The 57182-nt window shown below is 73.3% G+C and carries 50 protein-coding genes and 1 pseudogene (1 of these 51 running past the window's edge); 17 read left to right on the forward strand and 34 right to left on the reverse strand.

Going from position 1 to position 57182, the window contains the following annotated elements:
* The 6 genes and pseudogenes from VE546_RS06540 to VE546_RS06565 form a co-directional block, all read left to right on the forward strand.
* Positions 1-1084 (forward strand): annotated as a pseudogene (locus VE546_RS06540) (hypothetical protein); the annotation flags it as partial.
* The gene (locus VE546_RS06545) at positions 1084-1998 is read left to right on the forward strand and encodes a hypothetical protein (RefSeq protein ID WP_324919502.1); all 915 of its coding nucleotides are present in this window, start codon (positions 1084-1086) and stop codon (positions 1996-1998) included. The pseudogene VE546_RS06540 and the gene VE546_RS06545, both read left to right, overlap by 1 nt.
* Before the next feature lie 364 nt (positions 1999-2362).
* Positions 2363-2707 (forward strand): hypothetical protein, encoded by a 345-nt coding sequence (locus VE546_RS06550; protein ID WP_324919504.1) that lies wholly within the window; start codon positions 2363-2365, stop codon positions 2705-2707.
* Positions 2704-3552 (forward strand): TIGR02452 family protein, encoded by an 849-nt coding sequence (locus VE546_RS06555; protein ID WP_324919506.1) that lies wholly within the window; start codon positions 2704-2706, stop codon positions 3550-3552. Before VE546_RS06550 ends, VE546_RS06555 begins: the two co-directional genes overlap by 4 nt.
* Positions 3553-3791: 239 nt before the next feature.
* Positions 3792-5048 (forward strand): threonine--tRNA ligase, encoded by a 1257-nt coding sequence (gene thrS / locus VE546_RS06560; protein WP_324919609.1) that lies wholly within the window; start codon positions 3792-3794, stop codon positions 5046-5048.
* Between the two features lie 134 nt (positions 5049-5182).
* Positions 5183-5410, forward strand: coding sequence for a hypothetical protein (locus VE546_RS06565; RefSeq protein ID WP_324919508.1), 228 nt, complete (start codon positions 5183-5185; stop codon positions 5408-5410).
* A 49-nt stretch (positions 5411-5459) separates the two neighbouring features.
* Here the strand turns inward: VE546_RS06565 and VE546_RS06570 are convergent, their stop codons facing one another.
* The 8 genes from VE546_RS06570 to VE546_RS06605 form a co-directional block, all read right to left on the reverse strand.
* Positions 5460-6533, reverse strand: a complete 1074-nt coding sequence (locus tag VE546_RS06570; RefSeq protein ID WP_324919510.1) for a hypothetical protein — start codon at positions 6531-6533, stop codon at positions 5460-5462.
* A gap of 18 nt (positions 6534-6551) precedes the next feature.
* Positions 6552-9029 carry an Hsp70 family protein gene (locus tag VE546_RS06575; RefSeq protein WP_324919512.1) on the reverse strand — a complete coding sequence of 826 codons (2478 nt, stop codon included), beginning with the start codon at positions 9027-9029 and terminating at the stop codon, positions 6552-6554.
* Positions 9022-9588, reverse strand: coding sequence for a hypothetical protein (locus VE546_RS06580; protein WP_324919514.1), 567 nt, complete (start codon positions 9586-9588; stop codon positions 9022-9024). The genes VE546_RS06575 and VE546_RS06580 overlap by 8 nt, the downstream gene beginning before the upstream one ends.
* Positions 9585-10904 carry a hypothetical protein gene (locus tag VE546_RS06585; protein WP_324919516.1) on the reverse strand — a complete coding sequence of 440 codons (1320 nt, stop codon included), beginning with the start codon at positions 10902-10904 and terminating at the stop codon, positions 9585-9587. The genes VE546_RS06580 and VE546_RS06585 overlap by 4 nt, the downstream gene beginning before the upstream one ends.
* Positions 10901-12046 carry a serine/threonine-protein kinase gene (locus tag VE546_RS06590; protein ID WP_324919518.1) on the reverse strand — a complete coding sequence of 382 codons (1146 nt, stop codon included), beginning with the start codon at positions 12044-12046 and terminating at the stop codon, positions 10901-10903. Before VE546_RS06590 ends, VE546_RS06585 begins: the two co-directional genes overlap by 4 nt.
* A 3-nt stretch (positions 12047-12049) precedes the next feature.
* Positions 12050-12862: an FHA domain-containing protein gene (locus VE546_RS06595; protein WP_324919520.1), complete on the reverse strand. Its 813-nt coding sequence runs from the start codon at positions 12860-12862 to the stop codon at positions 12050-12052.
* A gap of 274 nt (positions 12863-13136) precedes the next feature.
* Positions 13137-13694, reverse strand: coding sequence for an AAA family ATPase (locus VE546_RS06600; RefSeq protein WP_324919522.1), 558 nt, complete (start codon positions 13692-13694; stop codon positions 13137-13139).
* 150 nt (positions 13695-13844) lie between these two features.
* Positions 13845-14087 carry a DUF6411 family protein gene (locus VE546_RS06605; protein WP_324919524.1) on the reverse strand — a complete coding sequence of 81 codons (243 nt, stop codon included), beginning with the start codon at positions 14085-14087 and terminating at the stop codon, positions 13845-13847.
* A 185-nt stretch (positions 14088-14272) separates the two neighbouring features.
* Between VE546_RS06605 and VE546_RS06610 the strand changes: the two genes are divergently transcribed.
* On the forward strand, positions 14273-15451 hold the full coding sequence (locus tag VE546_RS06610; RefSeq protein WP_324919526.1) for a phospholipase D-like domain-containing protein: 1179 nt from the start codon (positions 14273-14275) through the stop codon (positions 15449-15451).
* Between the two features lie 84 nt (positions 15452-15535).
* On the opposite strand, the gene aspS is transcribed toward VE546_RS06610, so the two are convergent.
* Entirely contained in the window at positions 15536-17302 is a 1767-nt protein-coding gene (aspS, locus tag VE546_RS06615; protein WP_324919611.1) for an aspartate--tRNA ligase, read from the reverse strand.
* A gap of 197 nt (positions 17303-17499) precedes the next feature.
* On the opposite strand from aspS, the gene VE546_RS06620 reads away from it, so the two are divergent.
* On the forward strand, positions 17500-19710 hold the full coding sequence (locus VE546_RS06620; RefSeq protein WP_324919528.1) for a SpoIIE family protein phosphatase: 2211 nt from the start codon (positions 17500-17502) through the stop codon (positions 19708-19710).
* 52 nt (positions 19711-19762) lie between these two features.
* Here VE546_RS06620 and VE546_RS06625 read toward each other — a convergent pair whose 3' ends face one another.
* Positions 19763-20737, reverse strand: coding sequence for a pirin family protein (locus VE546_RS06625; protein ID WP_324919529.1), 975 nt, complete (start codon positions 20735-20737; stop codon positions 19763-19765).
* A 110-nt stretch (positions 20738-20847) separates the two neighbouring features.
* Positions 20848-21384, reverse strand: a complete 537-nt coding sequence (locus VE546_RS06630) for an SseB family protein (RefSeq protein ID WP_324919531.1) — start codon at positions 21382-21384, stop codon at positions 20848-20850.
* A 228-nt stretch (positions 21385-21612) separates the two neighbouring features.
* On the opposite strand from VE546_RS06630, the gene VE546_RS06635 reads away from it, so the two are divergent.
* The 3 genes from VE546_RS06635 (at position 21613) to VE546_RS06645 (ending at position 25325) form a co-directional block, all read left to right on the forward strand.
* Complete coding sequence (locus VE546_RS06635) at positions 21613-23439, forward strand: acyl-CoA dehydrogenase (RefSeq protein WP_324919533.1); 1827 nt, start codon at positions 21613-21615, stop codon at positions 23437-23439.
* A gap of 148 nt (positions 23440-23587) precedes the next feature.
* On the forward strand, positions 23588-24895 hold the full coding sequence (locus VE546_RS06640) for a M18 family aminopeptidase (protein WP_324919535.1): 1308 nt from the start codon (positions 23588-23590) through the stop codon (positions 24893-24895).
* A 199-nt stretch (positions 24896-25094) separates the two neighbouring features.
* Positions 25095-25325: a DUF6458 family protein gene (locus tag VE546_RS06645; RefSeq protein ID WP_324919537.1), complete on the forward strand. Its 231-nt coding sequence runs from the start codon at positions 25095-25097 to the stop codon at positions 25323-25325.
* 48 nt (positions 25326-25373) lie between these two features.
* Here the strand turns inward: VE546_RS06645 and VE546_RS06650 are convergent, their stop codons facing one another.
* From VE546_RS06650 to VE546_RS06660, 3 genes are all read right to left on the reverse strand, one after another.
* A complete protein-coding gene (locus tag VE546_RS06650) occupies positions 25374-27275 on the reverse strand; it encodes an NHL domain-containing thioredoxin family protein (RefSeq protein WP_324919539.1) in 1902 nt (633 codons plus the stop codon).
* A gap of 134 nt (positions 27276-27409) precedes the next feature.
* A complete protein-coding gene (locus VE546_RS06655) occupies positions 27410-27703 on the reverse strand; it encodes a YiaA/YiaB family inner membrane protein (RefSeq protein ID WP_324919541.1) in 294 nt (97 codons plus the stop codon).
* 92 nt (positions 27704-27795) lie between these two features.
* Complete coding sequence (locus tag VE546_RS06660) at positions 27796-28590, reverse strand: carbon-nitrogen family hydrolase (RefSeq protein ID WP_324919543.1); 795 nt, start codon at positions 28588-28590, stop codon at positions 27796-27798.
* 154 nt (positions 28591-28744) lie between these two features.
* Between VE546_RS06660 and VE546_RS06665 the strand changes: the two genes are divergently transcribed.
* Positions 28745-29569, forward strand: a complete 825-nt coding sequence (locus VE546_RS06665; RefSeq protein ID WP_324919544.1) for a maleylpyruvate isomerase family mycothiol-dependent enzyme — start codon at positions 28745-28747, stop codon at positions 29567-29569.
* Between the two features lie 30 nt (positions 29570-29599).
* Here VE546_RS06665 and VE546_RS06670 read toward each other — a convergent pair whose 3' ends face one another.
* The 7 genes from VE546_RS06670 to VE546_RS06700 all read right to left on the reverse strand — a co-directional run bounded on the left by VE546_RS06670 (position 29600) and on the right by VE546_RS06700 (position 38690).
* Entirely contained in the window at positions 29600-30922 is a 1323-nt protein-coding gene (locus VE546_RS06670) for an MFS transporter (RefSeq protein WP_324919546.1), read from the reverse strand.
* The gene (locus VE546_RS06675) at positions 30919-31602 is read right to left on the reverse strand and encodes a GntR family transcriptional regulator (protein ID WP_324919548.1); all 684 of its coding nucleotides are present in this window, start codon (positions 31600-31602) and stop codon (positions 30919-30921) included. Before VE546_RS06675 ends, VE546_RS06670 begins: the two co-directional genes overlap by 4 nt.
* A gap of 157 nt (positions 31603-31759) precedes the next feature.
* Entirely contained in the window at positions 31760-33241 is a 1482-nt protein-coding gene (locus VE546_RS06680; RefSeq protein ID WP_324919550.1) for a dihydrolipoamide acetyltransferase family protein, read from the reverse strand.
* Between the two features lie 26 nt (positions 33242-33267).
* Positions 33268-34263: an alpha-ketoacid dehydrogenase subunit beta gene (locus tag VE546_RS06685; protein WP_324919552.1), complete on the reverse strand. Its 996-nt coding sequence runs from the start codon at positions 34261-34263 to the stop codon at positions 33268-33270.
* A gap of 1 nt (position 34264) precedes the next feature.
* Entirely contained in the window at positions 34265-35431 is a 1167-nt protein-coding gene (gene pdhA / locus VE546_RS06690; protein WP_324919554.1) for a pyruvate dehydrogenase (acetyl-transferring) E1 component subunit alpha, read from the reverse strand.
* Positions 35432-35843: 412 nt separating this feature from the next.
* Positions 35844-36872: a phosphotransferase gene (locus VE546_RS06695; protein ID WP_324919556.1), complete on the reverse strand. Its 1029-nt coding sequence runs from the start codon at positions 36870-36872 to the stop codon at positions 35844-35846.
* Between the two features lie 84 nt (positions 36873-36956).
* Positions 36957-38690, reverse strand: a complete 1734-nt coding sequence (locus tag VE546_RS06700; protein WP_324919558.1) for a protein kinase domain-containing protein — start codon at positions 38688-38690, stop codon at positions 36957-36959.
* 407 nt (positions 38691-39097) lie between these two features.
* Here VE546_RS06700 and VE546_RS06705 point away from each other — a divergent pair, with 407 nt between their 5' ends.
* Positions 39098-40852 (forward strand): Stk1 family PASTA domain-containing Ser/Thr kinase, encoded by a 1755-nt coding sequence (locus VE546_RS06705; RefSeq protein ID WP_324919560.1) that lies wholly within the window; start codon positions 39098-39100, stop codon positions 40850-40852.
* A gap of 136 nt (positions 40853-40988) precedes the next feature.
* On the opposite strand, the gene VE546_RS06710 is transcribed toward VE546_RS06705, so the two are convergent.
* The 9 genes from VE546_RS06710 to pdhA (VE546_RS06750) all read right to left on the reverse strand — a co-directional run bounded on the left by VE546_RS06710 (position 40989) and on the right by pdhA (VE546_RS06750) (position 50578).
* Positions 40989-41555: a bacterial proteasome activator family protein gene (locus VE546_RS06710; RefSeq protein ID WP_324919562.1), complete on the reverse strand. Its 567-nt coding sequence runs from the start codon at positions 41553-41555 to the stop codon at positions 40989-40991.
* A gap of 96 nt (positions 41556-41651) precedes the next feature.
* The gene (locus tag VE546_RS06715) at positions 41652-42290 is read right to left on the reverse strand and encodes a hypothetical protein (RefSeq protein WP_324919564.1); all 639 of its coding nucleotides are present in this window, start codon (positions 42288-42290) and stop codon (positions 41652-41654) included.
* A 159-nt stretch (positions 42291-42449) separates the two neighbouring features.
* Positions 42450-43439, reverse strand: a complete 990-nt coding sequence (locus VE546_RS06720) for an NAD(P)H-quinone oxidoreductase (protein ID WP_324919566.1) — start codon at positions 43437-43439, stop codon at positions 42450-42452.
* A 9-nt stretch (positions 43440-43448) separates the two neighbouring features.
* Entirely contained in the window at positions 43449-44510 is a 1062-nt protein-coding gene (locus VE546_RS06725) for a potassium channel family protein (RefSeq protein ID WP_324919568.1), read from the reverse strand.
* 4 nt (positions 44511-44514) lie between these two features.
* Positions 44515-45963 carry a molybdopterin molybdotransferase MoeA gene (locus VE546_RS06730; RefSeq protein WP_324919570.1) on the reverse strand — a complete coding sequence of 483 codons (1449 nt, stop codon included), beginning with the start codon at positions 45961-45963 and terminating at the stop codon, positions 44515-44517.
* Positions 45960-46934, reverse strand: coding sequence for a DUF6457 domain-containing protein (locus VE546_RS06735; RefSeq protein WP_324919572.1), 975 nt, complete (start codon positions 46932-46934; stop codon positions 45960-45962). The genes VE546_RS06730 and VE546_RS06735 overlap by 4 nt, the downstream gene beginning before the upstream one ends.
* A gap of 16 nt (positions 46935-46950) precedes the next feature.
* Complete coding sequence (locus tag VE546_RS06740; RefSeq protein WP_324919613.1) at positions 46951-48366, reverse strand: dihydrolipoamide acetyltransferase family protein; 1416 nt, start codon at positions 48364-48366, stop codon at positions 46951-46953.
* Entirely contained in the window at positions 48366-49418 is a 1053-nt protein-coding gene (locus tag VE546_RS06745) for an alpha-ketoacid dehydrogenase subunit beta (RefSeq protein WP_324919574.1), read from the reverse strand. The genes VE546_RS06740 and VE546_RS06745 overlap by 1 nt, the downstream gene beginning before the upstream one ends.
* Entirely contained in the window at positions 49415-50578 is a 1164-nt protein-coding gene (gene pdhA, locus VE546_RS06750) for a pyruvate dehydrogenase (acetyl-transferring) E1 component subunit alpha (RefSeq protein ID WP_324919615.1), read from the reverse strand. The genes VE546_RS06745 and pdhA (VE546_RS06750) overlap by 4 nt, the downstream gene beginning before the upstream one ends.
* Positions 50579-50755: 177 nt before the next feature.
* On the opposite strand from pdhA (VE546_RS06750), the gene VE546_RS06755 reads away from it, so the two are divergent.
* The gene (locus VE546_RS06755) at positions 50756-51256 is read left to right on the forward strand and encodes an Lrp/AsnC family transcriptional regulator (protein WP_324919575.1); all 501 of its coding nucleotides are present in this window, start codon (positions 50756-50758) and stop codon (positions 51254-51256) included.
* Positions 51257-51364: 108 nt separating this feature from the next.
* Here the strand turns inward: VE546_RS06755 and VE546_RS06760 are convergent, their stop codons facing one another.
* Complete coding sequence (locus tag VE546_RS06760) at positions 51365-51958, reverse strand: TetR/AcrR family transcriptional regulator (RefSeq protein ID WP_324919577.1); 594 nt, start codon at positions 51956-51958, stop codon at positions 51365-51367.
* A gap of 168 nt (positions 51959-52126) precedes the next feature.
* Between VE546_RS06760 and paaN the strand changes: the two genes are divergently transcribed.
* Positions 52127-53839 carry a phenylacetic acid degradation protein PaaN gene (gene paaN, locus VE546_RS06765; RefSeq protein WP_324919579.1) on the forward strand — a complete coding sequence of 571 codons (1713 nt, stop codon included), beginning with the start codon at positions 52127-52129 and terminating at the stop codon, positions 53837-53839.
* Positions 53840-53971: 132 nt separating this feature from the next.
* On the opposite strand, the gene VE546_RS06770 is transcribed toward paaN, so the two are convergent.
* Entirely contained in the window at positions 53972-54517 is a 546-nt protein-coding gene (locus VE546_RS06770; protein ID WP_324919581.1) for a CGNR zinc finger domain-containing protein, read from the reverse strand.
* A 130-nt stretch (positions 54518-54647) separates the two neighbouring features.
* Between VE546_RS06770 and VE546_RS06775 the strand changes: the two genes are divergently transcribed.
* Together VE546_RS06775 and VE546_RS06780 are read left to right on the forward strand one after the other, a co-directional pair.
* A complete protein-coding gene (locus VE546_RS06775; protein ID WP_324919583.1) occupies positions 54648-55133 on the forward strand; it encodes a VOC family protein in 486 nt (161 codons plus the stop codon).
* A gap of 34 nt (positions 55134-55167) precedes the next feature.
* Positions 55168-56118, forward strand: a complete 951-nt coding sequence (locus VE546_RS06780; protein WP_324919585.1) for a pyridoxamine 5'-phosphate oxidase family protein — start codon at positions 55168-55170, stop codon at positions 56116-56118.
* Between the two features lie 12 nt (positions 56119-56130).
* Here VE546_RS06780 and VE546_RS06785 read toward each other — a convergent pair whose 3' ends face one another.
* Together VE546_RS06785 and VE546_RS06790 are read right to left on the reverse strand one after the other, a co-directional pair.
* A complete protein-coding gene (locus VE546_RS06785) occupies positions 56131-56781 on the reverse strand; it encodes a TrmH family RNA methyltransferase (protein ID WP_324919617.1) in 651 nt (216 codons plus the stop codon).
* 17 nt (positions 56782-56798) lie between these two features.
* Positions 56799-57182, reverse strand: partial view of an HTTM domain-containing protein gene (locus VE546_RS06790; protein ID WP_414720417.1) — the end only. Its footprint extends 1098 nt past the window's final position; 384 of the gene's 1482 nt are visible here — the last part of the coding sequence; the start codon falls outside the window, past its right edge; it ends in the stop codon at positions 56799-56801.

Here is a 57182-nt window from a genome sequence, read left to right on the forward strand (position 1 = left end):
AGGTGAGGCGATCGACGCCTTCGAGATCTTCTGGCACCGCTACTGTCAGGGCGGCGGGGGCTGGCTGAACGACCTGGAACAGGCCGCCCGTGACCTGGCGAAGGCGCTGGACGACTTCGCCGACGAGGTCGAGGACGTCAAGGACAAGATCGACACCCAGATCGCGATCTCCGCCGCGACCATCGCCGCCGGGATCGGGCTGGCCGTCGCCACCGCCGGAGCGGCCTCGGGCGCGGCGGTGGCTGCAGCGGCAACCATCACCGAACTGGCCGCCTCGTTGGGCGTGGCGATATCCACCACGGCCGCTCGGATCGCCGCCACGACCCTGGTCGGCGCGGCCTTCGGCGGCATCGAGTCCGTCGCCGTCGACCTGGCCGTCGCCCAGCCGATGCGCATCCACGCCGGGCTCCAGGACGGTCTGGACCTCGCCCACGCCCAGGAGGCCGGACAGTACGGCACCCTCTTCGGCGGCACCTTTGGTGCGGTGGGAAGCGGCGTCCGGGGCATCCACGACGCGGGCGGCATCCGCAGCGTCATCGACAACTTCACCTTTGCTCCAGGGTTCGGTGGCCTGCGCCCGGCGATGCCCGGCGTCACCGTCCCCATCGGTCCTTCCGGCCAACTGTTGCTCAGGGAGAGCTGGAAGGCCTCGGACAATATACGCGGCCCTGCGGCGGGAAAAGATCTTCGCTCGTACAACCCTCGACATACGATATCTGGAGCAGGCAGGAACAAGAAAAACATCAGGGAAAACAACAGCGTGATCCTGCGAGGAAAGGAAGAAGAGGTCAAGAAAGACATAGAAGAGATAGCCAACGGGAACGCCCGATACGACGAAAGAACCGACAGATACATGATCAATGGGAGGTCCTACGGGGTGGAGCCCAACGGAACCGTGTATCCGGATTCCGGGCCGGGGATCGTTAAATTGGACAGGAACGAGTACGCTGCCTTGTGTCTGATTTCCAGGGCGAAAGGCGACTTGGCATCCATCGAGATGCAGTTGCAGAAAGCCCCCAGGTTCGCGAACAACCCCGAGGCGGTGCAGAAGGCTCTCGCGGTCTACAACGGGACGTATGAGTGATGGGCAACTTCTTCATGACGGGGGAGCTGCACGCCGACCGTCTCGCGGCCGCTCTTGCCGAGATCTTCCGGGTCGCTCCGGGAGACGTCGAGGTAGTCGATGAGGAGGCGGCACCGGAGGGGCGGAACTGGGACGCTCTCGTTTTTTGCGAGTACGCGGCGGTCCGGGGTCAGGTCTCATGGGCCTTGGACGTCTATGCCCGGGACACGATGACCGAACAACCCGATGAGGCGGAGCTGGCACGCCGGTTGGCCGCGAAGTTGCGGTGTGTGGTGCTCTATCCGGCCGCCGAGACGCCTCCCAGCGCCTACTGGCTGGTGACGCCGGACGGGCTCGTCACCCGTGCCAGGCTGTATGAATCGGACAACGAGGAGTCCCTCTACAGTATCGACGCGGTGGAGGACCCTGTGCCTCAACTTCCTGATGTTCGCGTCGAATTGATGCGAGAGGTCATCAGGAAGCAATTCGTCCCGACTCCGGTCTTCGAGGAGTTCTCCAGGGCTGTTGAGGAACAACTGAAGAGCCGGACGGAGAAGATCGGGGAAGCGGCCCCGCTTGATCTGGAGCCCGGCAGTCTCCTCTGGTATGCGGGAAACGCTCTGGGAGCTTGGGAGAAGAGCGTGCACCGTGTCGAGAACGACTGGCGGCCCGGCGGTCGCTACCCGGCGGACATGTACGTCGAGGACCTTCGGACGCGGGATCGGATCGCCGAACTGTCAGACGCACTCCCCCAAGAGTTCCGCGACGTCCTCCGGGATTCGGTAGACGACCTGGACGAATGTTTCAGGAGGGCGACACGGGACGATGGAGGGGCTGCCTTGGGAAAGGTGCTCGGTGTCTCGCGCATCGCCATGATGGATAAAGGATGGTGGTGGCACCGCCGTCCGGTGCGACTCCCCTGGGAAGGGCTTTGATGTTCAAGCAGCCTACCGGGCAGCCTTCGGCATGGCCGCTTGGCATTCGGTTCGTGTTGAGGTGCCGCTGAACAGCCACAGAGGTTCGAAGTCGAGTGGCGACAGTGAGCGAAGACCATGAACTGAGGGTGGCAGGCACTCCGGAGCATCCCCCGCTCCACCTCAAGACCGACCTGGACACCTGTGCCAGCGCGGTGATCCGGTGGAGGGTTCTCGTGCAAGGACCCCCGCGACCGTGTGACCGGTCCAAGGGCATGGTCACCAACCGCGAGATGATCCGATGCCCCGCTCGTGACCTGCTCCCGCGGGACATGGGCGGGGCCGCTTCGCCATCGGGGTGCAGGTGCCCGAGGCGTTCCCGTGGATGGAGTCGTACGAGGACGGCTCGTACACGCTGTGGCTGCGGGACACGGCCGTCACGTCCTGGGCGACCGCAGACTGGGAGGAGGGCCGGACCGAGTGCGAGGTGTACCAGTCCGGACCGCGCAGGCTGTGGGACGAGGTCGAGGCCGCCTACCGCTGGTGGGAGGAGCAGGGCCGCCCCGGCTTCGAGCGGTTCGGGCTGACCGTGGACGGCGACGGCGAGCACGTATGGCTCGACTCGCCGGACAACCCGATACCGGTCCGGTCACCTGCGGAAACCCCGTTGCGCGTGGGACCGCCGGTCGCCGACGCTCTCCCCATGCACCACACGGGGGAGCGGCCATGAGCGCACGGCTGCGCGGTATCGCGAAGCAGACCGAGGAGATCGTCGAGCGGGGCCGGTACACGGCGCCCGGCGGCCGGGAGGTGTCCATCGCGGCGGACGTCGCCGCCGCGATGGACGGGACCAGGATGTCCGGTCCGGAGCCGGTACCCGTACCGGAACCCGCCGGGCGGGATTCCGGTGACTCGCCCACCGTCTTCGAGGTGACCGGGGAGAGCAGTCTCGAAGCCGCCCGCAGGCTCGTCGGCGACGGTCCCGGTCCGGTCGCGGTCCTCAACTTCGCCTCCGCGCGCAACCCGGGCGGCGGCTGGCTCAACGGCGCGCAGGCGCAGGAGGAGGCGTTGTGCCGGGCCTCCGCGCTGTACGCCTGCCTGCTGCGCGCTCCCGAGTACTACGAACACCACCGGGCGGAACGCAGCGCCTTCTACAGCGACCGGGTCATCCACTCGCCCGGTGTGCCGGTGTTCCGCGACGACCGCGGAACGCTGCTCGACGAGCCGTTCCGCGTCGGCTTCCTCACCTCGCCCGCGCCCAACGCCGGCGTCATCGTGCGCCGCACTCCCGAGGAGGCCGACCGCATACCGGGGGCGCTGCTCGCGCGTGCCGAGCGGGTCCTCGAAGTGGCCGCGGCGCACGACTACCGCGCGCTCGTGCTGGGGGCGTGGGGCTGCGGCGTGTTCCGGAACGATCCGGTGGTCGTCGCCGAGGCGTTCCGCACCCACCTGGCGGACGGCGGCCGGTTCGCCGGCCGCTTCGCGCACGTCGTCTTCGCCGTCCTCGACCGGCGCTCCGACTCTCCGACGAGAGCCGCCTTCCGCCGGGTCTTCGCCGCACTCGTCCGGTCCTGACCCGCCCCGGCGGAAAGACGGTGGCGGCCCACCGGGGCGCGCGTTAGCGTGGACGGTATGGAGCGTGCTGGTCTGACGACGACGCCGGAGATAGTCCCGGCGCGCTGACAGATGCCTGATCGACGAAGCCCCGGGGCGAGCGCCCCGGGGCTTCGTCGTGGTTCCGGTCCCTCGTCCCGCCCGTCCGCGAGGAGACCGCGATGACCGCCCCCATGAACCCCGTGAACCCCGTGAACCCCGTGCACGACCACCGCAGGCTCGGCCGCGAGCTGGACCTGTTCGACACCGACCCCCTGATCGGCGCGGGGCTGCCGTACTGGCTGCCCGACGGCGCCCTGCTGCGGCACGCCCTGGAGGAGTACGTCCGCGCCGAGGAGCGCCGGGCGGGCTACCGGCACGTGTACTCGCCCGTGCTGGGCAAACGGGAGCTGTACGAGATCTCCGGGCACTGGTCGCACTACGGCGAGGACATGTTCCCCCCGATGGACGTGGGCGGGGAGCAGGTCGTCCTGCGGCCGAGCCTGTGCCCCCACCACGCGCTGATCTACCGGTCCCGCTCCCACAGCTACCGCGAACTTCCGCTGCGCATGGCCGAGTTGGGCGGCATGTACCGCTCCGAGCTCTCGGGCGTGCTCGGCGGGCTGAACCGCGTACGGGCGATCCACCTCAACGACGCCCACATCTTCTGCGCCCCGGAGCAGGCCGCCGGGGAGGCCGCCGCGGCCCTGGAGATGATCCGCCGGGCACACCGGGCGCTGGGCATCCGCCCCGTCCGCCACCGGCTCTCCCTGCCGGGCCCCGGCGGGAAGTACGTGGCCGCCCCGGAGATGTGGCGGCGGGCCACCGCCCTGCTGACCGACGTCCTCGACCGCTCGGGCCTGGCGTACGAGGCCGCCGAGGGGGAGGCGGCGTTCTACGGTCCCAAGATCGACGTCCAGGTCGCCGACCGTGCCGGGCGGGAGTCCACCCTCTCCACCGTCCAGGTCGACTTCCACCAGCCCGAGCGGTTCGGCCTCCACTACACCGGCCCGGACGGCGCCAGGCACCGGCCGGTCATGGTCCACCGGAGCATCATCGGCAGCGTGGAACGGGCCGTCGCCCACCTGATCGAGCAGCACGGCGGCGCCTTCCCCGCCTGGCTCGCCCCCACCCAGGTGGCGGTCCTCCCCGTCTCCGGCGCCGAACTGCCGCAGGCCGAACGGCTGGTGCGGCGGTGCGCCGACCGGGGGCTGCGCGCGGAGGTCGCGGGGCCGGAGCGGGGCAGCCTGGGCGCGCGGGTCCGGGCCGCGCGGCTCGTGCCCTACCAGGCGGTGATCGGCGCGCGGGAGGCCGCCGGTGACCTGGTCGCCCTGCGACTGCGGGACGGGCGCCGCCTCGGCCCGCGACCCGCCGAGGACGTCCTGGCCCTCATCGGCGCCGTCGTCGCCGCCCGCGGCACCGGCCTGTGGGACGACGCCGCCGACCGCCCGCAGGACCCGCCGTTCACCACCGTTTGAGGGTTGTGAACCGGATTCCACTTCTGAACAGGCGGCTCCCGCCCAAAAGCCTCACCGGGGACTTCAATGAAACAATTGAATCCGCAAGCCGGCGAGCGCACCGACCACGTATGTCTGGGAGCGGAGGCCCTGGAGTGAAGTTCCTTCTGGAAGTCGACATGGACGGCATGACGTCCGACGAGGAGGCCGTCCGCGAGCTGGGCCGGATCCTGCGGTACTGGGGCGGCAACCTCCGCCACTACGAGCTGCGGCCCGGCACCGGCGCGGCGGTCTACGACTCCGGCTACCGCGAGGTCGGCCGGTGGGGCGTCGCCGGGGACGGCCCGCTGCCCGAGCGGGCCGACGGCGGGACCGGCCGGTAGCGGCAGGCCGCCGGCGCCGGGCCGTCGGCGGCGGCCCGGCGGCAGTCCGTCAGCGCTCCCGCGGTGCGTCCCCCTCCGGCCCCGGGTCCGCCGGGGTGACGGTCACGGTCACCGTGCGGTTTCCGGACGGGTCCGGGTGGGGGGCGTCCCGCTGGTCCGCGCTGGAGGTGGTGAAGGCGGTGAGCGGCCTGCCACTGCTGTCGCTCAGTTCCCGCACCGCCACCATCGCGCGCCACAGGGCCAGCGCCGACCCGCCGCTGCGGGGCGCGCCCGGGACCGCGGCGACGTGGCCGGTGACCTCGACGGCCGCCTCCCGGCCGGCCAGCCGCCGGCCGAGGCGGGTGAGGGCCTCCCGGCCCTTTGGGGTCAGTCGGTCGCCCTCGGAGAACAGGCCCTCGTCGAAGACGACCCGGACGAAGTCCCCGCGTCGCTCGGCGTTCGCGCCGGGGAAGGTCAACTCCCGGGCGAGCGCGTCGAGTTCTGCCTTCCTGCGGGCCTCCTCACGGGCCTCCTCGCCGGCCTGGGCCGCCGGTGACCCGGCGCCCCCCTCCCGCTTCCCGGCGTCCCCGTCCCGGCCCGCGTCCCGCTGGGCGACGCCCGGCCGCGGGCCGGGGTCGTCCGTCGTCACCCACAGCGCCGTGCCGGTCAGAACCGCCCACACGGCCACCGCGGCGACGGCGCCGACCCGGGCCGGGCGCAGCACCGGCTGCGGCCGGCGGCGTCCCGCGACCACATCGGCGATCATCGCGCGTCCGGCCGCGGCGTCCGCGTCCCCCGGGGCGTCCTCCTGGACGCGCGCCCAGCACTCGTCCGCATCGGCGAACTCGCCGCGCTGGGCGTGGATCCGGGCCATCAGGTCCAGCACCGTGCGGTCCGGGCGCCCACCGCCGGTCGCCGTGGCGCTCCGCAGCAGGTCCAGGGCCCCGTCGAGGTCCCCGGAGCGGGCCGCGGCGCGGGCCCGGGCGACGAGCAGTTCGGTGCGGAGCGCCGCGCCCGGCGTGCCCGGCCGCCCGCCGGGCGGTGAGTCTTCCTGCGGCGGGTCGTCCTGTGGCGGGTCCTGCGGCAGGTTCCCGGCGGAGTCCCGCGGGGGGCCCTGGAGAAGGCTCTGGTGTGGTTCGGACATCATCCCGTTCCCGTCCGCCTACTGGAGTCCGCCCGGCAGGCTGCTCGCCGCTTCCCGGGGGAGGAGCCTGCGCAGCCGCTCGTTGACCGCCGCGAGGGCCTGCCGGTCCCCCGCGGCCAGGGCCTGCTCGCCCTCCTCGAACAGGGCGTCGGCCCTGCTGAGCGAGGTCATCTCGGACCGTGCGTCGCGCAGGGCGTAGAACATCGTGACCTCCCAGTGGTCGCCGGCGCGCAGCAGGTCGGCCAGGAAGCCCTGGAGGCGGCCCATCAGGGCCTGCGCGGCCGACCGGTCCCTCTCCCGCACCACCCGGTCCAGCCGGTTGCGCAGGGTGGTGAGCTGGCGGCGGTGCTCGGGGTCGCGGGAGCGTTCCACGAGTTCCTCGCACGCGTCGAGCACTCCCCGCAGTTCCGCCGCCAGGCGCGGGAACTCGATGGCCTCCTCGGCCTCGTCGAGTTCGGCCTGGAGGTCGCGCAGGCGGCGGTCGCCCATGGAGGCCGCGCCGACGTCCACCCCGGCCGCGCGGACCTGGCCGCGCACCTCGTCCACCTGACTGTCGTCCATCCGCTCCAACCGGTCGCGCACGTCGTCCAGACCCGCGTCGGCGGCCTCCTCGCGCAGCCGTTCCAGCCGCGCCTCGACCTCACGGAGCTGCTCCTCCAGCACGGGCTGCTCGGGCGGCCGTACCTCCGAGAGGTTGATCTCCACCTCGAACTGCGCGTCCACCAGCGGCACATCGGCGACCGCGGTGAGGATACGCGACTCGTCCACGTGGAGCGTCATCTCGACGTCGCTGTGGGCGGGCAGGTCGAAGCGGACGTCACCGCGCCGGATCTCCAGCATGCCCACCGTGGTGTTGCGCTCGGCGCGCGGCCGTTCGCCCTCCACCAGGGGGATGCGGATGACCGCCTTCGGGTCGGACTGGCGCAGGGCGATGGTGGTCCGGTAGGTGTTCCGGCCCTCGGCGGGCAGTGTGGTGCCCTTGCGCAGCAGCGGCGCGAAGGTGCCGTCCGCCTTGCCGATCCCCAGGGAGTGGGTGAGGACGGTGCCCCCGCTGGTGACGTCCGCGTGCGTCATGGTCAGGGTCTGGGGGGACAGCCGTTGCCGCGCGCCGGTGTCGTCGGTCAGCTCGACGGTGAACCGGGAGGTGGTGTGCGGGTCGAGGGTCACGTCCGTGAAGAAGGTCCCCTCGGGGCTGAGGGCGATGCGCGGGGTGCTGAAGGGCGGGCGCCCGTCCGGGTTGCTCAGCACGACAGAGTACCGCGTCCAGTCGACCTCGGTGGCGCTGCGCACGGTGCCCGACACCGGGGCGATGGTCTCCGTGACCCGCGGGTCGTAGTTCAGCTCGACGGTGAACTCGCCCACCCGGGTGGGCGGCGGGGGCGCCGCCAGCCGGACCGTGCCGGCGAAGATCGCCGCCCCGCGCGCCACGACCGTGGTGGGGTCCTGGCTGTGGTCGATGCGGATGCCCAGGCCGTGCCGGGGGTCGGCCAGCCGCTCGCGCAGGGTCGGGGCGAGGGTGGTTCCCCCGACCAGCAGCAGGCGGTCGATGTCGGCCGGCTGGAGTCCGCCCTCGGCCAGGGCGTCGCGGCAGCACTTGACGGCGCGGTCGTAGTAGGGGGCGGAGAGGTCGTCCAGGGCGCCGCGGGTCAGCTTGTACTCGAACGACTCGGTGCCGCCGTGACCGTCCTGCAGATCGACCATGATGTCGGCGGACTCGTTGCGGGAGAGGAGGATCTTGGCCTCCTCGGCCGCGCCCTTGAGCTTGGCGAAGTTCACGCGCCAGCCGGCCACCTCCCGGCGGAAGTCGGCCAGGCCCAGCTCGCGCACGACGGCGGGCGCCAGCAGCCGTTCGACGATGGCCCAGTCGATCAGCTTCCCGCCCAGGTAGGGGTCGCCGGCGTGGTTGAGCACCAGCAGCTCGCCGTCGCGCTTGCTGACGACGGCCGCGTCGAAGGTGCCGCCGCCGAAGTCGAAGACCATCCAGTAGGCGGAGTCCGCGGCGTCCTGGAAGCCGTAGGCGATGGCCGCCGCGGTCGGCTCCTGCACCAGCGGGCACGAGGCCCCGAGGCCGGCGAGCTCCGCCGCTCTGCCGGTCGCCGCGTTCTGGTTCAGCGCGAAGGCCGCCGGCACGGTGATCACGGCGGCCCCCGGCGGGTCGCCGTCCTCGTGGGCGGCGTCCTGGCGCAGCGACTTGAGCACCTCGGCGGAGAGCATCTCGGGCGTGAGGGAGACCCCCGCCTTCGCGAAGTGCCGCTCGGCGCCGGCGATGCCCATGTCGAGCTTGAACTCCGCGTAGGCGTTGTCCGGGTCGCTCACGGCGCGCTCGCGGGCCCGGCGGCCGACGTGCACCACGCCCGGCTTGGGCATCCACACGGCGGACGGCGTGTAGTCCCAGCCGTCGTTGTTCTTGACCACATGGACCTCGCCGTTGTTGTTCACCGCGATGGCGCTGTTGGTGGTGCCGAGGTCGATGCCGAAGTCGATGGTCTCACGCATGGTCGTCCCCTTCGGGGTGTTCCTGGTCCACGGGACGGCCGACGATCACCTGTCCCATCTGGATGCGGCGGTCACGGAAGTAGATCGAGGGCCGGACGGTCTCCAGGACCGTCTCGGTGCTCAGGGACGGGTCGTCCTGGAACACCAGGGCCTCCAGGGAGAGGCCGGGGTGGAAGACGGTGCCGTCGTGGTCCTGGATGACCAGGCCCGCCTCGTCCAGCGCGGTACGGCTGTTGCGCAGCAGGCGGCCGGCCTGCCGGGCCTCCTTCGACGAGCCCTCGGCACGCTCCAGTTTCTTCTGCGCGCGCCAGAGGTTGTTGGCGGCCTCGGTCAGCCTCCTGGTGTCCAGCTCCTCCCCGCCGGGCGCGTCCGGGCCGGCCTCCTCGTCCCCGTCCCCGGGGTCGGCTCCGTCCCGGGCACGCAGGGCTTCGAGTTCGGCGACCGCCCTTTCCAGCAGGGCGAGTTGGTCCTCGTCCCAGGCCGGCGGGGCGATGCGGAAGGCGCGGTGGTGCCGCTGCTGGCGCAGGTAGGCGCGCAGTCGCGCGACGGACGCGTTCACCGGCGGCCTCCGTACGGGTTCCGACTGCGCCGGCCGCCCAGGGACTCCAGCAGGTCCCCGACGAGGCCGATGACGGCGAGCCCGCCGAAGCCCACTCCCAGGGCGGCGAGGAAGCTGCCGGTCATCACCCCCACGACCACGGCGGCCACCATGAAGACCAGGAAGGTCACGCATCCCACCTTCTCGCCCACGGAGAGCCCGGGTGGTGAGGGCGCGTGGGCTCCCGTCCCGGCGTGGTTCCCGCCGGCCGCGCCGCCCGGCAGGTACGTCTTGTTGGCCGCGATCCGTTCGCGGTTCTCGGCGTCCACGGCAAACCGGAGGGCCAGGTCCAGCAGTCGGCCGACGCGTTCCGGGGGTGCCCAGGCGGACTCGTCCAGCAGGGCGACCGCACAGTTGTTGAGCATGGTGGAGCCCGCCTGGCACAGCTTGCTCGCGTACCGCTGCTCCAGGGCGGTGGCGAAGGGCTGCAACTTCACCAGCACGGGAACCAGTTCCTCCTCCAGGAGGCGGGCCTCGTCGTCGAACCGGCGGGCGTCGTGCAGGTCGGCGATGGCCTCGAACTTCGAGGCGGCGCTCTCGTAGACGGGCTCCAGCACCTCCTCCAGGACCTCGTCCACGGTCTCCCGGCCCAGTCCGGTCCACGGGGCGCACAGCCGGGCCCGGTCCTCCAGGTCCACCACGGTGTCCGGGAGGGCGGCGACCGACATGAGGAGCGTGCGCGGGAGCCGGTCGAGGAGCACGTCCACGACGGACTCGTCCAGCCGCCGGTCGTCCAGGGCGTGCACCCGGTGGCGGAGGTGCTCCCGCACCCGCCCGTCGCCCAGCAGCTCCGTCCACGTCCGGCCGGCGACGGCCCAGAGGGTCTCCGCCCGTTCGACGTCCCGGCCGTCCGGGTCCGTCCACTCCTCGGTGAGTTCCATGTCCAGGGCGCGCGCGTGGGCGCGGACCGCCTCGTCGTGCCGCTGGTGCAGTTCCCGGGGGCACGGGCACGTCGCGTCCGGGGTGTCCCAGAGCCAGAACAGCTCGTCCACGATGCGGCGCTGCGGGTCGCGGAGCTCCTCGAAGGCGGCGCGGAGCCGCTCGGGGGTGGGGGCCTGGGGCAGGGCCGGCCCGCCGCCGGGCCCGCCTCCGGCCCCGCTCACGGCGCCGACGGACCCCGCCACGGCCGCGCGGCGCTGCTGCGCGCGGATCGTGCGGTGGGTGGCGTCGGTCGGCAGAGAGGTGATCCGGAAGGTGTTGCGCCAGTAGAGTTCCGGCCCGGCCAGCTCCTGTAACCGCGCGAGCGCCGTCGCGTTCCGCTCGGTCGCGTACGTCACATCATCACCCCTCTTCTCCAGAGCGTGAGCCTGGGCAGGTACTGCGCCCTCAGTCGCGGCGACAGGTTGACCGCCTCCTCCATCAGATCGGCGGCCTGGTGCAGCGTCGCCGGGTGGCGGGAGAGTTCCAGTGCCTCACCGGCGAGCCGCCGGGCACGCTCGCTCGGCGGTACGGCCGCGGCGCGGTCCGTACCGGTTCCGTGGGGTGCGCCGTTGGCGCCGGACGGCGCTCGGGCGCCCGCGGGCGCGGGGGTACCGGGCCTTCCGTGCTCTCCCCGCTCCTTGTGCTCCCCTCGCCGTAAGCGCCGTTCGCGCAGGGCGTCCGCCAGCGTGCGCGCGGTCTCCGGGCGGTTGCGCGGGTCGAGTTCGAGGGTGGCCATGACGATCCGGTCGAGCTCGGGGTCGACCGCCTCGTTGTACCGGCTCGGCGGCAGCAGGGACTCCCGGAAGCGGGCCAGCGAGTACGACGAGAGCGGCCCTCCGGCGCCGTAGGGGAAGTGGTTGGTCAGCAGGAGGTACGCGACCGTCCCCAGCGCCCACACGTCACCGGCGCGGGAGCAGCCCTCGTCGCGCAGGACCTCCGGGGCCATGAACGCGAACGTGCCCTGGGAGCTGGCGGCGAGCGTGAACGGGTCGGCGCGCTTGGCCAGCCCGAAGTCGCTCACCCGCACCCGCATGCCCGTCCCGTCGTAGCCCACCAGGATGTTGGCGGGCGTCAGGTCCCGGTGGATGATGGGCGGCGACTGCTCGTGGGCGACGGCGAGACCGGCCGCGACCTGCTCCAGGACGTCGACCGCCACCTCCACGGAGACGCCGGGCTGGTGCGACCTGATGAAGCGTTCGAGGCTGCCGCCGGGGACGTACTCCATCGTGAAGTAGCCGCGGAGCCCCCGCGAGGTCTGCACGGTGTTGGCGTCGAAGAGCCGGACGATGTTGGGGTGCCCCAGGGTGGACAGGATCCTGGCCTCGCCCAGCATCTCCCGGGTCTCCTCTATGGAGGCGACGCGCTTGAACAGCTTCATGGCCTGCCAGCCCAGGTACTCGTGCCGGACGCGGTGCACCTCGGCGAACGCCCCCTCGCCGAGGAGCCGGTCCGCCACGAGCGTGTCACTGATGCGGGTTCCGCTGCTGAGGAGGGCCATGGCCTACGTCCCGCGCCCTTCGTGCCCGGCGCCCCCGGAGGTGCCGGAGGGCGCGGCGGCGGACGTGCCGGGGCAGACGTTGAGCCGGTACCCGATCCCGGTGACCGTCTCCAGGATCCGGGGGGCGGACGGGTCGGGCTCGATGCACCGCCGGACGGCCCGGACCACCCCGGCCAGGTCGGCCTTGGTGTACGAGCGGTGCTGCGGCCACTCGTCGCGGCCGCCCCACAGCGCCCTGATCAGCTCGCCGTGGTCGCAGGCGACGGCGGCGCTGCCGCTGCTGCGGCCGGCCATGTACCGCAGGAGCTGGTGCCCCTGGGGCCGAAGGCCCTCGACCGGCTCCTCCGTACCGTCCACGACGCGGTAGGCCCTGGCCGACACCCAGTCGTAGCGCAGGAACGGCCCGCCGGCCGGCACGTCGGCGGGCGGCCCGAACGGGGCGCGCTGGGTGGTGTGGGCGTCCAGGAGGGTCAGCTCCCAGTACAGCGGCTCCCCGTCGGCGGTCATGTCGCCCAGGATCAGGACGGTGTCGGCGTGCTGCAGCCGTTTGCGCCCCACCAGCCGGCTGGTGGAGCCGCCGCGCCGAAGCAGCGTGCCGTTGACGCTGGCGTTGTCCGTCACCGACCACACGCCGTCCGCGAAGTCGAGCGTGCAGTGGAGGCGGCCGACCCACCGCTGCGGGTCCGGCCCCAGCACGATGTCGGGGGTGTGGTCCGGAGCCGAACGCCCCACGCTGAGCTGGGTGCCGTCGAGTTCACGGTGCGTCACCTCGCCCTCGGGCGAGGTGATTCTGAGGCTCGACGTTCCCGTGACCATCCCCCACCCCCCGTACCTGCCCCTGCACGCGCCGTTCACGTGCGATGTGGTCGAGTATTGGAACGGGGCGCGTCCCTGTCCATGGACACCGGATGGAAATCCGATGGACGTGGTGGTGCGCCCCGCCCGGCGCGCCCCGTGCGCCGTGCGCCGCCCGGCCGGTCCCCCGCTCCGCCGGTCGTGCGGACGGGTCGGTTCCGGAGCAATTCCAGCACCCGGGGCCAGGCCCTCTCCTCGATCTCCGCGTTCGCGGCGCGGGTGCCGCCCGGGGAGGTCAGTCGGAGATGCGGGCGGTGGGGAGGTCGGCGAGGATCGCCGCCACCGTCTCCTCGGGGGTCTGGTCGGAGTTGTCCAGCCACAGGCCGATGCGCGGGGTGTCCTCGCGCAGGGAGCGGTCGAGGTCTTCCACGGTCCACAGGCTGTAGCCGATCTTCTCCCGCCGCTCCTCCCGGTCCGCCACCACCTCGGGGCGCGGGGCGAGCACGACGACGTACAGCGGGCGCGTACGGACCGCCGCGACGTACTCGGCCAGGTACTCGCCGAGGATGACGTCCTGGACGACGGCGGTCCAGCCGGCCTGGGCCCACAGGTCGGCCACGGTGGCGGAGAGCCGGTGGCGCAGGCGGAGTTGGGCGACGGCCTCGGGCGTCTCCTCGGGGTGCAGGTCCTCCCGGCCGGAGACGATCATCCGGCGGAACACGTCGCCCCGCACGTGGACCGAGCGCGGCAGGTGCTCGGCCAGTGCCTGGGCGACGGTGGACTTCCCCGACGCCATCACCCCGGTGACGACCACCACGGTGGAGTCCAGGGCGAGATCCAGGGAAGCTCCCATGGGCGCGCGTACCTCCCGGTGTGCGGGCACGGCGCCGGCCGCCGGTGCCCGGGGCCAGGGTGCCACGGGCGGCGGGCGGGAGGCGGCCACCGACTCGCCCCGGCCGGTGCTCCCGGCCGGTCACCGGCGCGGGCCGGTCACCGGCCGCGGTCAGAACGGCAGCCGGCGGCGGGCCCGGCGGCCCGCGGACCCGCTGCGGGAGACCGCGCGGGAGCTGCTGTGGAACGGCTTGCTCAGCCAGCGGCCCAGCGGCCCGGGGGCCTTGTGGCCCGCGCGGGCGCCCAGGCCCAGGGTGCGCTGCGTGCCGCGCTCGGGGTGGCGGGACAGGCGCGGCACCAGGAAGGCCAGTACGGCCAGGACCACGCACACGGCTATCACACCGGCGACCACCACGGTGCCTCCTCGGGTCGGCTGTTGCGGCTCGTGCCTTCTTCGTCCCCGTATCGGGATGTTCACCCGTCTGCCCCCGGTCGCGCCGTCCATCCCCGTTCCCCTCCCGCCGTCCGTCCTGCCGGATGCGGGGCATACGGGGCCCGAGAGGGTTTTCGATTCCGTCGAGACTTCGCTGGGAAGGTGCCATGGACACCGTCCAAGACCGGGCAGAGGAGCGCAGAAGACGGCTGCGGCGGCGGCTGGAGCGGCTGATCGGGATCGCCGCCACCGAAGGCAACGCCCTGGTCCCGCTGCGCAACGGCGACGAGATATTCCCGGCGATGCTGGAGAGCATCCGGTCCGCCGAGCACACCGTCGACATGATGACGTTCGTCTACTGGCGCGGCGCGATCGCCCGCGAGTTCGCCGAGGCCCTGGCGGACCGCGCCCGGGCGGGCGTACGGGTGCGGCTGCTGCTGGACGGCTTCGGCTGCCGGCTGATCGAGAAGCACCTGCTGGAGCTGATGGACCGGGCCGGGGTGCAGGTGGTCTGGTTCCGCAAGCCGCTGTGGGTCTCGCCGCTGAAGCAGAACCACCGCTGCCACCGCAAGGTGCTGGTCGTGGACGAGAAGGTCGCCTACACCGGCGGGGTGGGGATAGCCGAGGAGTGGTGCGGCGACGCCCGCGACGAGAGCGAGTGGCGCGACACCCACGTCCAGGTGCGCGGCCCGGCCGTGGACGGCATCGCCGCCGCGTTCGCGCAGAACTGGGCCGAGTGCGCCCCCGCCCTGTTCGACGAGCGGGACCGCTTCGTCGAGCACGAGCCGCAGGGCGACGCGGTGGTGCAGGTGGTGCGCGGTTCGGCCAGCTTCGGCTGGCAGGACATGCAGACGCTGCTGCGGGTGGTGCTGGAGAGCGCCCAGGAGCGCGTACGGCTGGCCACCGCGTACTTCGCGCCCGACCCGTACTTCGTGAACCTGCTGTGCGCCACCGCGCGGCGCGGGGTGGCGGTGGACATCCTGCTGCCCGGCCGGTACACCGACCAGCGGGTGTGCCAGCTCGCCGGGCAGAACTTCTACGAGGACCTCACCGCGAGCGGGGTGCGGGTCTGGGAGTACCAGCCGACGATGATGCACGCCAAGGTCGTGACGGTCGACCGCGTGGCCGCGCTGGTGGGCTCCACCAACCTCAACCGGCGCTCGATGGACCACGACGAGGAGGTCATGCTCGTCGTGCTGGACGAGGGCTTCACCGCGACGCTCGACGGGCACTTCGAGGAGGACATCGGCAAGAGCGTCCTGATCGAGGGGGACCGCTGGCGCCGGCGTCCGCTGGTGCAGCGGGCGCGGGAGCTGGCCGTCGTGCCGATCCGCCGCTTCCTGTGAGACGCGCCGCGGGACGTGCCGTGAGACGCCCCGGGGTCCGGAACCGCGGACGGTTCCGGACCCCGGGCGGGCGTGCGGCCGCGGCTACTTCGCCTGCGGCGGCTTGCGCAGCGAGATGTGGAGCTCCTTCAGGCGCGCCTCGTCGACCTCCGACGGGGCGCCCATCAGCAGGTCCTGGGCGTTGCCGTTGAGCGGGAAGGCGATGGTCTCGCGGATGTTGGGCTCGTCGGCCAGCAGCATCACGATGCGGTCCACGCCCGGGGCGATGCCGCCGTGCGGCGGGGCGCCGTAGTGGAAGGCGCGGAGCATGCCGCCGAACTCGCGCTCCACCTCCTCGCGGCTGTACCCGGCGATCTCGAACGCCTTGTACATGATCTCCGGTTCGTGGTTCCGGATGGCGCCCGAGGACAGCTCGACACCGTTGCAGACGATGTCGTACTGCCAGGCCAGGACGTCCAGCGGGTCCTTGGTCTCCAGGGCCTCCAGGCCGCCCTGCGGCATGGAGAACGGGTTGTGGGAGAACTCGATCGCGCCGGTGTCCTCGTTCCGCTCGAACATCGGGAAGTCGACGATCCAGCAGAAGCGGAAGACGTTCTCCTCGAAGTGGCCGGTGCGCCGGCCGGCCTCGACGCGGACCGCGCCCATGATCTTGGAGACCTCGTCGAACTCGCCCGCGCCGAAGAAGACCGCCGTGCCCGGCTTGGCGTCCAGCCGCTCCAGCAGCGCGGAGACGTTCTCCTCGGTGAGGAACTTGGCGATCGGGCCGGTCAGCGCGCCCTCGTCGCCGACGCGCACCCAGGCCAGGCCCTTGGCGCCGAGCCCGACGGCGAACTCGCCCATCTGGTCGAAGAACTTGCGCGGCTGGTCGGCGGTGTCCGGGACGGCCAGGGCGCGCACGTGCTTGTCGGCGAACGCCTTGAAGCCCGAGCCCGCGAAGACGTCCGAGACGTCGACCAGTTCCAGCCCGACCCGCAGGTCCGGCTTGTCGGTGCCGTACTTCAGCATCGCCTCGCGGTACGGGATGCGCGGGAAGGGCGAGGTGACGTGGCGGCCGCCGCCGTACTCCTCGAAGAGTTCGGTCATCACCTTCTCGATGACGCCGAAGACGTCCTCCTGCTCGACGAAGCTCATCTCGACGTCGAGCTGGTAGAACTCGCCCGGCGAGCGGTCGGCGCGGGCGTCCTCGTCGCGGAAGCACGGCGCGATCTGGAAGTAGCGGTCGAAGCCCGCGATCATCAGGAGCTGCTTGAACTGCTGCGGCGCCTGCGGCAGCGCGTAGAACTTCCCCGGGTGCAGCCGGGAGGGCACCAGGAAGTCGCGGGCGCCCTCGGGGGAGGTGGCCGACAGGATCGGGGTGGCCAGCTCGTTGAAGCCGAGTTCGGTCATCTTCCGGCGCAGGGTGGCGATGACCGCCGAGCGCAGCATGATGTTGCGGTGCATGCGCTCCCGGCGCAGGTCGAGGAAGCGGTACTCCAGGCGCCGTTCCTCGTTGACGCCGTCCTCGGTGTTGATCGTGAAGGGCAGCGGGTCGGCGGCGCCCAGCACCTCGACCTCGGCGACCTCGACCTCGATCTCGCCGGTGGCCAGCTCGGGGTTGACGTTCTCCTCGCCGCGGGCGACGACCCGGCCGTCGATCCGGACGACGGTCTCCTTGGAGATCGAGCTGAGGGCCTCGTACGGCGCGGTGTCCGGGCGGACGACGAGCTGGACGATGCCGTAGTGGTCCCGCAGGTCGATGAAGAGGATGCCGCCCAGGTTCCGCCGATTGTGCAGCCAGCCGGACAGGCGGACATCCTGGCCGATGTCCGCGGCACGGAGCTCGCCGCAGGTGTGGGACCGGTACCGATGCATCATTCGTCCAAGTCGTCAGGTTGTCGGGTCGTTGTGTCGGGCGGCCGCCGGGCTCCCGGCCGGGTGGTGGGCCGGGCCGCCGGTCACCCCCGGTGACCGCGGTGCACGGGCCGCCGTGCGCGGACACGCACGGCTCAGACTACCGCCCGGGCTCCTTCTGCTGGGTGCCCCCCGCGATATCCACATAAAGTGGAAAAGTGCGCATAGAGGACATTCTGGCGACCACCGGCACCGGCCTGCTGCGCTGGGACAACGTCACGGGCATGAGCACGCTGGACGCCACCGCGGCCCGGCTGTTCGGGCTGCCCCCCGAGGAGGTCACCCTCCCCGAGGAGGTCCTGCGCGCCCGCATCAACACCTTCGACTACGCCGAGCTGAGCAGCGTCGCGGCCCTGGCCGTCACCGAGGGCACCATCGCCGAGGCGACGCTGCGGATCGTGGCGGAGGACGGCACCGTCGTACGGCACGTGCGCCTCCGGCTGGCCCTCGCCGACCAGTCGGTGGGGGCGGAGCCGGAGCTGTCGGACTTCGTGCTCCACGGCCTGATGGTCGAGACCGCCCCGCCCCACACGCCCGCCGGTGCGGAGCCGGGCGGCCCGGAGGACCTGGCGGAGACCCCCGTCGTGCGGTCCCCCGCCACCCAGACGCCGGTCACCGGCGACCTGCGGCGGTCCCGCGAGGCGTTCCTGCTGGAGGCGGGGCAGGCGCTGGCCGCGACGCAGACCACCACGGAGGTGCTGCGCGTCGTGGGGGAGCTGTCGATGCCCGGCTTCTCGCCCTCCGGCCTCGTCGTCTTCGGGGTGAAGGGCGACCGGCTGACGCCGATCGGCGCCTACGGACCGCGCTCCAGCGTCGAACGGCTCTTCGAGGACATACCGCTGGCGAGCGACTACCCGGGCACCGTGGTGGTCCGCACCGGCCGGGCCCTGTACCTGGCCTCCCCCGAGGAGTACCGCCGCCGGTTCCCCGCGGCCTGGTCCCTCGTGGAGCCCTACGGCAACCGCGCCTGGGCGTACCTGCCGCTGCTGGTGGGAGGACGGACGATCGGCTCCTGGCTGGTCGCCTTCCGGGAGCCGGTGCACTTCACCCCGGACGAGCGGTACGTCCTGTCGGCGGTGGCGCGGATGCTCGCCCAGGCGCTGTCCCGGGTGTACGTCCAGGAGTCCATGCGCGAACTGGCCGACAGCCTCCAGCGCACCATGCGGCCCGCCCACCGGCCGGACATCCCGGGGATGGCGGTGGCCAGCCGGTACATGCCGGCCGGCGGCGGCCTCCAGGTGGGCGGCGACTGGTACGACGTGATCCCGCTGCCGTGCGGACGCACGGCGCTGGTCATCGGCGACGTGCAGGGCCACGACGTGCGGGCCGCGGGGGTCATGGCGCAACTGCGGATCGCGCTGCGCGCGTACGCCTCGGAGGGGCACCGGCCCGACGCGGTGCTCTCCCGGGCCAGCCGCTTCCTGGCCGGGGTGGAGGCCGACGAGCCGCAGCGGGCCGAGGACGACGCGAAGACCTCCCTGGACGACCACCGCTTCGCCACCTGCCTGTACGTGGAGGCCGATCCGGCCACGGGCGCGCTCGACATCGCGCGCGCGGGCCACCCCGACCCGGTGGTCCGCATGCCCGACGGCGCGGTGCTGACCCCCACGGTGACGGCCGGACCGCCGCTGGGGGTGGAGCCGGACACGGACTACCCGATCACCCGCCTGGTGCTGGGCCGCGGCGAGACGCTGCTGATGTGCACCGACGGGCTGATCGAGGCGGGCGGCCTGGACTACGAGACCGGGCTGGAGCGGCTGCGGGCGGCGTTGGGCTCCCACCGGGAGGACTCCCTGGAGAAGCTCGCCGACACGCTGATCCGGACGATGCACGGGCCGCCCAGGCGCCACATGACCGGCACCGGGGCCGGGCGCGGGGCGCGGGCGGGCGGGTACGAGGACGACATCGCGCTGCTGCTGCTGAGCCGCGACGGCGGCGCCCCGGTCCGCTGGCGCGCCCCCAGCCGCCGCATCGTCCTGTCCGTCGGCCAGGACGAGCCGGCCCGGGTCGCGGACGCCCGCCACCAGTTGCGCGAGCTGCTGTACGACTGGGCGGTCGAGGACCAGGTGGAGGGCGCCGTCCTGCTGCTGTCGGAGCTGCTGACCAACGCCCTGGTGCACACCGAGGGCGACGCCGTGGTGGTCGCCGAGCTGACCGGCGAGCACGGCTCCCGCCGGCTGCGCCTGGAGGTCGCCGACCGCAGCGACGAGCTGCCCCACCGCCGCCACCCCGGCGAACTGGCCTCCCGCGGCCGCGGCCTGCTGCTGCTGGAGATGGTCGCGCACCGGTGGGGGGTGGACCCCCGGGGCGAGGGCAAGAGCATCTGGTTCGAGCTCCACGAGGACGCGGAGGCGGCCTGGGGCGACTGACGGCCGCCCGGCGGGCGGGGGCCGCGTGCCCCGCCCCACCGGGCGGCGGGTCCTACAGTCCGCCCTCGGTCATCCCGTGCACGGCCGGGACGCGGCCCAGCCGCCCCGCCTTGAAGTCCTCGAAGGCCTGGACCAGCTCGGCGTGGGTGTTCATCACGAACGGCCCGTAGTGCGCCATCGGCTCCCGGATGGGACGGCCGCCCAGCAGGACGACCTCCAGCTCGGGGGTGTGGGAGTCCTGGGACCGGTCGGCGCCCAGGGTCAGCGATCCTCCGTTCCCGAAGACCGCCGTCTGGCCCAGGTGGACCGGGCGGCGCTCGGTGCCGACCGTGCCGCGGCCGGCCAGGACGTAGGCGAGGGCGTTGAAGTCCTCGCGCCAGGGGAGGGTGACCTCGGCGCCCGGGCTGACCGTCGCGTGGATCATGGTGATCGGGGTGTGGGTGACGCCCGGACCGGTGTGGCCCGCCAGGTCGCCGGCGATCAGCCGCAGCAGCGCGCCGCCGTCGGCGGAGCTGAGCAGCTTCACCCGGCTGCCGCCGATGTCCTGGTAGCGCGGGGCGGTCATCTTGTCCCTGGCCGGGAGGTTCACCCAGAGCTGGAGCCCGTGGAAGAGGCCGCCGCTGACGACCAGCTCCTCCGGCGGCGCCTCGATGTGGAGCAGGCCGGAGCCCGCGGTCATCCACTGGGTGTCGCCGTCGTTGATGACCCCGCCGCCGCCCGCGGAGTCCTGGTGGACGAAGGTGCCGTCGATCAGGTACGTGACGGTCTCGAAGCCCCGGTGCGGGTGCCAGGGGGTCCCCTTCGGCTCGCCGGGCGCGTACTCCACCTCGCCCATCTGGTCCATCATGATGAACGGGTCGAGGTACCGGTAGTCGATCCCCGCGAAGGCGCGGCGCACGGGGAAGCCCTCCCCCTCGAAGCCGCTGGGGGCGGTGGTCACCGCGAGCACGGGCCGGGGCACGGCGCCCTCGCCGGGCAGGGGGACGCGCGGCAGCGCGAGCGGGTTCTCGGCGGTGATCGCGGGCATCGTGGACCTCCTCGGCGGACCTGGGAGACCCAGAGTAATTCAACGTTCAACATAAAACCAGGGTGTCCAGACCCCGGTCCCCGTACCGGGCGCGCGTCCCCGGCCGCGCGTCAGCCGTACATCCGGCGCATCGCGAAGTCGACCATCTCCTCCACCGCCTTGGCGTCGAAGACGATCCGGTGGTCGCCCTCCATGTCCAGCACGAAGCCGTAGCCCGACGGCAGCAGGTCGAGCACCTCGGCACCGGTGATCACGAAGTACTTCGAGTCCTTGCCCGCGTACGCGCGCAGCTCCTTGAGCGTGGTGAACATCGGGATCACCGGCTGCTGGGTGTTGTGCAGCGCCAGGAAGCCGGGGGTGTCCCCGCGCGGGCAGTACACCTTCGACGTGGCGAAGATCGCCTGGAAGTCCTCGGCGGACATCGCGCCGGTGGTGAAGGCGCGGACGGCCTCGGCGAGGGACGGCGGCGACGGCTCCGGGTAGAGCGGCTGCTGCTGGCCGTAGGCGGGCGGCGGCTGCTGGGAGGCGTAGTGCTGCTGCCCGGCGTGCGCGCCGTGCCCGGGGTGTCCGGTGTGCCCCGGATGGCCGGTGTGGCCGCCGTGACCGGCGTGCTGGCCCGCGTTTCCGGTCTGGTCGTAGCCGTACATGGACGTAAGCGTACTGACTCGGGGACCGCCCCCGCCCCGGTGCGGAACCGCTCCGTGAACGCACCGCGGCGCTCCGGAACGGGCCGGAACGGACCGTTCCCGAGGAGTTCGGTCACAGTCGGGCGGATCGGGGTTGATTCTTATTACCGACGGGTAGCATGATGGCAGCTACTTACCGGTACGCGTATGGAGGAGTCTCCTCCCCCTACCCACTACGGAGCCGTCGCCATGGGGCACTACAAGTCGAATCTCCGCGACATCGAGTTCAACCTCTTCGAGGTGCTCGGCCGCGACACGGTGTACGGCACCGGCCCGTTCGCGGAGATGGACGTCGAGACCGCCAAGAGCGTGCTGTCGGAGATCGCGCGCCTGGCGGAGAACGAGCTGGCCGCCTCCTTCGAGGAGGCCGACCGCAACCCGCCGGTGTTCGACCCCGAGACCAACACCGCGCCGATCCCGGGGGCCTTCAAGAAGAGCTACCAGGCGTACATGGACGCCGAGTGGTGGCGGCTGGGCATCCCCGAGGCCATCGGCGGCACCAACGCCCCGCGCTCCCTGCTGTGGGCCTTCGCCGAGACCATCCTCGGCTCCAACCCGGCGGTGTGGATGTACGCGTCCGGCCCGGCCTTCGCCGGCGTCCTCCACGAGGAGGGCACCGCGGAGCAGCAGAAGATAGCCCAGCTCATGGTGGACCGGCAGTGGGGCTCCACCATGGTGCTCACCGAGCCCGACGCCGGCTCCGACGTGGGCGCGGGCCGCACCAAGGCGATCCGCCAGGAGGACGGCTCCTGGCACATCGAGGGCGTCAAGCGCTTCATCACCTCGGGCGAGCACGACATGTCCGAGAACATCATCCACTTCGTCCTCGCCCGCCCCGAGGGCCACGGCCCGGGCACCAAGGGCCTGTCCCTGTTCATCGTCCCCAAGTACGACTTCGACTGGGAGACCGGCGAGCTCGGCGAGCGCAACGGCGTCTACGCCACCAACGTCGAGCACAAGATGGGCCTGCGCGTCTCCAACACCTGCGAGATGACCTTCGGCGCCAACCACCCGGCCAAGGGCTGGCTGCTGGGCGAGAAGCACGACGGCATCCGCCAGATGTTCAAGATCATCGAGTTCGCGCGGATGATGGTCGGCACGAAGGCCATCGCCACGCTCTCCACCGGCTACCTCAACGCGCTGGAGTACGCCAAGGAGCGCGTCCAGGGCGCCGACCTGGCCCAGTTCACGGACAAGACCGCGCCGCGCGTCACCATCACCCACCACCCCGACGTGCGCCGCTCGCTGCTGACGCAGAAGGCGTACGCCGAGGGCATGCGCTCCCTGGTGCTCTACACCGCCGCCGTCCAGGACGAGGTCCTGATGAAGGAGGCCGCGGGCGAGGACGCCTCCGACGCCAAGCGCCTGAACGACCTGCTGCTGCCCATCGTCAAGGGCTACGGCTCGGAGAAGTCCTACGAGCTGCTCGCGCAGTCCCTGCAGACCTTCGGCGGCTCCGGCTACCTGCAGGAGTACCCGATCGAGCAGTACATCCGGGACTCCAAGATCGACACCCTCTACGAGGGCACCACGGCGATCCAGGGCCAGGACTTCTTCTTCCGCAAGATCGTCCGCGACCAGGGCCAGGCGCTGACCGCCATGTCCGAGGAGATCAAGAAGTTCCTGGCCGAGGCCGCCGGCGGCGAGGAGCTGGCCGAGGCCCGCGACCAGCTCGCCAAGGCCGCCGGGGACCTGGAGGCGATCGTCGGCACCATGCTGACCGACCTGGCCGCCACCGAGAAGGACGTGAAGTCCATCTACAAGGTGGGCCTGAACACCACCCGCCTGCTGATGGCCGCCGGTGACGTCGTCGTCGGCTACCTGCTGCTCAGGGGCGCGGCCGTGGCCGCCGACAAGCTCTCCGGCGCCTCGGCCAGGGACAAGGCGTTCTACCAGGGCAAGATCGCCGCGGCGAAGTTCTTCGCGGCGAACGTCCTGCCGGGCGTCGCGGTCCAGCGGCAGATCGCCGAGGCCACCGACCTGTCGGTGATGGAGCTGCCCGAAGAGGCGTTCTGACGGCTTCCGGCACGGCTCCTCCGCGGTTCTCCCGCGGCTCCTCGGGGCCCGTCCGCCGTCCGCGGCGGGCGGGCCCTTCGGGGTGGGCCCCCGTTCCCCGGCCCGGGAACGGGGGCCCACGCCGTCCACGCGTTCGTATGCTGGCCCCATGAGCAACCCCAGTCGTTTCGACCGTGGACACACCGACGACCTGGTGTCCTTCCTCACGGCCTCGCCCACCCCGTACCACGCGGTGGCCCGCGCCGCCGAACGGCTGGAGAAGGCCGGCTTCCGGCAGGTGGCCGAGACCGACGCCTGGGACGGCACCAGCGGCGGGAAGTACGTGCTGCGCGGCGGCGCGATCATCGCCTGGTACGTCCCGGAGAACGCCGGCCCCGCCGCCCCCTTCCGGATCGTCGGCGCCCACACCGACTCCCCGAACCTGCGCGTCAAGCCCGTCCCGGACACCGGTGCGGCCGGCTGGCGGCAGGTCGCCGTCGAGATCTACGGCGGCACCCTGCTCAACACCTGGCTCGACCGCGACCTGGGCCTGGCCGGGCGGCTGACGCTGCGCGACGGCTCCACCCGCCTGGTCAACGTCGACCGCCCCCTGCTGCGCGTCCCGCAGCTCGCCATCCACCTCGACCGGCAGGCCAACGACGGGCTGAAGCTGGACCGGCAGCGCCACATGACGCCCGTGTGGGGCCTGGGCGAGCCGAGCGAGGGCGACCTGATGGACTTCCTCGCCGGGGAGGCCGGCCTGCGGGCCGCCGACATCGCCGGTTGGGACCTGATGGTCCACAGCGTCGAGCCCCCCGCGTACCTCGGCCGGGACCGCGAGCTGCTCGCCGGGCCGCGGATGGACAACCTGCTGTCCGTCCACGCCGGTGCGGCGGCGCTGGCGGCCGCCGCGGAACGGAACCGGGACGGGGGCGAGCCCCTGCCGTACGTTCCGGTGCTGGCCGCCTTCGACCACGAGGAGAACGGCAGCCAGTCCGACACCGGCGCCGAGAGCCCGCTGCTGGGCACCGTGCTGGAACGCTCGATCCTCGCCCGCGGCGGCGACCGCGAGGACCGCGCGCGGGCGTACGCCGGCAGCGTCTGCCTGTCCTCGGACACCGGCCACGCCGTGCACCCCAACTACCCCGAGCGCCACGAGCCGGGCCACCACCCGCTGCCCAACGGCGGCCCGATCCTCAAGGTCAACGTCAACCAGCGGTACGCCACCGACGGCTCCGGCCGCGCGATCTTCGCGAGGGTCTGCGAGCGGGCCGGGGTGCCGTGGCAGACGTTCGTCTCCAACAACGCCATCCCCTGCGGCACCACGATCGGCCCGATCACCGCCGCGCGGCACGGCATCACGACCGTGGACATCGGCGTGGCGATCCTGTCGATGCACTCCGCGCGGGAGCTGTGCGGCGCAGACGACCCGTACCTGCTGGCGAACGCCCTGCTGGCCTTCCTCACCACCGCCTGACGCCGGCCGACGGCCGACGGCCGACGGCCGACCGATACCGGCTGACAGCCGATTGACGCAGCCTCACGCCCCCGGCGCGCCCCGGCGCCCGGGGGGCGTCCGGTTCCCCGGACGCCCCGATGCCCCGAATGTCCGGCCCGCCCGGGGGTACCCGGTTGGTTGAACGAGCCCTCAACCAGCCGGACGGAGGCGGTTATTCATGGGCATGGGACTGACCATCGTGCTGATCGCGGTGGGCGCGATCCTCAGCCTGGCGGTGGACTGGGACATCTCCGGGGTCAATCTCGACGTGGTCGGCCTGATCCTGATGGCGGTCGGCTTCATCGGACTGGCGTCGTACGTGAGCATCTTCAGGCGGCGCCGCATGCAGCCGCCGAGCCCGGCGGCCCCGGTCGTCGAGGAGACCCACCGCCACGAATGGCACGCCTGACGCCGGTTGACGCCCCGTCACCGCTCCACCGAGGACGGCGACGGGCCGTCACTCCGGAGCCAGGCCCGCCAGCACCAGGGACAGCCGGGGCGTCCCGGACCGCGTGACGCGGACCGGGACGCCCCAGTCCTGCTGGTGGACGTGACAGGCCGGGTACTCCACGTCCGGGGCGTCGTCGCAGGACGCGGCCATCGCCGAGACGTGCAGCACGCCCTCGGTGACGCCGTCGGCGAGCACCAGGTCCCGGCCCAGCTCGGTGCCCTGCCCCGCGCCGTCCGCCAGCAGCTCCGGCGGCGTGGCACTGACCAGCAGCCGGGTGGCGGGGCCGTACCGCTCGTCGAGCTTCTGGCCGGGCGGCGCCTGGAAGACCACGTCCAGCCGGAGCCGGCCCGGCGCCACCTCGGTCGCCTCGCGGCGGGTTCGGTGGGCGACCGGATCGACCCGTACGGCCTCCTCGGGCAGCCGCAGCCGGGTCAGCCGGTGGCGGGCGGACTCCACCACGAGGATGTCCGCGGCACCCCCCTCGGCGTCCCCCGCGACCAGCACGGCGCCGGACGGCTCGCGCAGGTCCGTGGCGAGCGTGGTGACCTCGCCGGTGGCCGGGTCGTAGCGCCGCAGCGCGTGGTTGTAGGTGTCGCACACCGCCACCGAGCGGTCGGGCAGCACGGTGACGCCCAGCGGGTGCTGGAACAGCGCCTGACCGGCCGCGCCGTCGCGGTGCCCGAAGTCGAACAGCCCGGTGCCGACGGCCGTGCGGACGGTGAAGGAGCCGGCCCCGTCGCCGCCCTCGTCGCCGTCGCCGGCCCCGTCGCCGGCCCGCTCGATCCAGCGCAGGGCGGAGGTCTCGGAGTCGGCCACCCACAGCCGGTCGCCGTCCGCCGCGAGCCCGGACGGCTGCGCGAACCACGCCCGGTCGGCCGGGCCGTCCACCAGGCCCTCGTTGGTGGTGCCCGCCGCGACGGCCACGGTCCCCGTCGCCGGGTCGTACGTCCAGAGCTGGTGGATGCCGGCCATCGCGATCCACAGCCGGTCCGCCCACCAGGCCACGTCCCACGGCGAGGAGAGGTCCACCTCGCGCGCCGGGCCGGAGGCGGGCGAGCCCTGCCACCACTGGCGGCCGGTGCCGGCCAGCGTGGTGACCTCGCCGGTGGCCGGGTCGTAGCGCCGCAGCGCGTGGTTGACGGTGTCGGCGACCGCGACGCCCCCGTCGGGCAGCAGCGCCAGGCCCTGCGGCTCGTTGAAGCGCGCCTTCTCGCCCGGCCCGTCCGCCAGCCCGCGCCCGCCGGTGCCGACGCGCCGCACCACCGTCTCCCCGTCCGGCTCCAGCTCCACGAGCTGGTGCCGGGTGGTGTCGCTGACCAGCAGGTTCCCCGAGGGGAGGACGAGCGCCTTGCCGGGGAAGCGCAGGTCGGTCGGCTCGGGCTCCGGCGGCACGTACGGACCGTCGCCGCGCCGCAGGGTGCCCTTGGCCTCGTGCTCGGCCTCCAGCTCCGCCACCAGCCTGGCGATGGCGTGTACGTGGCCCTCGCCCGCGTGCTGGGCGACGACGTAGCCCTCGGGATCGATGACGACGAGCGTGGGCCAGGCGCGCACCGCGTACTGCTTCCAGGTGACCAGGTCCGGGTCGTCGAGGACGGGGTGGTGCACCCCGTAGCGCTCGACGGCGTCCACGACGGCCTGGTGCTCGGCCTCGTGGACGAACTTCGGCGAGTGGACGCCGACGACCACCACGGTGTCGCGGTGCTCCTCCTCCAGCTCCCGCAGCTCGTCCAGGACGTGCAGGCAGTTGATGCAGCAGAAGGTCCAGAAGTCGAGCACGACGATGCGTCCCCGCAGGTCCGCCAGGGACAGGTGCTTGCCGCCGGTGTTGAGCCAGCCGCCCCTGCCGGCCAGCTCGGGGGCGCGGACACGGGCACGACGGCGATGGGCCGAGGGGGAGGGCGCGTTCATGCCCTCCAGTGTGACAAGACCCGCCGCGGAGGCCGCCGCGGCATCCTCCACCGCCCCTCCGCCCGCCGCGGCTCAGACCTTGATGACGGTGACCCGTCCGCCGCACGGGGCGTTCAGGTCGCCGGGCGCGGGGCTCAGACGTTCCGGGGGTCGAACGGGTCGTGCTCGGTGATCAGCTTGTCCAGCCGGGCCTTGTCCACCCGGCTGGTGACCTCCTGCATCTCCTGCCGGTCCCGGACGCACTTGGCCAGGTTGAAGGAGGAGGAGACCAGGAACAGGACGCCGAGCGCCAGGAAGCCCCGCTCCCACGGCCCCAGCGGCAGGTAGGCGACACCGAGGGCCACCGCCAGCAGGGAGAGCCCGAAGGAGAGCACGGACTGGACGTAGAACGCGGCCGTCATGGGCCGCTGCACCGGTGGTGTGGTCATGGCCACAGGGTGGTGCGGGCCCGCGGGGGCCGCATGAGTACGGGTACTCAGGCCGTACCGCTCCCCGTACGGCGCCGGTGCCGTACGGGCGGCTACAGCACGCGGTCCCGCAGGACCGGGAAGTCCTCGCGGACCTTGGTGACGTACGCCGGGTCCAGCTCGGCGGTGACGACCCGCTCCTCGGCGTCCTCCGCCTCGGCCAGGACCTCGCCCCAGGGGTCGACGACCATGCTGCGGCCCGCCTGGGGGACGCCCGCGTGGCTGCCCGCCGTGCCGCAGGCCAGGACGTAAGCCTGGTTCTCCACGGCGCGGGCGCGGGCCAGCAGGCTCCAGTGGGCGGCGCGGCGGGCGGGCCAGCCCGCCGGGATCACCAGCGTCCGCGCGCCCGCGTCGGTCAGGGCGCGGAACAGCTCCGGGAAGCGCAGGTCGTAGCAGGTCGCCAGGCCCAGCACGGTGTCGGGCAGGGGCACGGTGACCGGCTCGGTGCCGGCGGCCAGCAAGGTGGCCTCGCCCCGGTCGAAGCCGAAGCGGTGGATCTTGCGGTACACGGCGGCCGGCTCGCCGTCGGGGGAGAAGACCAGCGAGGTGTTGTAGTAGACCTCCCCGGACTTCCCGGCGGCGCGTTCGACCACGGAGCCGGCGTGCAGCCACACCCGCGCGTCGCGGGCCGCGGCGGACATGGCCTCGGCCGTCCGCGCGCCGGGCCCGCGCAGCGGCTCGGCCTCCGCCGCGAAGGAGTCGAAGGCGAAGGCGCCGACCGTCCACAGCTCCGGCAGGACGACGAGGTCCGCGGCGGACTGCTCCCGCACCAGGGCCGCCGCCCGCGCACGGCGCGCTTCCACCGTTTCGTCCGGGTCCACACCGATCTGGAGGAGAGAGGCGCGCACCGTACCACCGTCCAAGGTTTCGAGGGGGTCAAACGCCTGCCGAAAGCAGCCTACGATCGTCACAGGAAAGCCCTGTCAGGCTGACCGTGCGCAGCGTAACTTGAGAGCACCCAAACCGCGAACCACTCCATTCCGCACGTATCGAGGGGTCCCGTTGATCGACCACCCAAGCCTTCAGCCCTATGCCGACGCCTGGGCCCACTCCATCGAGGCGATATCCGAGCTGGTCTCCCCGCTGGTCGAGGGCGAGTGGAACCGAGCGACCGACTGTCCGGGGTGGTCGGTCCGCGACGTCGTCTCCCACATCATCGGCTCGGAGTGCGAGATGCTGGGCGATCCCCGGCCGATCCACACGCTGCCGCGCGACCTGTTCCACGTGAAGGACGAACTCAGCCGGCGCATCGAGGTCCAGGTGGACGTGCGCAGGTGCCACACGGCGCCGGAGATGACCAGCGAGCTGGAGTACACGATCATCCGCCGGTCGCGCCAGTTGCGGAACGAGAAGCGCGACCCCTCGACGAGGGTGATGACCCCGCTCGGCCGGGAGATGACCCTCGAACAGGCGCTGCGGCTGCGGGCGTTCGACGTGTGGGTGCACGAGCAGGACCTGCGGCGGGCCCTGGGGCAGCCGGGCAACCTGGACTCCCCCGGCGCGTACGTCGCCCGCGACGTGCTGCTGGAGGGGCTGCCGAAGGTGGTCGCCAAGGACGCCGGGGCCCCGCCGAACTCGGCGGTCGTCCTGGACGTGAGCGGGCCGGTGGAGTTCATGCGGACCGTCCGCGTCGACGGCGAGGGCCGGGGCACGGTGGACGGCAGCGTCTCGCTGGGGCCGGCCGTCACCCTGGCGACGGACTGGGAGACGTACGTCCGGCTGGCCTGCGGGCGGGTGCGGCCCGCGGCGGTGCGCGACAACCTCAAGGTCGAGGGCGACCAGGAGCTCGCGGACGCGATCCTCGCCCACTTCGCCGTCACGCCCTGAGCCCCGGGCGGTGTCCCGGGGCTCAGGGCGTCACACCGGTACGTGCACCGCCTCGACGCGGCTGGCCACCACCCGTTCGCGCTCGCGGCGGTGCGCCCGGCCGCGCAGCCGGAGGATCTGCACGACGCCCAGCGCCTGGAGGACGAAGACGGACGCGAACGCGATCCGGTAGTCGTCGCCGGTCGCGTCCAGCAGGACGCCCACGGCCAGCAGCGTCGCCATGGAGGCCGTGAAGCCGCCGATGTTCACGATGCCCGACGCCGTGCCCTGCCGCTCGGGCGGGTTGGCGGGGCGGGCGAAGTCGAAGCCGATCATCGAGGCCGGTCCGCAGGCCCCGAGCACCGTGCACAGCACCACCAGCACCCACAGCGGGGCGCGGCCCGGCCAGGCCAGCACCGTCGCCCAGGCGGCGGCGGTGACCAGCACCGTGCCCAGCGCGATCGGCGCCCGCGCGGCGTGGTGCCGGGCGATGACCTGGCCGTAGACCAGACCGATCACCATGTTGGCCAGGACCACCAGGGTCAGCAGGTTGCCGGCCTCGGCCCGGGAGCGGCCCTGGGCCTCGACGAGGAACGGCATCCCCCACAGCAGCAGGAAGACCATGCCCGGGAACTGGGTGGTGAAGTGCACCCACATGCCCAGCCGGGTGCCCGGCTCCCGCCAGGCGGCGGCGAGCTGGCGGCGCACGTAGCCGCCGCGCTGCTGCGGTGCGGGCGCGGTCCCCGGCTCCGGCCCGGCGCCGCCCGGCCGGTCCTTGAGGAAGAGCAGGACCAGCACCAGCACCAGGGCGCCCAGCGCGGCGCTGCCCGCGAAGGTCGGCGTCCAGCCGAAGGCGGCCAGCACGCGTGCCAGCACCAGGGTGGTCACCAGGTTGCCCGCCATCCCGAACAACGCGGCGACCTGCGCGATCAGCGGCCCGCGGCGGGGCGGGAACCAGCGCGAGCCCAGCCGCAGCACGCTGATGAACGTCATCGCGTCGCCGCAGCCGAGCAGCGCGCGGGCGGCGAGCGCCATGGCGTACGAGCCGGACAGCGCGAAGGCGAACTGGCCGGTGGTGAACAGCACGATGCCCAGGATCAGGACCTTCTTCGTGCCCCAGCGGTCCACCAGCAGGCCGACGGGTATCTGCATCCCGGCGTAGACCAGGAGCTGGAGGATCGAGAAGGTCGACAGCGCGGAGGCGTTGATGTGGAACCGCTCGGCCGCGTCGATGCCCGCGACGCCCAGGCTGGTGCGGTAGGTGATGGCGGTGAAGTAGACGGCGACCCCGATCCCCCAGACGAAGGCGGCCCGGGGCCCTCCCAGCCGCACTCCGCCGGCCCCGCCGGACGGGGACGTGTCCGTGCCGCTCACCGGGCCTCACCGCGCAGCAGGTGCCGTACGGAGCCGACGTGGCCGCGCACCGCCGAGGCGGCCGCCTCGGCGTCGCCCGAGCGCAGGGTCCGGAGGATCTCGGTGTGCTCGGTGATGTTCTTGGCGATCCGGTCGGGGTGGGAGTGCATCACGGCGACGCCCATGCGGAGCTGGCGGTCGCGGAGCTGGTCGTAGAGGCGCTCCAGGATCTGGTTGCCGGCCGCCTTGACGACGGTGGCGTGGAAGCAGCGGTCGGTGGCGGCCATCGCCGCCAGGTCGCCGGTCTCGGCCTGCCGCCGCTGCCGTTCCAGGAGTTCGGCGAGCCGGTCGAGCAGGTCGCGCGGGGCGGGCAGCACCTTGCGCACGGCGTGCTCCTCGACCAGCAGCCGGGTCTCGACGACGTCGCCGATCTCCTGTGCGGAGACGGGCAGGACGAGCGCGCCCTTCTTCGGGTAGAGCCGGATCAGGCCCTCGGCCTCCAGCCGCAGCAGTGCCTCGCGCACCGGTGTGCGGGAGACCCCGACCGCTCCGGCCAGCTCCCCCTCGGTGAGCAGGGCCCCGCCCTCGTAGTGGCGTTCCAGGAGGGCCTGTTTGACGTGTGCGTAGACGCGTTCGGCGGCGGGCGGGGGCTTGACGGCGGCGGCAGGGGCAGGGGCGGCGGCAGCGGGCACGGACGACATGTACACACCATAGATACAACGGGTATGCGTGCTCATCCCCCGTCCGCCATGCGAACACCGGCCCCGGACGGCACGGGCGGGGGACACGGGCGAGGACACGGGCGGGGCCCGGCGCACGGTGCGTGCGCCGGGCCCCGTCGCGGACCGGATGCCGGGATCAGCCCCAGGTGATGAGGCGCTTGGGGTTCTCCAGGACGGCGGCGGTGTCGGCCAGCACCTTCGAGCCCAGCTCGCCGTCCACCAGGCGGTGGTCGAAGGACAGCGCCAGGGTGGTGACCTGACGCGGCTTCACCTTGCCCTTGTGGACCCACGGCTGGAGCCTGACCTGGCCGAAGGCCAGGATCGCCGACTCCCCGGGGTTGAGGATCGGGGTGCCGGAGTCGACGCCGAAGACGCCGACGTTGGTGATGGTGACCGTGCCGCCCTGCATGTCCGCCGGGGACGTCTTGCCCTCCCGGGCCGTGGTCACCAGCTCGCCCAGCGCCCTGGCCAGCTCCGGCAGGGTCTTGGCGTGCGCGTTCTTGATGTTCGGCACGATCAGACCGCGCGGGGTGGCCGCGGCGATGCCCAGGTTCACGTAGTCCTTGTGGACGATCTCCTGGTTGGCCTCGTCCCAGGAGGCGTTGATCTCCGGGTTGCGGCGGATCGCCACCAGGAACGCCCTGGCCACCAGCAGCAGCGGGTTCACCCGCAGGCCCGCCATGTCCGGGTCCTGCTTGAGCTCCTGCACCAGCTTCATGGTGCGGGTGACGTCGACGGTGACGAACTCCGTGACGTGCGGCGCGGTGAAGGCGCTGGAGACCATCGCCTGCGCGGTCGCCTTGCGGACGCCCCTGATCGGCACCCGGCGCTCGCCCTCCCCGGCGGGACGGACCGCGGCCGGCGCCTGCGGGGCCGGGGCCGCGGGGACCGCCGCGGGGGCCTCGGGGGCCGCCTGGGTCCCGGCCCGGTCGCGGGCGGCCGCGGCGGCGTGCACGTCCTCGCGGGTGATGATCCCGCCCTCGCCGGTGGGGACGACCGTGTCCAGGTCGATGCCCAGGTCCTTGGCGAGCTTGCGCACCGGCGGCTTGGCCAGCGGGCGCCTGGCGGCGGGCTCGTCGGCGCTCGGCACCGCGGGCGCGGCGGCCACGGGCGTGGCGGTGCCGTTCATCTCCGCCTGGACGGCGGTCTGCGCGGCCTGCGCCTGCGCGGCGGGCTGCTTGCGCGGACGCCGCCTGGTCGAGCCGGTGGCGACCCCGTAGCCCACCAGCACCGGCTGGCGCTTGCCGCCGCCGTTCCCGTTCGCGGTCCCGTCCTCCGGCCCGCCCTGCGCGGGGGCGGTGGCGGCGGGCGCGGCGGACGGCCCGTCGGCGGGCCCGGCCGAGGGGTCGGTGTCCACCGTGATGATCGGCGTGCCGACGTCCACGGTGGTGCCCTCCTCGAAGCGCAGCTCGTGCACCACGCCCGTGAACGGGATCGGCAGCTCGACGGCGGCCTTGGCCGTCTCGACCTCGCACACCACCTGTCCGTCGGTCACCGGATCCCCGGGCTGGACGTACCACTTGAGGATCTCGGCCTCGGTGAGTCCCTCGCCCACGTCCGGCATCTTGAACTCGCGGATGCGCTGGGCCGCGGCCCCGGCGGTAGCCGTATCAGTCATCGTCACGACTCTCCTCAGCCCTGTTCTCAGTACGCCAGCGCGCGGTCGACTGCTTCGAGCACCCGGTCCAGGTTGGGCAGGTACTCCTCCTCCAGGCGGGCCGGCGGGTACGGCGCGTGGAAGCCGCCGACGCGCAGCACCGGCGCCTCCAGGTGGTAGAAGCAGCGTTCGGTGATCCGGGCGGCGATCTCCGCGCCGGAGCCGAAGAAGACCGGTGCCTCGTGCACCACCACCAGGCGGCCCGTCCGCTCCACCGAGGCCTGGACGGTGTCGAAGTCGACCGGGGAGATCGACCGCAGGTCGACCACCTCCAGCGACTTGCCCTCCTCCTCGGCCGCGGCGGCCGCCTCCAGGCAGGTCTTCACCATCGGACCGTAGGCCACCAGCGTCAGGTCGGTGCCCTCGCGGGCGACGACGGCCTTGTGCAGCGGGCCGGGGATGGCCTCGGTGTCGACCTCGCCCTTGTCCCAGTAGCGCCGCTTGGGCTCGAAGAAGATCACCGGGTCGTCGGACTCGATCGCCTGCTGGAGCATCCAGTACGCGTCCGAGGCGTTGGACGGCGAGACGCACTTCAGCCCCGCCACGTGCGCGAACAGCGCCTCGGGGGACTCGCTGTGGTGCTCCACCGCGCCGATGCCGCCGCCGTAGGGGATGCGGATGACGACCGGCAGCTTGACCTTGCCCAGCGCGCGGGCGTGCATCTTGGCGAGCTGGGTGACGATCTGGTCGTAGGCGGGGAAGACGAACCCGTCGAACTGGATCTCCGCCACCGGCCGGTAGCCGCGCAGGGCCAGCCCGATCGCGGTGCCGATGATGCCGGACTCGGCCAGCGGGGTGTCGATGACCCGGTCCTCGCCGAAGTCCTTCTGCAGCCCGTCGGTGATCCGGAAGACGCCGCCGAGCTTGCCGACGTCCTCTCCCATGATCAGGACCTTGGGGTCGCTCTCCAGGGCCTTGCGCAGCGACTCGTTGAGGGCCTTGGCCAGGGGCATGGTGGTCTTGGCGTTCGTGCTGGCAGCCATCTCAGCGGCCCTCCTCGTCGGCGAAGGACGCCAGGTACTCGGCGAACTGGGCGCGCTCCTCGTCCACCAGCGCGTGCCCGTCGGCGTAGACGTTCTCGAAGATCGCCATGGTGTCCGGGTCCGGCATGGACCGGATGGCCTCGCGGACCCGCTTGGCCAGCGCGTCGCTCTCCTCCTCCAGGCCGGCGAGCCACTCGGCGTCGGCCAGGCCCTCCTTCTCCAGGTAGGTGCGCATCCGCAGGATCGGGTCCTTGGCCTCCCACTCCGCGCGCTCGGCGTCCTTGCGGTAGCGGGTGGGGTCGTCGGAGGTGGTGTGGGCGCCCATCCGGTAGGTGAACGCCTCGACCAGCATCGGGCCCTGGCCGGAGCGGGCGTGCTCCAGGGCGGCCCGGGTCACGGCCAGCACGGCCAGCACGTCGTTGCCGTCCACGCGGACGCCGGGGAAGCCGAAGCCGGCGGCGCGCTGGTAGATCGGCACCCGGGACTGGCGCTCGGTGGGCTCGGAGATCGCCCACTGGTTGTTCTGGCAGAAGAAGACCACCGGCGCGTTGTAGACGGCGGAGAAGGTGAACGCCTCGGCGACGTCGCCCTGGCTGGACGCGCCGTCGCCGAAGTAGGCGATCACCGCGCTGTCCGCGCCGTCCTTGGCGACGCCCATCGCGTAGCCCGTGGCGTGCAGGGCCTGGGAGCCGATCACGATGGTGTAGAGGTGGAAGTTGTTGGTGTTCGGGTCCCAGCCGCCGTTGTTGACGCCCCGGAACATGCCCAGCAGGTTGGTCGGGTCCACCCCGCGGCACCAGGCGACCCCGTGCTCGCGGTAGGTGGGGAAGACGTAGTCGTCGTCCCTCAGGGCCCGCCCGGAGCCGATCTGGGCGGCCTCCTGCCCCAGCAGCGAGGCCCACAGCCCCAGCTCGCCCTGACGCTGGAGCGCGGTGGCCTCGGCGTCGAAGCGGCGGGTGAGGACCATGTCGCGGTACAGGCCGCGCAGCTCGTCCGGGGACAGCTCCAGGGAGTAGTCCGGGTGCTCGACCCGCTCCCCCTCCGGCGTCAGCAGTTGTACGAGCTCGGGGCGCGCGGCCGACTGCGTGCGCTTCCTGGCGCCGCTCGTCGTGCGCTTTCCGCTGCTGCGGCGCGGCTTGCTGCGCGCGGCAGTGCTCTCCACGGTCACGTGTGCTCCTCCGTCTGTCCGGCCCCCGGGGTCGCCGGGGAGCCTGGGGATTCCCCACCTCGGCGGGGAGAGGCTCACCCGATTCCGTACGGCCCACGGGGTTGGGTGCGGCGCGGACGGAACCGAGCGGTGACAGGTGTCCCGTTCGACGACCGCTCTCAGCACGTTACCCAGTACCTCCGCATCTGCGCGAAGAGCCCCTGACCTGCAATTTTCCTTGGATTTCCAAGTAAATCGCGAAAGCCCGGAACGTCACTGGTCACAGCATCGCAAGCGTCTGGGACAAGCGCACGTTATCCCGCCGCCGGGGACACGGGAAGAGTCGTGCGGAAGTGATGTCCGCCCGGCGGGCGGATCGCTCCGCAGAGCGGACGAAGTGGACACGGAGGGTGAAGGCGGGCGCGGTCGCGGACTACAGACAGAACGCGTCGCGGACCGCTCCGTAGCGGCCGGTCCACCACACCACCAGCGCGGCGGCGGCCGGGAACTGCGGGTCGGTGCGGCGGTCGCGGAGCTGGTAGCGCCAGCGCAGCATCCAGAAGTCGTTGAGCCGCTCCCACCACACCCGGTGCACGGCCGCGGCCATCTCGTCCGCGCCGGCCCCGGTGGCGGCGCGGTAGGCGCGGGCGTAGGCGCGGATCCTGGCCAGGTCCAGGGTGCCGCCGGGCCGCAGGAAGAAGATGGCGGCGGCCCGTACGGCCTCCTCGGCGCGCGGCTGGACGCCCAGCCGGTCCCAGTCCACGATCGCCACCGGGTCCCAGGGCTCCCGGTCCCGGTAGAGCAGGTTGAGGGGGTGGAAGTCGCCGTGCACCCATCCCGCGACCGGCTCGGCCCCGGCGGGCGGACGGCGGTGGGCGTGGCGGAGCAGCAGGGCGCGGCGCTCGCGCAGCCGGTGCTCGGCCAGCTCGTCGAAGCAGTCGCGCCGGCGGCGGGTGCGGACGCGGGCGAGCAGCTCGTCGATGAGGGCGAAGGTCTCCTCGGGGTCGGCGCTGGGGTGGGTGGTGCGCTCGGACTCGGGCACCGGTACGGCCTGGGCCAGCCGCACGTGCACCGTGCCCAGCAGCGCCCCCAGGCGGCGGCACTGGGCGAGGGAGAGCTCACCGCCGTCGCGGTGCCGGCCGTCCACCCACGGGTGCAGGGCGTAGCAGTGCCCGCCGACGACGGCGACGGTCCGGCCGGAGGCGTCCTGGACGGGCGGGACGACCGGCAGGCCGAGGTCGCCGAGGCGGGCGGTGACGCGGTGCTGGTGCTCGATGCGGGCCGGGGCCCCGGGGTCGCCGTCGAGGTGGTGCTTGAGGAAGAACCGGCCCCGGGTGGTGGACAGCCGGTAGCCCCGGTTCAGCAGTCCCTGGGCCACCGGCTCGCACGAGAGCGGCTCCCCGGCGCCGTAGCGGCGCACCAGCGTGGTGAGGGTGTCGCCGGGAAGATCAGGAGACTGCACGAGACGGATCGTAGATCACCTGCGGCGACACCCCGGTGACGGTGTGCGACGGCGGCCGGGAAGTGGTATGGGGGCGCGGCGGGGTCAGGGGGTGGTGACCCCGCCGTCGTTCCCTCCGACCGCCGGGTCGCCGGCGCCGCCGTTCTCCGCACCGCCCTGGTTGGCGGCTCCGCCGTTGTCCGTACCGCCGGTGTCGGTGCCGCCGACATCGGCGCCGCCGTCCTGGCCGGCATCGGTGCCGCCGGTGTCCGTGCCGCCGTCCTGGCCGCCGTCGGTGCCGCCGGTGTCCGTACCGCCGTCCTGGCCGCCGTCCCCGGTGGTGCCGGTTCCGCCGGTGGTGTCGGTGGGCGCGTCCGTCGGCGAGGGGGCCTGGCTGGTCTGCGGGGCGTCGGGCCAGTCGTTGCCCCCGCCGCTGTTCTGCCAGCCGCCCGTGCTGCCGGGGTAGGTGTCCTCGTGGGTGGGCGCCTCGCTCGTCTCCTCCTCGGTCGGCTCCTTGGAGGACTCCCGCTGCGAGGGCGCGGTGCTGGTCTTGCTCGGCTTCTTCTGCTGGTCCTCGCCCCCGGCGTTCTGGAGGGCGAAGAAGATGCCCGCGGCGACGGCGAGGACGGCGAAGAAGGCGATCAGCGCGTACTTCAGGCCGCTGCCGCCCCGGCCCCCGTCGCCGTAGCCGCCGTTCCCGTCGTAGCCGCCGCTGTCGTACGAGCCGCCGGCCGGGCTGCCCATCAGCAGCGGCGGACCGACCCGGGTGGCGTCGCCGGCCCCTCCGCCGTAGTGGGAGGAGTCGCCGCCCTGCGCGTAGGCGGAGGGGGTGCCCATGGCGGGGGTGGCGCCGGTGGAGACCACCGCGCCGGTGTTCCACAGGCCGCCGGTGTGGCCGCCCTGCTCCTGGAGCATGCGCAGCGCGTACTGCACCAGGCCGCGCATCTCCTCGGCGGTCTGGAAGCGGTCGTCCGGGTCCTTGGCCAGCGCGCGCATCACCAGGCCGTCCAGCTCCGGCGGCACCGCGTCGGAGACCTGCGACGGCGGCACCGGCTCGTCCTGGACGTGCTGGTAGACCACCGACAGCGGGGTCTCGCCGGTGAACGGCGGGCGCAGCGCGAGGAGTTCGTACAGCAGGCAGCCCGTCGCGTACAGGTCGGAGCGGGCGTCCACCGTCTTGCCGAGCGCCTGCTCGGGGGAGAGGTACTGCGGGGTGCCCATGACCATGCCCGTCTGGGTCATGGTGGTGGACGCGCCGTGCAGGGCGCGGGCGATGCCGAAGTCCATCACCTTCACGGCGCCGTTGTTGGTGATGATGACGTTGGCGGGCTTGATGTCCCGGTGCACGATGCCGTGCTGGTGGCTGTAGGCGAGCGCCTCCAGGACCCCGGAGACGATGATCAGCGCCTGCTCGGGCGGCGGCGCCTCGGCGTTCATGAGCAGGTCGCGGATGGTGCGGCCCTCGACCAGCTCCATGACGATGTACGGCACCGCGTTGCCGTCGACCACGTCCTCGCCGGAGTCGTAGACGGCCACCACCGCATGGTGGTTGAGCCCGGCGACCGACTGTGCCTCACGGGTGAAGCGCGCCTTGGCCACCGGGTCCTCGGCGAGGTCGGCGCGCATCAGCTTGACGGCCACGGTCCGGCCGAGGCGCACGTCCTCGGCGGCGAACACCTCCGCCATGCCGCCGCGGCCGAGGCGGCGGGTGATGCGGTAGCGCCCGTCGCCGACCATGCCGCCATTGGGCCAAGACTCTGGCGAATCGGGCGAATCGGACACCCCACCAGCTGTCTCGTCGGGCTCCGAAGGCCCTCCGGCGGCTTGTGTCTGTGCCATCAGTCCTCGCCGTAGATCAGGTCCGCGTGAGTGCGGGTCCGTACGCTCTGCTCCTTGTGCACGCTAACAGGGTCCGAGGACCGTGCCCCTCGGTGAGAGTGAAGAGAGCGGCGCGGGAGGTGGTGCGGAGAGCGCTGGGTAGCGACGGACCATCCAACCCGCTCGGGCCGCGAACTGGCAAGTTACGATGTCCGACGCCTCGGGGAACACGTGTGACGCGTATGCGCGCATCGTGTCACGGAACGGGCAAGCGGCTTGACGTGTCCGACCGCTGGGGCAGACTTGGCCGGTAGTCGGGTGTTCCGATCAACGAGCGCCGACGGGCACCGGCGGGAGCACCAGCAGAGCAACCGTACACGCGCAGGCCCACAACGGCAGTCCTGCGGCGCCGAGGGGGAAGCAGTCAGATGAGCGACGACGGCGCACAGGCCGGTCACTACCAGGGCCGTACGGTCGGCGGCGGACGCTACCAACTGCGTGACCTGCTCGGCGCCGGCGGCATGGCCTCGGTGCACCTCGCCTACGACTCCGTCCTCGACCGGCAGGTCGCGGTCAAGACCCTCCACACCGAGCTGGGCCGCGAGCCGTCCTTCCGCGAACGCTTCCGCCGCGAGGCGCAGTCGGTGGCGAAGCTCACGCACACCAACATCGTCTCGGTCTTCGACTCCGGCGAGGACGAGATCGACGGCGCGCTGGTGCCGTACATCGTCATGGAGTACATCGAGGGCAAGCCGCTGCGCACGGTGCTCGACGAGGACGTGGCCCAGTTCGGCGCGATGCCGGCCGACAAGGCGCTGAAGATCGTCGCCGATGTGCTCGCCGCGCTCGAGGTCAGCCACGAGATGGGCCTGGTGCACCGGGACATCAAGCCGGGCAACGTGATGCTGAACCGGCGCGGCGTGGTCAAGGTGATGGACTTCGGCATCGCCCGCGCGATGCAGTCCGGCGTCACCTCCATGACCCAGACCGGCATGGTCGTCGGCACCCCGCAGTACCTCTCCCCCGAGCAGGCGCTGGGGCGCGGCGTGGACGCCCGCTCCGACCTGTACTCGGTGGGCATCATGCTCTTCGAGCTGATCACCGGGCGGCTCCCCTTCGACGCCGACTCGCCGCTGGCCATCGCGTACGCGCACGTCCAGGAGGAACCGCCCGTCCCGTCCTCGATCAACCGGTCGCTGCCGCCGGCGGTGGACGCGCTGGTCGCGCGGGCGCTGAAGAAGAACCCCAACGAGCGCTTCCCGACCGCCGAGGCGATGCGCGAGGAGTGCGAGCGCGTCCGCAACGCGGTGCTGGCCTCGAACACCACCCCGCTGATCGTCGGCGGCGGACCGGCGCACAGCGGCTCGGCGGTCTCCCAGACGGTCTTCCCGCCGGTGGACGCCACCGGCACCCCGCCCCCGCCCGGCGTGCAGCAGCCCTACCAGCACTACGCGCAGAGCGGCTTCGGGGCGTCCACCCCGCCGCCCGCCCCGGCGTACTCCACTCCGGCGCCGGGCCCGTACGGGCACCAGGGCGGCGGCCCGTCCACCCCACCGCCGTACGGCCCGTCGTCCTCCTCCGGTCACGGTGGCGGTCACGGTGGCGGCCGACGGAACACGGGCGTGCTCGTCGGCTCGGCCATCGCCGCGATCATCGCCGTCTCGGCCGTGATCATCGCGGTGGCGCTCAACAACGGCGACGACAAGGGCGGGAACCGGGCGGACGGCTCCCCGACCCCGGTCCAGTCCACGGAGCAGCCCGCGGGCACCGGCGGCGACACCGGCGGCACCGGCGGCGACACCGGCGGTACCGGCACCTCGGGCGGGCAGAGCACCGACGACACCGGCACCGGTACCGACACCAGCGCCGGCACCGACGACAACGCCGGCTTCAAGGACGAGGACAAGTCGAAGACCATCGACGTCACCAAGTGCACCGAGGCGTCCGACAGCTTCCTGGAGGACGGCAAGAAGAGCATGCCCGACCTGACGTTCAAGCACCTGGACTCGGTGAAGGAGTGCGTCCGCCAGGCGGGCTGGGTGCTGGAGGACGTCCAGTACGAGGACGAGAACCTGTACGGCAAGAACACCGTCCTGGAGCAGTCCCCGAAGCCCTACGAGGCCTTCGACCCCGAGGAAGACAAGATCACCCTGACCGTCTCCACGGGCAACCCGGCCCCCTGACGGGGGTCACCGCGCGTACGCGTCGGGCCCGGCACGCTGTTTCCGCGTGCCGGGCCCGACGCGTGTGCGGCCCCGGTCCCGCGGGTCCGCGGGGCCGGAAGGCGCCGTGAGGAACCGGGGGCCGGGGCCGGAGGGATCAGAGGTAGGGGCCGCCCGAGCGGGTGTGGCCGCGACCGTCGGCGTCCTTGTCGTCGGGCAGCATCCCCGAGGGGAGCGCCCGGCGCATCTGCTCAAGCTGGGCACGGGCCGCCATCTGCTGGGCGAACAGCGCCGTCTGGATGCCGTGGAACAGCCCCTCCAGCCACCCCACGAGCTGGGCCTGTGCGACGCGCAGCTCGGCCTCCGAGGGCACCGCGTCGTCGGTGAACGGCAGCGAGATCCGCTCCAGCTCCTCGACCAGCTCGGGAGCCAGGCCGTCCTCCAGCTCCTTGACGGAGCTGGCGTGGATCTCCTTGAGCCGGGCCCGGCTCGCCTCGTCCAGGGGTGCCGACTTGACCTCCTCGAGGAGCTGCTTGATCATGCTGCCGATCCGCATGACCTTCGCGGGCTGCTCGACCATCTCCGTCACGGGGGTCTCGCGCGACTCCTCGTCGGCGTCGCCGTCACCACCCGCGGGGGCGGTGCCGCCGAGGGCCATTCCGTCCGGGCCGACGACCAGGACCTGCTGGCCCTCGTGCGACCGTTCGTTCATCGGCTGTGTCATACCCCCCATTCTGCATCCCCCGCCACCGCGCCCGCCGGGCGATCCCCCGGGGCGGGAACCTCCCCGCCCGGCGGGCGTCCGGCGGGGCCGGCGGGCTCAGCGGCGCAGCCGCAGGGCCAGCGAGGCCAGGCCGAGACCGAGGAAGGTCAGACCGGCGCCGAGCGGCAGCACGGGCAGGAGCTGCCCGGTGGCGGGCGTCGCGTAGCCGTCGGTGCGGGCCTGCTCCCGGGCGTACTCGTCGTCGCCGTAGTCGTAGTCGTCGACGGTGCCGGCGCGCCGGTCGCTGACCTGGTCGGTCCACGACCGCGGGGTCTGCCGCGCCTCGTCCGGCCGCCCGGCGGACGTCTGCCGGGCGGGCTCCCGCAGCCCGGGCCGGGCGTCCTCGCGGTCGCCCTCGTCCTCCTCCCGCTCCGACGGCGTACCGGACGGCTCGCCGGAGGGCTCACTGGAGCTGGGCGTCGGGGTGGGCGTCGGCGTGGGGGACGGAGCGGGCGCGGACTCCTCCGGGGGCCACGGCGGCAGGGTCGGCCACGTGGGGTGCGACGGCCGTCCTCTCGGCGGCTCGTCGTCGGTGGGCGAGGGCGTGGGCGTCGGCGTCTCCGCTCTGGGCTCCACACCGCCCTGGCTGGTGCCGGGGGCGGCCGCAACGGCCGCCGGGTGCTGGGAGGCCAGGGCGACGGGTGCCGGAAGGAGCACCATCGCACAGGCCAGCAGGGTGATCGCGGTCCCTCTCACCGCTTCGCCCCCTCCCGTACCAAGCATCAGTGGTGTCACAAGCGTCACACGAACGCGCGGGTCCGGCATCTCGATTGGCTCGAACGGCTTGATCGGCTCGAACAGACCGAACGGATCGAACGGGCCGGACGAATCGACGGGCCGGACGGGCCGGCCGCCTCAGACCGTGAGAACGACCTTTCCCACGTGATCGCTCTTTTCGAGTACCCGGTGAGCCCGGGAGGCATGACTCATCGGCAGCGTCCGGTCCACCACCGGCCGGACGCGCCCGGCGGCGATCAGCGGCCACACGTGCTCCCGCACGGCCGTGACGATCTCCGCCTTCTCGGCGGCCGGGCGGGAGCGCAGGCTGGTGGCCGTGATGGAGCCGCGCTTGGCGAGCAGCGCTCCCAGGTGCAGTTCGCCCTTGACCCCGCCCTGGAGGCCGATGACCGCGATCCGGCCACCGGTGGCCAGGACCCGCACGTTCCGCTCCAGGTACTTGGCGCCGATGATGTCGAGGACGACGTCCGCGCCGTGCCCGTCGGTGGCCTTCCCGACCTCTTCGACGAAGTCCTGCTCGCGGTAGTCGATCAGGATGTCCGCGCCCAGCTCGGCGCAGCGCCGCAGCTTCTCCGGGCCGCCCGCGGTGACCGCCACCCGGGCGCCGACGGCCTTGGCGAGCTGGATCGCCATGGTGCCGATGCCGCTGGCCCCGCCGTGCACCAGCAGGGTCTCCCCGGCGCGCAGTCCGGCGATCATGAAGACGTTCGACCAGACCGTGCAGGTCACCTCGGGCAGCGCGGCGGCCGCGACCGGGTCGAGGGGGCCGTCGGGGGTGTCGGGCAGCGGCAGTAGCTGGCCGTGCGGCACGGCGACCTTCTCGGCGTACCCGCCGCCGCTGAGCAGCGCGCACACCTCGTCGCCGACCCGCCAGCCGCCGACCCCCGGCCCGAGCGCGACGATCCGTCCCGAGCACTCCAGCCCGGGGTACGGCGAAGCTCCGGGCGGCGGGTCGTAGAAGCCCTGCCGCTGGAGGAGGTCGGCGCGGTTGACGGCGGCCGCCGCCACCTCGACCAGCACCTCGCCCTCGCCGGGCTCGGGATCGTCGACCTCCGTCCAGGTGAGGACGTCGGGACCGCCGGGTTCGGCAATGGTGACCGCGTGCATGGGCTGGCACTACCTCCGCTGTTCCGGGGGGATGACGGTGGTGGGGGAGGGCGAGGCGCGGCGGATGACGACGAGGCGGTCGGTGAGCTGCAAGGTGGCCGCCTCCGGATCGTCGAACCCCAGGACCCGGTGCCCGCGCACCACGGAGACCACCAGGTCCTTGCACTCGCGCGGGGAACGGCCCGCCTCCGCCTTGGTGACCGGGCGCTCGGTGAGGTTCAGGCCGGTGCCCTGGTGGATCAGGTCCTCCATCACCGCGCCCGCGCTCGGGCTGAGCATCGACATGCCGAGCAGCCGGCCCGCGGCGCTGGCACTGGTGATCACGGAGTCGGCGCCGGACTGGCGCAGCAGCGGCGCGTTCTCCTCCTCGCGCACCGCCGCGACGATGCGCAGGTTGCGATTGAGCTGACGGGCCGTCAACGTCACCAGGACCGCGGTGTCGTCGCGCTGGGTGGCGATGACGACCTGGGCCGCGCGCTGCACCTCCGCCCGCAGCAGCACGTCGCTGCGGGTCGCGTCGCCGACGACGCCCGTGTACCCGTCGGCGTTGGCCGCCTCGATGACCTTCCGGCTCGGGTCGACGATCACTATCCGGTCCTGGGGGATGCCGGTGGAGATCAGCGTCTCGGCGGCGGAACGGCCTTTGGTGCCGAAGCCGATGATGACCGTGTGGTCGCGCAAGGAGGACCTCCAGCGGGTCAGGCGCCACTGCTCGCGGGTCCGTTCGGCCAGCACCTCCAAGGTGGTGCCGATCAGGATGATCAGGAACAGGACGCGCAGCGGGGTGACGACCAGGACGTTGACCAGGCGGGCGCTGTCGCTGACCGGGGTGATGTCGCCGTACCCGGTGGTGGAGAGCGTGACGGTGGCGTAGTAGAAGCAGTCGAGGAAGGAGACATCGTCGTCCGCGTTGTCCCGGTAGCCCTCGCGCTCCCCGTAGACCAGCAGGACCGTGGCGAGCAGGACGAAGGCCGCGGCGACCAGCCGCCGCGCCACCTGCAGCAGCGGCCCGGTGACGGGCTCGGGGAGCAGGACGCGGTGCTGCAGGTCGTCGAGCGGGATGTTCTTCATGCCCTCACGCCCACGGGAGTCTCAGGAGGTGTACCTCGGTGCCGGTGGCGGCACCGCCGGGCGGAACGACCGCGAGGGCGGTGGCCGTCGCGATGCCGCGGAGCATCGCGGGGCCGGCGAACCGCAGCGACCGCACACACCGGCCATCCTGCACGACCGGGACCAGCCGCGTGTCACGGGGGTGGCCGTGGACCTCGCCGAGGAGCGGTGCGGTGGGCGGCGGGACGGCGGAGGGGGCGGCGGACGGGTCGGCGGAGGGACCGGCGAGCGGATCGGCGGGGTCCGCGGACGGGTCGGCGCCGGGGACGGCCCGCAGCAGCGGTTCGACGAGGGTCAGCAGCCCGGACACGGCCGCCAGGGGGTTGCCGGGCAGCCCGACGAGGTGCGCCCCGGCGGGCAGCCGCGCCAGCAGCATCGGATGGCCCGGGCGTACGGCCACCCCGTCCACCAGCAGCGTCGCGCCCAGCCGGCGCAGGGCGGGATGGACGTGGTCGACGGGGCCGGAGGCCGTTCCGCCGGTGGTGACGACGAGGTCGGCGGTGGTGGCCGCCAGGGCGGCGTGCAGCGCGTCGGCGTCGTCGCCCAGCCGGCGGGTGGCCGTGACCTCGGCGCCCATCGCCTCCAGCCAGGGGCCGACCATGGGGCCGAGGGCGTCGCGGACCCGCCCGCCCTCGGGACGGCCGGACGACAGCAGCTCGTCGCCCAGGACCAGGACCTCGGCCCGGGGACGGCGCAGCACCGGCAGCTCGTCCCAGCCCGCCGCGGCGGCGAGGCCGAGCACGGCCGGGGTGACCGGCGCACCGGCGGGCAGCAGGGTGTCGCCCCGGCGGCACTCCTGGCCGCGCGGGCGGATGTCGGCACCGTGCAGGGGCGGCCTGGAGGTGCGCAGCCGCCGGCCGCGGACCTCACCGTACTCGGAGCGGAGGACGGCGGTGGTGCCGGGCGGGATGCGGGCGCCGGTGGCGATGGGGACGGCGTGGCCGTCCGGGAGCGGGGGCGGGGCGTCGTCCCCGGCCAGGACGCCGGGCGCGCGGGCGCCGCCGTCGGGTGCTCCGGGGGCGTCGGGGTCGCCGGAGCCGTGGGCACCGGGGGCGTCGGGTGTGCCGAGTTCCCAGGGGCCGGGGCCGGAGACGGCCCAGCCGTCCATGGCCGAGGTGTCGAACGCCGGCAGGTCGGTGAGCGCGGTCAGGGGGGCGGCGAGGCGGTGGCCGAGGGCGCTGCCGAGGGGGAGGGTGACGGTCCCGGGACGCCGGTCCGCTCCGGCGCGGGCGGCGACGGCGCGGGCCCGGGACCAGTCGAGGTGCCGTACCTCCCGCGCCCGGCCCGCCGTACGGGCGTCGGGGCGGGTGCCGCGGTCGCGATCGCGGGGGGCCTCGCGGTCGGGGGCCTCGCGGCGGTCCTCGCGGTGGCCGTTGGCCAGGGCGAGGGCATCGGCCAGCTCGTCGCCGGTCATCCCGCGCCCGTCCCCGTCCCCGTGGTTCCCGCGGCCCCCGGCTCCGGCCCCTCCACCGTGCCCCCGGTGCCCCCGGCGTCCCCGGCGTCCTCCGCGGCCCAGCGCCGGGCGAGTTCGGCGGCCCGGCGGGCGGTCGCGGCGACGTCCTCGGCGCTCCCGCCCGCGCGGGCCGCCGCGTACCCGACCAGGAAGGTCGTCAGCGGGGCAGCGGGGCGGGCCACGCCGTGCGCGGCGTCCCGCGCCAGGTCGAGGAGGACGGCGGTGTCGACGTCGAGGTCGATGCCGAGTTCGGCCTTGACGGCGGTCATCCATTCGTTCAGCACACGCCCATGCTCCCTGATCCGCGAGCGGGCCGCGGCGATGTCCTCCCAGGTGTCGCAGTCCCGGGCCTCGGAGGGGTCGGCCGCGGGGACGCGACGCAGCGTCAGCTCCGCGGTGAGCAGCCGCAGGGGGAGGCCCGTGAGCCGTCCGTGCTCGGCGGCGAGCAGGGCCAGTTCACGGCGGAGGGACTCGGCGCGGTAGGCGCCGAGGAGGGGCTGGTCGCGGCCGTCGTCGACGATCACGCCGTCGACGGCCGAGCCGCCGGCGGTCGCGCCGGCACCGCCGCCCGCACCACCGTCCGCACCGCCGTCCGCACCGCCCATGCCGTCCAGCAGCGTCCGTACGGTGGCGGCCGTCAGGAACGGCAGGTCGGCGGAGAGCACCAGCACCGTCTCCCGCTCGGTGCGGCGCAGCCCGGCGTCGAGCGCGGCCAGCGGCCCGCCGCCGGGCGGCTGTTCGCGCACCCAGTCCACCGGGCGTACGGTCGGCCGCCGCGGGCCGACGACCACGGTCCGCGCCGCGTCCGCGCAGGCGTCCAGCACGCGGTCGAGCAGGGACCGGCCCCCGACGGTGAGGGCCGGTTTGTCCGCTCCGCCGAGCCGGCGGGCCGCGCCGCCGGCGATGACGACGGCGTCGTACGCGTGGGTCATTCCCCGATTATGGCCGTCACAGGGTGCGCAGCAGCACGGCCGGGTGCTCGACGCAGTCGGCCACGTACCGCAGGAAGCCGCCCGCCGTGCCGCCGTCGCACACCCGGTGGTCGAAGGTGAGCGAGAGCTGCACGACGTGGCGCACGGCCAGCTCGCCCTCGTGCACCCACGGCTTGGGCGTGATGCGGCCGACGCCGAGCATCGCCGCCTCGGGGTGGTTGATGATCGGCGTCGAGCCGTCCACCCCGAACACCCCGTAGTTGTTGAGGGTGAAGGTGCCCCCGGTCAGCTCGGCGGGGGTCAGGGTGCCTGCGCGCGCGGCCTCGGTCAGCCGGGCGATCTCCTCGGTGAGCTGCGTCGCGTTGCGCTCGTGGGCGTCCCGTACGACGGGCACCACGAGCCCGCGCTCGGTCTGGGCGGCGAAGCCCAGGTGCACCGCGGGCAGCCGGACGATCTCGCGCGCGGCCGTGTCCACGGTCGAGTTCAGCTCGGGGAAGCGTTCGAGGGCGGCCGTGCAGATCCGGGCGAGGAGCGCGAGCAGGGAGATCTTGGGCCCCGCGGCGTTCATCGCCCGGCGGGCGGCGAGCAGTTCGGTGGCGTCGGCGTCCACCCAGCAGGTGGCGTCGGGGATCTCGCGCCGGGAGGTCGCGAGCTTGTCCGCGATCGCGCCGCGCAGTCCGCGCAGCGGGACGCGCTCGCCGGCCGCGGCCACGGGGGAAGCGGTCGCGGCGGGGGCCGCGGCGGGGGCGGGCGCAGGCGCGGCGGCTGCGGCGGGCGCGGCCGTACGGGCGGCCACCGCCCGCTCGACGTCCGCCCGCAGGATCAGCCCCTGGGGGCCGGAGCCGCGGATCCGGCTCAGGTCCAGCCCGTGCTCCCGCGCGAGCCGCCGCACCAGCGGGGAGATCACGGGGACGGGCCCGGCGGCGGGCCGGGAGTCGGCGGGTGCAGGCGCGGCGGGCGCGGGCGCGGCGGGCGGGGACGCGGGCGCGGCGGGGGTGCCCACCACCGGACGGACCCGGCGGCGACGGGCCGGAGGGGCACCCGTGCCGTACCCCACCAGCACGTTCCCCGACCGCTCCGGAGCCTCCGGCGTCCCGGAAACCGCCCCCGGCACCGCCCCGGACGACGCTCCGGCCCCGGCCCGTTCCCGGTCCGTGCCGTCGGCCCCGGCGCCGTCCCCGGGGGACGCGCCGACGGCCACCGTGATCAGGGGCGCGCCCACGGGGATCTCGGCGCCCTCCTCGCCGAACCGGGCGGTGACCACACCGCCGTACGGGCACGGCACCTCGACCATCGCCTTGGCCGTCTCGACCTCCACGACCGGCTGGTCCACGGCGACGACGTCGCCGACGGACACCAGCCAGCGGACGATCTCGGCCTCCGTCAGCCCTTCGCCCAGGTCGGGCAGGGTGAACTCGCGGACCTCGGCCATCAGCGGTCCCTCCCCTCGGTCCACTCCGACTCCCACTGGAGCCGGGCCACCGCGTCCAGCACCCGGTCCACGCCGGGCAGGTGGTGGCGCTCCAGCATGGGCGGCGGGTAGGGGATGTCGAATCCCGCCACGCGCAGCACCGGCGCCTCCAGGTGGTGGAAGCAGCGCTCGGTGATCCGGGCGGCGATCTCGCCGCCGGGGCCGCCGAAGCCGCTGGACTCGTGGACGACCACGGCCCGCCCGGTGCGGCGCACCGACGCGCAGACCGTCTCGTCGTCGAAGGGGACCAGGGAGCGCAGGTCGACGACCTCCAGGTCCCAGCCCTCCTCGCGGGCGGCCTCGGCCGCCTCCAGGCAGACGGGCACCGACGGCCCGTAGGTGATCAGCGTCGCGGACGTCCCCGCGCGGCGCACCTCGGCGCGGCCGATGGGCGCCACCGGCTCCGGCGCCTCGGGGGACCAGTCGGCCTTCGACCAGTACAGCCGCTTGGGCTCCAGGAAGACCACCGGGTCGTCGGAGGCGATGGCGGCCCGCAGCAGCCCGTACGCGTCGGCCACGGTCGCCGGGGTCACCACGTGCAGGCCGGGGGTGGCCATGTAGTAGGCCTCGGAGGAGTCGCTGTGGTGCTCCACGCCGCCGATCCCGCCGCCGTACGGCACGCGAATGGTGATCGGCAGCGGCATCGCGCCGCGCGTGCGGTTGCGCATCTTGGCGACGTGGCTGAGGAGTTGTTCGAACGCGGGGTACGCGAAGGCGTCGAACTGCATCTCCACCACCGGCCGCAGCCCGTACATCGCCATTCCGACGGCCGTGCCCAGGATTCCGGCCTCGGCCAGCGGGGTGTCCGTGCAGCGGTCCTCGCCGAACTCCTTCGCCAGTCCGTCGGTGATCCGGAAGACGCCGCCGAGCGTGCCGACGTCCTCGCCGAGCACGTGCACGGCCGGGTCCTCGGCCATGGCGTCGCGCATCGCGCGGGTGAGGGCCTGCGCCATGGTGGCGGGCTTGCGCACGGCCGCTCCGGCGCCGTTCCTGCTGCTGATCGCGGTCGTCATCGTCCGTTCCCCTCCCCGGCGTTCCCCGCGTTCCCGGCGGCCCCGGCTTCCTCGGCTTCCAGTTCGGCGCGCAGTTGCGCGGCCTGCTCCCTGAGCTGCGCGGTCTTCTCCGCGTAGACGTGGTCGAAGAGGTCCATCGGGTCGAGCACCGGGTCCTCGTTCATCAGCCCGCGCAGCCGCGCGGCCATCTCCTCGGCGTCGTCCCGCGCCTTGGCGCGCACCGCGTCGTCGAGCAGGCCGCGGTCGGTCAGCTCGCGCTCCAGCAGCGTGACGGGGTCGTGTTCGCGCCATGCCTCGACCTCGTCGTCGGCGCGGTAGCGGGTGGCGTCGTCGGCGTTGGTGTGGGCGTCGAGCCGGTAGGTGACGGCCTCCACCAGGGTGGGCCCGCCGCCGCTGCGGGCGCGGGCGACCGCCTCGGAGAGCACCCGGTGGACGGCGGCGGCGTCGTTGCCGTCCACCAGCCGGCCGGGCATCCCGTAGCCGACGGCCTTGTGGGCCAGCGAGGGCGCGGCGGTCTGCTTGGCCAGCGGGACGGAGATCGCGAAGCCGTTGTTCTGGACGAGGAAGACGGTCGGCGTGCGCCAGACGGCGGCGAAGTTCAGGGCCTCGTGGAAGTCGCCCTCGCTCGTGCCGCCGTCGCCGACCATGGCCAGCGCCACCACGTCGTCGCCCTTGAGGCGGGCGGCGTGGGCGAGCCCGACGGCGTGCGGGAGGTGGGTCGCCAGCGGGGTGGACAGCGGCGCGATGCGGTGCTCGTAGGGGTCGTAGCCGGTGTGCCAGTCGCCGCGCAGCAGGCCGAGCGCCTTGGCCGGGTCCATGCCGCGGGCCACGGCGGCGAGGGTGTCGCGGTAGCTGGGGAAGAGCCAGTCGCGCTCCTCCAGCACCAGCGCGGCGGCCACCTCGCACGCCTCCTGCCCGGTCGAGGAGGGGTAGACGGCGAGCCGGCCCTGCTTGGTGAGCGCGGTCGCCTGCTGGTTGTAGCGGCGGCCCGCCACCAGGTGCCCGTACAGCCTCACCAGCAGCTCCGGATCCAGGTCGGCGCCGGTGCCCAGCAGCCGGTACGGCTCGGGGTCGGGCAGCAGCGGCGCGGGGTCGGTGCGCGGCTGCCAGGCGGGGGGCGGCGCGGGACGATAGGCACCTGGCTGCTCCAGGACAGTCATGTCGAGCACCTCCTGGTAGGGGGCATCACGGGCGCGGAGCCGCGCTGGCGTCGGGCTCACCTACCGATTGTTCGGTCGCTGGCGCATTTTGGCTACGGGTGGCGATGCCCTGTGGACAAACGGTTCTGCACCGCATGGGATGTCAGCAGTACGTCCATGGAGGGGAGGCGGCAGGCCATGCCGGAAGAACAGATGGCCCCCGAGGCGCCGGAAAGCGGCCACCGGCCGCCGGCCCGTCCGCTCGACTCGGTCGACCGCGCCATCCTGCGGATGCTGCAACTGGACGGCCGGGCGTCGATACGGTCGGTGGCCGAGCGGGTGCACGTGTCGCGGGCGAACGCCTACGCCCGGATCAACCGCCTCGTCGAGGACGGCGTGATCCGCGGCTTCACGGCCCGGGTGGACCACGAACGCGCCGGTCAGGGGGCCTCGGCGTACATCACGCTGAAGATCGTGCAGAACTCCTGGCGCACGGTGCGCGAGAAGCTCCAGGCGCTGCCGGGCGCCGCGCACATCGCGCTGGTCAGCGGAGACTTCGACGTCCTGCTGCTGGTGCACACCGCCGACAACCGGGCGCTGCGGGAGCTGGTGCTCACCCGCATCCAGGCGATTCCGGAGGTGCTGAGCACCCGTACGCTGCTGGTCTTCGAGGAGACCGACCTCGAACCCGAGCCGTGACGGCGGACGGAGCCGGTGGGCGACGGTGCCGGTGACAGCGACGGCGACGGGGCACGGCGGGGAGTGCCGTCCCGGCCCGGCGGGACGTCCGTCCGGGCGCCCCGCTTCCTACTTCCGCAGCCCCTCGAAGGCGAGCCGCACCACCGTGTCGGCGACCCGCTTGCCGTCCGAGGCGCCCTCGGGCAGGGGCCGGTACCACTCCACTATGGAGTTGATCATGCCGAAGAGCAGCCGGGTCGTCAGCCGGGCGTCGAGGTCGGCGCGGAGGTCGCCCTCGGCGACGGCGGCCTTCAGCAGCTCGGCGACCCGGTGGTCGAACTCGCGGCGGCGCTCCAGCGCCCAGCGCTCGGTGCGGGTGTTGCCGCGCACCCGCAGCAGCAGCGTGACGTAGGGCAGCTCGGCCATCAGCACCTCGACGGTGCGGCGCGTGACGTGTTCCAGCCGCTCGATCGCCCGCCCCCGGCGGGCCCCCGGCTCCTCCAGGACGGCGAAGAGGCCGTCGAGGGCGCGGGCCGTCGCCCGGCGCAGCAGCTCCTCCTTGCCCCGCACGTGGTGGTAGATGGAGGACTTGGAGATCCCCGCCGCGCGGGAGAGGTGCTCCATGGAAGTGCCGTCGTAACCGCGTTCGTTGAAGACCTCCACGGCCACCGCGAGGAGCGATTCGGGCGTGTAGGTGTCGCGCTTGGGCGGCTTGGCTGGCATGGACCCGATGTTATCCACAGGCGCCCTGCCCCTCTTGCCCGACCGATCGTTCGGTAGCAGTATCTACCTGTCGGTCCGTGCGAGCACCGGCCGTGCGCTCATCGTCCGTACGCGCACCGCCTGCTCGCGCGCCGCCCACCCGTCCGCCCGACGAGGAGTTGGTTCCCGATGGCCACCGCACCCACCCAGGCCCCGCCGCTGACCCCCGCGCGGCTCGTGGAGAAGCACCGCCCGACGCTGGAGCGGGCCCTGGAGGCGATCCGCACCAGGGAGTACTGGTCGCCGTACCCGGAGCACCCCAAGGCGTACGGCGAGGAGCACGGCTCGCCGGGCGCCGCCGAGGGGAAGGCCGCGTTCGACGCGCTCCTCGGCCGCCGCTTCGAGCTGGACCAGCCCGGCACGGACGGCTGGGTGGGCGGCGAGGTCTCGCCGTACGGGATCGAGCTGGGCGTCGAGTACCCGCACGCCGACGTGGAGGTGCTGCTGCCCGCGATGCGCGCCGCGCTGCCCGCCTGGCGGGACGCGGGGCCCGAGGTCCGGGCGATGGTCTGCCTGGAGATCCTGGCCCGGATCAACGCGCGCACCCACGAGTTCGCCCACGCGGTGATGCACACCAGCGGGCAGGCGTTCCTGATGGCCCTCCAGGCCGGCGGTCCGCACGCCCAGGACCGCGGCCTGGAGGCCGTGGCGTACGCCTACGCGGAGCAGACCCGCACCCCCGGGGCGGCGGAGTGGACCAAGCCCCAGGGCAAGCGCGACCCGCTGCGCCTGACCAAGCGGTTCACGCCGGTGCCGCGCGGCGTCTCGCTGCTGATCGGCTGCAACACCTTCCCGACCTGGAACGGCTACCCGGGGCTGTTCGCGTCCCTGGCCACGGGCAATCCGGTGCTGGTCAAGCCGCACCCGCGCGCGGTCCTCCCGCTCGCGATGACCGTGCGGACCGCCCGCGAGGTGCTCACCGAGGCCGGTTTCGACCCGAACGTGGTGGCGCTGGCCGCCGAGCGGGACGGCGAGGGCATCGCCAAGGAGCTGGCCGTCCGCCCCGAGATCCGGATCGTCGACTACACCGGCTCGACCGCCTTCGGCGACTGGCTGGAGGCCAACGCCCGCCAGGCCCAGGTCTTCACCGAGAAGGCCGGGGTCAACACGATCGTCGTCGACTCCACCGACGACTACCGCGGCATGCTGGGCAACCTGGCCTTCTCCCTCTCCCTCTACAGCGGCCAGATGTGCACCACCCCGCAGAACCTGCTGATCCCGCGGGACGGCATCGACACGGACGCCGGCCACAAGTCCTTCGACGAGGTGGTCGCCGACCTGGCGGGCGCGGTGGACAAGCTGCTCGGCGACGACCAGCGGGCGGTCGCGCTGCTGGGCGCGATCGTCAACCCGGGGGTGCGCGAGCGGCTGGAGGGCGCGGCGGAGCTGGGCGAGGTCGCCCTCGCCTCCCGCGCGGTGACCCACCCGGAGTTCCCCGAGGCCACGGTCCGCACCCCGGTGATCGTCAAGCTGGACGGCGCCAAGCCGGAGGCGGAGTCGGTCTGCATGTCCGAGTGCTTCGGCCCGGTGTCCTTCGCGGTCGCCGTGGACTCCACCGCCGAGGCGGTGGAGCTGCTGCGCCGCACCATCCGCGACAAGGGTGCGATGACGGTCGGCGCGTACACCACCTCGCCGGAGGTGGAGCGGCTGGTCGAGGAGGCCTGCCTGGAGGAGTGCGCGCAGCTCTCGCTGAACCTCACCGGCGGGGTGTACGTGAACCAGACCGCCGCGTTCTCCGACTTCCACGGCTCCGGCGGCAACCCGGCGGCCAACGCGGCGCTGTGCGACGGGGCCTTCGTGGCGAGCCGCTTCCGCATGGTGGAGGTGCGCAGGCCCGCCTGACGGCGGCACCGGCGGACACGGGCCGGGGTGGGAGGACGGCCGTCCTCCCACCCCGGCCCGTCCTGCTTCCGCCCCGTTCCCGACCGCCTCCTGTTCTCGGCCAGCCCCGCTCCCGGCCAGCCCCGGTTCCGGCTAGCCCCGGTTCCGGGCGTAGTGGCGGGACGCCTTGGCCCGGTTGCCGCAGACCGCCATCGAGCACCAGCGCCGCCTGCGGTTCTGCGAGGTGTCGAAGAAGTGCAGGATGCACCGCTCGTGCGCGCAGCGCCGGATCCGGGTCGGATCCACGGCCAGCAGCCGCAGGTAGTCGTCGACGGCCAGCCACGCCGCCAGCCACGCGGGCCGGTCGGCCTCGGCCTCGTCCCGGGGTCCGTCGGGTGTGAGCACCCGGCGGACCCTTCCGTGTGCCAGGACCTCGTTCAGCCCGGCGCGCGCGTCCTCGGAGGGCGCGGCCGGAGCCTCGACGGCCCGGGCCAGCGCCTCGCGTGCCCGCAGGACGGCGGCGAGCGTCTCCTCGTCGGCCGCACAGCGGTCGGCCAGCCCCGCCGACTTCAGCCAGACGGCCAGGCCGCCGACCCCGGTGAGCAGGTCCCGTACGGCATCGCCCTCGATCCAGCGGGTGTTCAGCAGGTCCAGCGAGAGCGGTTCGCCGATCAGGGGGCGCGGATCACCGGCAGTCATACCCCCACCCTACCTCTCTAACCGATACGAGCACCCATACCGGTTGACCGACCCTTCACTAACCTCTACTGTCCTCTACAGGGGTTATAGCTCGGATCGGCCGGGCGACCTCCGAGGAGAGGGAGCACCCATGTCCACCGCCACCGCACCGTCGTCCGCGACCACCGCACCGTCGTCCCTGCGCACCGGCCACATCGGCCTGAACGTGACCGACCTCGACCGCTCCCGCGCCTTCTACCAGCGGGTCTTCGGCTTCGAGGTGGCCCACGAGGGACGTGACGGCGACCGCCGCTGGACCTTCCTGGCCCGCGACGGACAGCTCGTGGTCGTCCTCTGGCAGCAGAGCGAGGGGGTTTTCGAGACCGGCCGGCCCGGGCTCCACCACCTGTCGTTCCAGGTCGACTCGGTCGAGGAGGTGAAGGCCGCCGAGGCCGTCCTGCGCGAGGTGGGCGCCTCCTTCGCGTACGACGGCGTCGTCCCGCACGGCGAGGGCGTCTCCTCCGGCGGGATCTTCTTCACCGACCCCGACGGCATCCGGCTGGAGATCTACTCCCCCAGCGGCGCCGACACCGCGCCCGCCCCCAGCGGCACCGCGCCCACCTGCGGCTTCTTCTAGACCCGGGACACCCGAGACGAGTGGGACGAGCGAGATGACCGGAACACCCGGAACGACCGGGACGCCGATCGGGGCGGCGACCGTCTACCACCCGGGCGAGCGCGCCGTGCAGCGGCGGGCGGGCGCCACCGGCCGGGCCGACCACGTGGGCCGGAGCATCCGGGCCACCGTCCCGCCCGTCGCGGCGGCCTTCCTCGCCGAACGCCGCACGATCGTGGTGGGCGCGGCGGACGGCGAGGGCCGGGTGTGGGCCTCGCCGCTGACCGGCCCGCCCGGCTTCGTCCGGGCCCCGGACGACCGGACCGTCGCCGTCGGCGTACGGCCGCGCCCCGGCGATCCGCTGGCGGACGTCCTGGCCGCCGGCCCGGTACGGGTCGGCGGCATCGCCCTCGAACCGGCCACCCGCCGCCGGATGCGGTTCAACGGGACCGCGCGCCCGGACGGCGCGGGCCTGCGGATCACCACGGAGCAGGTGTACTCGAACTGCCCCAAGTACATCCAGCGCCGCGCCGTCGTCGGCGAGTTCCCGCCGCCGGAGGGTGCCCCGGCCCCCCTCCGCGGTGACGCGCTCGGCCGGCGGCAGCGGGAACTGGTGGCCGGGGCCGACACCTTCTTCGTCGCGACGGCGGGGGCGGACGGCTCGGCCGACGCCTCGCACCGGGGCGGCAACCCGGGCTTCGTACGGGTGCTGGGGCCGGACCGGCTCTGCTGGCCGGACTACACGGGCAACTCGATGTACATGACCCTCGGCAACCTGGAGCAGGACCCGGCCGCCGGGCTGCTCTTCCCCGACTGGTCCACCGGCGGGTTCCTCCAGCTCACCGGCGAGGCCCGGGTGGACTGGTCCGCCTCCCGCGCGGCGGCCGTCCCCGGCGCCGAGCGGATGGTGGACTTCACGGTCACCGGGGTGGTCCAGGTTCCGCGCGGCGCCGGGCCGCGCCGGGGCGCGCCGGAGTTCTCCCCGGCCAACCCGCCCGTCCGCTGAGGGGTCCGGCGGTCAGCCGATGTCGGCGTGCGCGCGGATCCAGGCGTGCATGGCGATGGCCGCCGCGGCGCCCGCGTTGATGGAGCGGGTGGAGCCGAACTGCGCGATGGAGCAGACCCGTTCGGCGTGCTTCCACGCCTCGTCCGTCAGTCCTGGTCCCTCCTGCCCGAAGAGCAGCACGCAGCGGCGCGGCAGTTCGGTGGTCTCCAGCGGCACCGCGCCGGGGAGGTTGTCGATGCCGATGATCGGCAGCTCCTCGGCGCGCGCCCAGGCGGCAAGGGCGGCCACGTCGGGGTGGTGGACGATGTGCTGGTAGCGGTCGGTGACCATCGCACCGCGCCGGTTCCAGCGGCGTTTGCCGACGATGTGCACCTTCCTGGCGAGGAAGGCGTTGGCGGTGCGGACGACGCTGCCGATGTTGAAGTCGTGGGTCCAGTTCTCCACCGCGACGTGGAAGTCGTGCCGCCGGGTGTCGAGGTCGGCGACGATCGCCTCGCGCTTCCAGTAGCGGTAGCGGTCGACGACGTTGCGCCGGTCGCCGTTGGCCAGCAGTTCGGGGTCGTACCGCTCGTCCTCGGGCCACGGCTCGGGGTGGGGGCCGACGCCCACCTGCGGGCCGTAGCCCTCGTCGTACTGCACCGGCTCGCCGTCGGCCGCCGGCATCCGTGTCTCGCTGCCGCTCACCCGACGAGGGTACGTGCGGGGGCGGAGGCGCCGTCCGGCTCCTCCCGCTTCTCCCGCCCCGCCGTCCGCAGCGCGCGCGGGCGGAGCCGCCGGCCCAGCCGCGACGCCCGGGCACCCAGCCACACCAGGAAGACCGTGGGCAGGAAGACGGCGTCGGCCGCGATCATGGCGAGCGAGAAGAACGGCAGGCCGAGGACGACGGCGATGGAGGCGTGCTCCAGCATCATCAGGGCGAGCAGCACGTTCTTCACCCGGCGGTTGAAGAGGGTGAAGGGGAAGGCGACCTGGACGATCACCGTGCCGTAGCTCAGCACCATGACCATCAGCCCGCTGCCGCCCAGCACCTCGGAGAGGGCGGGCCAGGGGGCGAAGTAGTCCAG

Source organism: Streptomyces sp. (genome assembly GCF_035644915.1).
In the GTDB taxonomy this organism is placed as follows: domain Bacteria; phylum Actinomycetota; class Actinomycetes; order Streptomycetales; family Streptomycetaceae; genus Streptomyces.

Coding starts and splice junctions, on each gene's coding strand:
- VE546_RS06545 (WP_324919502.1), top strand. CDS start 1,084: ATGGGCAACTTCTTCATGACGGGGGAGCTGCACGCCGACCGTCTCGCG.
- VE546_RS06550 (WP_324919504.1), top strand. CDS start 2,363: ATGGAGTCGTACGAGGACGGCTCGTACACGCTGTGGCTGCGGGACACG.
- VE546_RS06555 (WP_324919506.1), top strand. CDS start 2,704: ATGAGCGCACGGCTGCGCGGTATCGCGAAGCAGACCGAGGAGATCGTC.
- VE546_RS06570 (WP_324919510.1), bottom strand. CDS start 6,533: ATGTCCGAACCACACCAGAGCCTTCTCCAGGGCCCCCCGCGGGACTCC.
- VE546_RS06575 (WP_324919512.1), bottom strand. CDS start 9,029: ATGCGTGAGACCATCGACTTCGGCATCGACCTCGGCACCACCAACAGC.
- VE546_RS06590 (WP_324919518.1), bottom strand. CDS start 12,046: ATGGCCCTCCTCAGCAGCGGAACCCGCATCAGTGACACGCTCGTGGCG.
- VE546_RS06595 (WP_324919520.1), bottom strand. CDS start 12,862: ATGGTCACGGGAACGTCGAGCCTCAGAATCACCTCGCCCGAGGGCGAG.
- VE546_RS06600 (WP_324919522.1), bottom strand. CDS start 13,694: ATGGGAGCTTCCCTGGATCTCGCCCTGGACTCCACCGTGGTGGTCGTC.
- VE546_RS06610 (WP_324919526.1), top strand. CDS start 14,273: ATGGACACCGTCCAAGACCGGGCAGAGGAGCGCAGAAGACGGCTGCGG.
- aspS (WP_324919611.1), bottom strand. CDS start 17,302: ATGCATCGGTACCGGTCCCACACCTGCGGCGAGCTCCGTGCCGCGGAC.
- VE546_RS06625 (WP_324919529.1), bottom strand. CDS start 20,737: ATGCCCGCGATCACCGCCGAGAACCCGCTCGCGCTGCCGCGCGTCCCC.
- VE546_RS06630 (WP_324919531.1), bottom strand. CDS start 21,384: ATGTACGGCTACGACCAGACCGGAAACGCGGGCCAGCACGCCGGTCAC.
- VE546_RS06635 (WP_324919533.1), top strand. CDS start 21,613: ATGGGGCACTACAAGTCGAATCTCCGCGACATCGAGTTCAACCTCTTC.
- VE546_RS06640 (WP_324919535.1), top strand. CDS start 23,588: ATGAGCAACCCCAGTCGTTTCGACCGTGGACACACCGACGACCTGGTG.
- VE546_RS06645 (WP_324919537.1), top strand. CDS start 25,095: ATGGGCATGGGACTGACCATCGTGCTGATCGCGGTGGGCGCGATCCTC.
- VE546_RS06650 (WP_324919539.1), bottom strand. CDS start 27,275: ATGAACGCGCCCTCCCCCTCGGCCCATCGCCGTCGTGCCCGTGTCCGC.
- VE546_RS06655 (WP_324919541.1), bottom strand. CDS start 27,703: ATGACCACACCACCGGTGCAGCGGCCCATGACGGCCGCGTTCTACGTC.
- VE546_RS06675 (WP_324919548.1), bottom strand. CDS start 31,602: ATGTCGTCCGTGCCCGCTGCCGCCGCCCCTGCCCCTGCCGCCGCCGTC.
- VE546_RS06680 (WP_324919550.1), bottom strand. CDS start 33,241: ATGACTGATACGGCTACCGCCGGGGCCGCGGCCCAGCGCATCCGCGAG.
- VE546_RS06685 (WP_324919552.1), bottom strand. CDS start 34,263: ATGGCTGCCAGCACGAACGCCAAGACCACCATGCCCCTGGCCAAGGCC.
- VE546_RS06700 (WP_324919558.1), bottom strand. CDS start 38,690: ATGGCACAGACACAAGCCGCCGGAGGGCCTTCGGAGCCCGACGAGACA.
- VE546_RS06705 (WP_324919560.1), top strand. CDS start 39,098: ATGAGCGACGACGGCGCACAGGCCGGTCACTACCAGGGCCGTACGGTC.
- VE546_RS06710 (WP_324919562.1), bottom strand. CDS start 41,555: ATGACACAGCCGATGAACGAACGGTCGCACGAGGGCCAGCAGGTCCTG.
- VE546_RS06720 (WP_324919566.1), bottom strand. CDS start 43,439: ATGCACGCGGTCACCATTGCCGAACCCGGCGGTCCCGACGTCCTCACC.
- VE546_RS06725 (WP_324919568.1), bottom strand. CDS start 44,510: ATGAAGAACATCCCGCTCGACGACCTGCAGCACCGCGTCCTGCTCCCC.
- VE546_RS06730 (WP_324919570.1), bottom strand. CDS start 45,963: ATGACCGGCGACGAGCTGGCCGATGCCCTCGCCCTGGCCAACGGCCAC.
- VE546_RS06735 (WP_324919572.1), bottom strand. CDS start 46,934: ATGACCCACGCGTACGACGCCGTCGTCATCGCCGGCGGCGCGGCCCGC.
- VE546_RS06740 (WP_324919613.1), bottom strand. CDS start 48,366: ATGGCCGAGGTCCGCGAGTTCACCCTGCCCGACCTGGGCGAAGGGCTG.
- VE546_RS06745 (WP_324919574.1), bottom strand. CDS start 49,418: ATGACGACCGCGATCAGCAGCAGGAACGGCGCCGGAGCGGCCGTGCGC.
- pdhA (WP_324919615.1), bottom strand. CDS start 50,578: ATGACTGTCCTGGAGCAGCCAGGTGCCTATCGTCCCGCGCCGCCCCCC.
- VE546_RS06755 (WP_324919575.1), top strand. CDS start 50,756: ATGCCGGAAGAACAGATGGCCCCCGAGGCGCCGGAAAGCGGCCACCGG.
- VE546_RS06760 (WP_324919577.1), bottom strand. CDS start 51,958: ATGCCAGCCAAGCCGCCCAAGCGCGACACCTACACGCCCGAATCGCTC.
- paaN (WP_324919579.1), top strand. CDS start 52,127: ATGGCCACCGCACCCACCCAGGCCCCGCCGCTGACCCCCGCGCGGCTC.
- VE546_RS06770 (WP_324919581.1), bottom strand. CDS start 54,517: ATGACTGCCGGTGATCCGCGCCCCCTGATCGGCGAACCGCTCTCGCTG.
- VE546_RS06775 (WP_324919583.1), top strand. CDS start 54,648: ATGTCCACCGCCACCGCACCGTCGTCCGCGACCACCGCACCGTCGTCC.
- VE546_RS06780 (WP_324919585.1), top strand. CDS start 55,168: ATGACCGGAACACCCGGAACGACCGGGACGCCGATCGGGGCGGCGACC.
- VE546_RS06785 (WP_324919617.1), bottom strand. CDS start 56,781: ATGCCGGCGGCCGACGGCGAGCCGGTGCAGTACGACGAGGGCTACGGC.